The organism is Streptomyces sp. NPDC054834, assembly GCF_053611185.1.
Genome location: NZ_JBSGZV010000019.1, coordinates 1 through 56580, shown reverse-complemented (window position 1 = coordinate 56580; position 56580 = coordinate 1). Strand labels below are relative to the sequence as shown.

The 56580-nt window shown below is 72.7% G+C and carries 49 protein-coding genes (1 of these 49 only partly in view); 26 read left to right on the top strand and 23 right to left on the bottom strand.

Translation table 11 applies throughout. From position 1 onward, the window contains the following. Nucleotides 1-455, bottom strand: partial view of a TetR/AcrR family transcriptional regulator gene (locus ACWGJM_RS24945; RefSeq protein WP_453413908.1) — the 5' portion only. Its footprint begins 205 nt before the window's first position; only the first 455 of its 660 coding nucleotides appear in the window; the start codon lies at nt 453-455; its stop codon lies off the left edge, out of view. A 138-nt stretch (nt 456-593) separates the two neighbouring features. Between ACWGJM_RS24945 and ACWGJM_RS24940 the strand changes: the two genes are divergently transcribed. Continuing rightward, nucleotides 594-1862, top strand: a complete 1269-nt coding sequence (locus tag ACWGJM_RS24940) for a YncE family protein (RefSeq protein WP_453413907.1) — start codon at nt 594-596, stop codon at nt 1860-1862. Between the two features lie 54 nt (nt 1863-1916). Here the strand turns inward: ACWGJM_RS24940 and ACWGJM_RS24935 are convergent, their stop codons facing one another. After that, nucleotides 1917-3776 (bottom strand): cellulase family glycosylhydrolase, encoded by a 1860-nt coding sequence (locus ACWGJM_RS24935; protein ID WP_453413906.1) that lies wholly within the window; start codon nt 3774-3776, stop codon nt 1917-1919. Between the two features lie 89 nt (nt 3777-3865). Then, nucleotides 3866-5845, bottom strand: coding sequence for a GTP-binding protein (locus ACWGJM_RS24930; RefSeq protein WP_453414002.1), 1980 nt, complete (start codon nt 5843-5845; stop codon nt 3866-3868). 187 nt (nt 5846-6032) lie between these two features. On the opposite strand from ACWGJM_RS24930, the gene ACWGJM_RS24925 reads away from it, so the two are divergent. Continuing rightward, a complete protein-coding gene (locus ACWGJM_RS24925) occupies nt 6033-7139 on the top strand; it encodes an XdhC family protein (protein WP_453413905.1) in 1107 nt (368 codons plus the stop codon). Nucleotides 7140-7337: 198 nt separating this feature from the next. On the opposite strand, the gene ACWGJM_RS24920 is transcribed toward ACWGJM_RS24925, so the two are convergent. The 8 genes from ACWGJM_RS24920 to ACWGJM_RS24885 form a co-directional block, all read right to left on the bottom strand. Continuing rightward, the gene (locus tag ACWGJM_RS24920; protein ID WP_453413904.1) at nt 7338-7706 is read right to left on the bottom strand and encodes a hypothetical protein; all 369 of its coding nucleotides are present in this window, start codon (nt 7704-7706) and stop codon (nt 7338-7340) included. Continuing rightward, complete coding sequence (locus tag ACWGJM_RS24915; protein ID WP_453413903.1) at nt 7703-8299, bottom strand: MFS transporter; 597 nt, start codon at nt 8297-8299, stop codon at nt 7703-7705. The genes ACWGJM_RS24920 and ACWGJM_RS24915 overlap by 4 nt, the downstream gene beginning before the upstream one ends. Nucleotides 8300-8506: 207 nt before the next feature. Beyond that, nucleotides 8507-8689 (bottom strand): hypothetical protein, encoded by a 183-nt coding sequence (locus ACWGJM_RS24910; RefSeq protein ID WP_453413902.1) that lies wholly within the window; start codon nt 8687-8689, stop codon nt 8507-8509. Between the two features lie 37 nt (nt 8690-8726). Beyond that, the gene (locus ACWGJM_RS24905; protein ID WP_453413901.1) at nt 8727-9227 is read right to left on the bottom strand and encodes a metallophosphoesterase family protein; all 501 of its coding nucleotides are present in this window, start codon (nt 9225-9227) and stop codon (nt 8727-8729) included. Between the two features lie 28 nt (nt 9228-9255). Continuing rightward, entirely contained in the window at nt 9256-10263 is a 1008-nt protein-coding gene (locus ACWGJM_RS24900) for an SDR family oxidoreductase (protein ID WP_453413900.1), read from the bottom strand. Between the two features lie 2 nt (nt 10264-10265). Further along, complete coding sequence (locus ACWGJM_RS24895) at nt 10266-12023, bottom strand: glycoside hydrolase family 15 protein (protein ID WP_453413899.1); 1758 nt, start codon at nt 12021-12023, stop codon at nt 10266-10268. A gap of 14 nt (nt 12024-12037) precedes the next feature. Then, on the bottom strand, nt 12038-13147 hold the full coding sequence (locus ACWGJM_RS24890) for an enolase C-terminal domain-like protein (protein ID WP_453413898.1): 1110 nt from the start codon (nt 13145-13147) through the stop codon (nt 12038-12040). 64 nt (nt 13148-13211) lie between these two features. After that, entirely contained in the window at nt 13212-16256 is a 3045-nt protein-coding gene (locus ACWGJM_RS24885) for an FAD-binding and (Fe-S)-binding domain-containing protein (protein WP_453413897.1), read from the bottom strand. 171 nt (nt 16257-16427) lie between these two features. Here ACWGJM_RS24885 and ACWGJM_RS24880 point away from each other — a divergent pair, with 171 nt between their 5' ends. The 4 genes from ACWGJM_RS24880 to rfbC all read left to right on the top strand — a co-directional run bounded on the left by ACWGJM_RS24880 (nt 16428) and on the right by rfbC (nt 20502). Further along, entirely contained in the window at nt 16428-16874 is a 447-nt protein-coding gene (locus tag ACWGJM_RS24880; RefSeq protein WP_453413896.1) for a MarR family winged helix-turn-helix transcriptional regulator, read from the top strand. A gap of 346 nt (nt 16875-17220) precedes the next feature. Next, nucleotides 17221-17805 (top strand): hydrolase, encoded by a 585-nt coding sequence (locus ACWGJM_RS24875; protein WP_453413895.1) that lies wholly within the window; start codon nt 17221-17223, stop codon nt 17803-17805. Nucleotides 17806-17927: 122 nt separating this feature from the next. After that, entirely contained in the window at nt 17928-19892 is a 1965-nt protein-coding gene (locus ACWGJM_RS24870) for a glycosyltransferase family 2 protein (RefSeq protein ID WP_453413894.1), read from the top strand. Nucleotides 19893-19896: 4 nt separating this feature from the next. Then, complete coding sequence (gene rfbC, locus ACWGJM_RS24865) at nt 19897-20502, top strand: dTDP-4-dehydrorhamnose 3,5-epimerase (RefSeq protein WP_453413893.1); 606 nt, start codon at nt 19897-19899, stop codon at nt 20500-20502. On the opposite strand, the gene ACWGJM_RS24860 is transcribed toward rfbC, so the two are convergent. The 6 genes from ACWGJM_RS24860 to ACWGJM_RS24835 form a co-directional block, all read right to left on the bottom strand. Next, a complete protein-coding gene (locus ACWGJM_RS24860; RefSeq protein ID WP_453413892.1) occupies nt 20487-21305 on the bottom strand; it encodes a hypothetical protein in 819 nt (272 codons plus the stop codon). The two genes, rfbC and ACWGJM_RS24860, sit on opposite strands and share 16 nt — an antisense overlap. Then, complete coding sequence (gene rfbD / locus ACWGJM_RS24855) at nt 21292-22185, bottom strand: dTDP-4-dehydrorhamnose reductase (RefSeq protein ID WP_453413891.1); 894 nt, start codon at nt 22183-22185, stop codon at nt 21292-21294. The genes ACWGJM_RS24860 and rfbD overlap by 14 nt, the downstream gene beginning before the upstream one ends. Next, complete coding sequence (gene rfbB / locus ACWGJM_RS24850; protein ID WP_453413890.1) at nt 22185-23162, bottom strand: dTDP-glucose 4,6-dehydratase; 978 nt, start codon at nt 23160-23162, stop codon at nt 22185-22187. The genes rfbD and rfbB overlap by 1 nt, the downstream gene beginning before the upstream one ends. Continuing rightward, entirely contained in the window at nt 23159-24226 is a 1068-nt protein-coding gene (locus ACWGJM_RS24845) for a glucose-1-phosphate thymidylyltransferase (protein ID WP_453413889.1), read from the bottom strand. The genes rfbB and ACWGJM_RS24845 overlap by 4 nt, the downstream gene beginning before the upstream one ends. 126 nt (nt 24227-24352) lie before the next feature. Beyond that, nucleotides 24353-24529 carry a hypothetical protein gene (locus ACWGJM_RS24840; RefSeq protein WP_453413888.1) on the bottom strand — a complete coding sequence of 59 codons (177 nt, stop codon included), beginning with the start codon at nt 24527-24529 and terminating at the stop codon, nt 24353-24355. A gap of 73 nt (nt 24530-24602) precedes the next feature. Further along, the gene (locus tag ACWGJM_RS24835) at nt 24603-24971 is read right to left on the bottom strand and encodes a DUF6479 family protein (RefSeq protein ID WP_453413887.1); all 369 of its coding nucleotides are present in this window, start codon (nt 24969-24971) and stop codon (nt 24603-24605) included. 126 nt (nt 24972-25097) lie between these two features. On the opposite strand from ACWGJM_RS24835, the gene ctaD reads away from it, so the two are divergent. Then, nucleotides 25098-26762, top strand: coding sequence for an aa3-type cytochrome oxidase subunit I (gene ctaD / locus ACWGJM_RS24830; protein WP_453413886.1), 1665 nt, complete (start codon nt 25098-25100; stop codon nt 26760-26762). Beyond that, nucleotides 26759-27142: a cytochrome c oxidase subunit 4 gene (locus ACWGJM_RS24825; RefSeq protein ID WP_453413885.1), complete on the top strand. Its 384-nt coding sequence runs from the start codon at nt 26759-26761 to the stop codon at nt 27140-27142. Before ctaD ends, ACWGJM_RS24825 begins: the two co-directional genes overlap by 4 nt. A gap of 31 nt (nt 27143-27173) precedes the next feature. Here ACWGJM_RS24825 and qcrB read toward each other — a convergent pair whose 3' ends face one another. The 3 genes from qcrB to ACWGJM_RS24810 form a co-directional block, all read right to left on the bottom strand. Continuing rightward, nucleotides 27174-28676 carry a cytochrome bc1 complex cytochrome b subunit gene (gene qcrB / locus ACWGJM_RS24820; protein ID WP_453413884.1) on the bottom strand — a complete coding sequence of 501 codons (1503 nt, stop codon included), beginning with the start codon at nt 28674-28676 and terminating at the stop codon, nt 27174-27176. Then, nucleotides 28673-28948 carry a hypothetical protein gene (locus ACWGJM_RS24815; protein WP_453413883.1) on the bottom strand — a complete coding sequence of 92 codons (276 nt, stop codon included), beginning with the start codon at nt 28946-28948 and terminating at the stop codon, nt 28673-28675. The genes qcrB and ACWGJM_RS24815 overlap by 4 nt, the downstream gene beginning before the upstream one ends. Nucleotides 28949-29041: 93 nt before the next feature. Next, nucleotides 29042-31495: a SpoIIE family protein phosphatase gene (locus ACWGJM_RS24810; protein ID WP_453413882.1), complete on the bottom strand. Its 2454-nt coding sequence runs from the start codon at nt 31493-31495 to the stop codon at nt 29042-29044. Nucleotides 31496-31680: 185 nt separating this feature from the next. Between ACWGJM_RS24810 and lanKC the strand changes: the two genes are divergently transcribed. The 4 genes from lanKC (at nt 31681) to ACWGJM_RS24790 (ending at nt 38306) form a co-directional block, all read left to right on the top strand. Further along, nucleotides 31681-34305, top strand: coding sequence for a class III lanthionine synthetase LanKC (gene lanKC, locus ACWGJM_RS24805; RefSeq protein WP_453413881.1), 2625 nt, complete (start codon nt 31681-31683; stop codon nt 34303-34305). A gap of 65 nt (nt 34306-34370) precedes the next feature. After that, nucleotides 34371-34484, top strand: a complete 114-nt coding sequence (locus ACWGJM_RS24800) for a SapB/AmfS family lanthipeptide (protein WP_453413880.1) — start codon at nt 34371-34373, stop codon at nt 34482-34484. Nucleotides 34485-34647: 163 nt separating this feature from the next. Then, the gene (locus ACWGJM_RS24795; protein WP_453413879.1) at nt 34648-36372 is read left to right on the top strand and encodes an ABC transporter ATP-binding protein; all 1725 of its coding nucleotides are present in this window, start codon (nt 34648-34650) and stop codon (nt 36370-36372) included. After that, on the top strand, nt 36366-38306 hold the full coding sequence (locus ACWGJM_RS24790) for an ATP-binding cassette domain-containing protein (protein ID WP_453413878.1): 1941 nt from the start codon (nt 36366-36368) through the stop codon (nt 38304-38306). The genes ACWGJM_RS24795 and ACWGJM_RS24790 overlap by 7 nt, the downstream gene beginning before the upstream one ends. On the opposite strand, the gene ACWGJM_RS24785 is transcribed toward ACWGJM_RS24790, so the two are convergent. Then, the gene (locus tag ACWGJM_RS24785) at nt 38283-38891 is read right to left on the bottom strand and encodes a LuxR C-terminal-related transcriptional regulator (protein WP_453413877.1); all 609 of its coding nucleotides are present in this window, start codon (nt 38889-38891) and stop codon (nt 38283-38285) included. The genes ACWGJM_RS24790 and ACWGJM_RS24785 overlap by 24 nt on opposite strands. A gap of 301 nt (nt 38892-39192) precedes the next feature. Between ACWGJM_RS24785 and ACWGJM_RS24780 the strand changes: the two genes are divergently transcribed. Further along, a complete protein-coding gene (locus ACWGJM_RS24780; protein WP_453414001.1) occupies nt 39193-41346 on the top strand; it encodes a SpoIIE family protein phosphatase in 2154 nt (717 codons plus the stop codon). Between the two features lie 148 nt (nt 41347-41494). Here ACWGJM_RS24780 and ACWGJM_RS24775 read toward each other — a convergent pair whose 3' ends face one another. Beyond that, the gene (locus ACWGJM_RS24775) at nt 41495-42931 is read right to left on the bottom strand and encodes a S1 family peptidase (RefSeq protein WP_453414000.1); all 1437 of its coding nucleotides are present in this window, start codon (nt 42929-42931) and stop codon (nt 41495-41497) included. 217 nt (nt 42932-43148) lie between these two features. Here ACWGJM_RS24775 and ACWGJM_RS24770 point away from each other — a divergent pair, with 217 nt between their 5' ends. The 5 genes from ACWGJM_RS24770 to ACWGJM_RS24750 all read left to right on the top strand — a co-directional run bounded on the left by ACWGJM_RS24770 (nt 43149) and on the right by ACWGJM_RS24750 (nt 50208). Then, nucleotides 43149-43562, top strand: coding sequence for a PaaI family thioesterase (locus tag ACWGJM_RS24770; protein ID WP_453413876.1), 414 nt, complete (start codon nt 43149-43151; stop codon nt 43560-43562). A 455-nt stretch (nt 43563-44017) separates the two neighbouring features. Continuing rightward, entirely contained in the window at nt 44018-44233 is a 216-nt protein-coding gene (locus tag ACWGJM_RS24765) for a type A2 lantipeptide (protein ID WP_453413875.1), read from the top strand. Nucleotides 44234-44328: 95 nt separating this feature from the next. Next, nucleotides 44329-45135: an HlyD family efflux transporter periplasmic adaptor subunit gene (locus ACWGJM_RS24760; RefSeq protein ID WP_453413874.1), complete on the top strand. Its 807-nt coding sequence runs from the start codon at nt 44329-44331 to the stop codon at nt 45133-45135. After that, the gene (locus tag ACWGJM_RS24755) at nt 45132-47354 is read left to right on the top strand and encodes an NHLP family bacteriocin export ABC transporter peptidase/permease/ATPase subunit (protein WP_453413873.1); all 2223 of its coding nucleotides are present in this window, start codon (nt 45132-45134) and stop codon (nt 47352-47354) included. Before ACWGJM_RS24760 ends, ACWGJM_RS24755 begins: the two co-directional genes overlap by 4 nt. Nucleotide 47355: 1 nt before the next feature. Continuing rightward, nucleotides 47356-50208: an NHLP bacteriocin export ABC transporter permease/ATPase subunit gene (locus ACWGJM_RS24750; protein ID WP_453413872.1), complete on the top strand. Its 2853-nt coding sequence runs from the start codon at nt 47356-47358 to the stop codon at nt 50206-50208. Between the two features lie 4 nt (nt 50209-50212). Here ACWGJM_RS24750 and ACWGJM_RS24745 read toward each other — a convergent pair whose 3' ends face one another. Beyond that, entirely contained in the window at nt 50213-50740 is a 528-nt protein-coding gene (locus ACWGJM_RS24745; protein ID WP_453413871.1) for an SRPBCC family protein, read from the bottom strand. A 143-nt stretch (nt 50741-50883) separates the two neighbouring features. Between ACWGJM_RS24745 and ACWGJM_RS24740 the strand changes: the two genes are divergently transcribed. The 8 genes from ACWGJM_RS24740 to ACWGJM_RS24705 all read left to right on the top strand — a co-directional run bounded on the left by ACWGJM_RS24740 (nt 50884) and on the right by ACWGJM_RS24705 (nt 56549). Continuing rightward, nucleotides 50884-52386 (top strand): MFS transporter, encoded by a 1503-nt coding sequence (locus ACWGJM_RS24740; protein ID WP_453413870.1) that lies wholly within the window; start codon nt 50884-50886, stop codon nt 52384-52386. Nucleotides 52387-52522: 136 nt separating this feature from the next. Beyond that, on the top strand, nt 52523-53530 hold the full coding sequence (locus ACWGJM_RS24735; RefSeq protein ID WP_453413869.1) for a Ppx/GppA phosphatase family protein: 1008 nt from the start codon (nt 52523-52525) through the stop codon (nt 53528-53530). 53 nt (nt 53531-53583) lie between these two features. After that, complete coding sequence (locus ACWGJM_RS24730; RefSeq protein WP_453413868.1) at nt 53584-53763, top strand: hypothetical protein; 180 nt, start codon at nt 53584-53586, stop codon at nt 53761-53763. Further along, nucleotides 53760-53900 carry a hypothetical protein gene (locus tag ACWGJM_RS24725; protein WP_453413867.1) on the top strand — a complete coding sequence of 47 codons (141 nt, stop codon included), beginning with the start codon at nt 53760-53762 and terminating at the stop codon, nt 53898-53900. The genes ACWGJM_RS24730 and ACWGJM_RS24725 overlap by 4 nt, the downstream gene beginning before the upstream one ends. Before the next feature lie 151 nt (nt 53901-54051). Beyond that, nucleotides 54052-55113 (top strand): iron-containing redox enzyme family protein, encoded by a 1062-nt coding sequence (locus ACWGJM_RS24720; protein ID WP_453413866.1) that lies wholly within the window; start codon nt 54052-54054, stop codon nt 55111-55113. A 21-nt stretch (nt 55114-55134) separates the two neighbouring features. After that, complete coding sequence (locus ACWGJM_RS24715; RefSeq protein ID WP_453413865.1) at nt 55135-55788, top strand: HemK2/MTQ2 family protein methyltransferase; 654 nt, start codon at nt 55135-55137, stop codon at nt 55786-55788. 73 nt (nt 55789-55861) lie between these two features. Next, complete coding sequence (locus ACWGJM_RS24710; protein ID WP_453413864.1) at nt 55862-56020, top strand: CDGSH iron-sulfur domain-containing protein; 159 nt, start codon at nt 55862-55864, stop codon at nt 56018-56020. Nucleotides 56021-56147: 127 nt separating this feature from the next. Then, nucleotides 56148-56549, top strand: coding sequence for an STAS domain-containing protein (locus ACWGJM_RS24705; RefSeq protein ID WP_453413863.1), 402 nt, complete (start codon nt 56148-56150; stop codon nt 56547-56549). The last annotated feature ends 31 nt before the right edge of the window (nt 56550-56580 follow it).

Sequence of the window (56580 nt, the reverse complement as noted above, 5' to 3'; positions counted from 1 at the left end):
GCGCAGATCAGGTCGACCCAGGGGGCGCGGCGGGCGAGCCGCTGTTCCTCCAGGCGCGGGCTGACGCCGATGATCTCGACGAAGGTGATGCGGATGCGGCGCGGATCGGAGGTGACGTCGCGGGCGTAGGCCCGGAACAGCACGGTGACGCGCTCGGCCAGCGGCAGCGTCTCCGCCTCGGCGAGCGCCGCCAGCACCGCCTGCTCGGCCCAGTCGTTGACCTCCAGGTGCAGTGCGGCGAGCACGTCCTCCAGGGTGCGGAACTCCTCGTAGAACTGACGGGTCGACAGACCGGCGGCCTGGCTCAGCGCGGCGACGGTCGTCCCGCGGAAACCGGGGCTGTCGCCGAACAGTTGCAGCGCCGCGTCCAGGAAACGGCGGCGCCGCTCGGCCTGCCGTTCCTCGGCCGACCTGCCGCCGTAGCGGCCCTTCGGGGCGCTGAGCCTGCCCGCCACGCTTCCCCCCTCCTTCATCCCGCCGATGGCCAATCTTGTCGTGCACGCATCTTGTCGAGTAGGCCGCCCCCTCCTTACCTTCCAGTAAGTTCACTGTGAAAGCGCCTGTGTTCAGATTTCTCAGAGGAGAGAGCAGTCATGCCCGCCTTCAGATCCAGGCACCTTTGCGCGGTAGCCGCCGCCCTCGTCCTGACCGTCGCCGCCCCCGCCACGGCGGCGTCCGCGGCATCCGCGGCCTCCGTCGCCTCGGACGCCTCCGCCCTGCGCGAAGTGCTGTTCGTGGGCAACAACTGGGACGGCACCGCGGATGTCATCAAGTCCTCCGGGGACTTCGCGAAGGTCGGACGGATCAACGTCATACCGGACAAGGACGCGCGGATGGCGGAGATCAACGCCGATCCGATCAAGTGGATCTACTTCCAGGCGATCCGCAACAGCGTAGGCGAGGGCCACGACCAGTTCGCGGACGACATGTACTCCACGCCCGACGGCAAGTCGGTGGTCGTCTCCCGCCCGAGCTTCGCCGACGTGGTCTCCATCGACCTGGCCACCGGGAAGATCAACTGGCGTTTCCCGGTGTCCGGTTACCGCGCCGACCACATGGCCGTCTCCCCCGACGGCACCCGGGTCGCGGTCTCCGCGTCGACCGCGAACACCGTGCACGTGCTCGACATCGACACCGGCAAGCAGCTCGGCTCGTTCGCCACCGGCGACAAGCCGCACGAGAACATCTTCAGCAGGGACGGCAAGTACATCTGGAACATGGCCATCGGGGACGTCAACACCTCCCTCGACGACCCGGGCTGGGACTGGACCAAGGGCGATCGCCACATCACCGTGGTGGACGCGACGACGTACAAGCAGGTCAAGATCATCGACATGCGGGACCGGCTGGACGCCTTCGGTCTGAAGGACTTCTCCGACGCCGTCCGCCCGGCGGTCTTCTCCCCCGACGAGTCGAAGATGTACTTCCAGGTGTCCTTCTTCAACGGCTTCCTGGAGTACGACGTCGCCTCCGACAAGATCACCCGGATGAAGACGCTGCCGAAGAACCCGGCGACCAGCGAGGACCGCACCACCTGGGTCAACGACTCGCGCCACCATGGCATTTCGATGAACCCGTCGGGCACCAAACTGTGCGTGGCGGGCACCATGGACGACTACGCGACCGTCGTCGACCGTTCGACCCTCCAGGAGGGGCCGCTGGTCACCGCCTCCAAGCCCTACTGGGCCACGGTCAGCGGCGACGGCAAGGACTGCATCATCTCCGAGAGCGGCGCCGACCAGGTCACGGCCATCGACTTCGCCACCGGCCAGAAGGTGACGTCCGTGGCGGTGGGCGACCATCCGCAGCGCGTCCGGCTGGGGCATGTGCAGGCCGACTGGACGGGGCCGTCGGGCAGTTGACGTCCCCGCGCGGCCTCCGGGGTGCGGCGGCACGCCCCCGGAGGCCGACACGGGTCAGAAGTGCGCCGCCGCCCAGGCCGCGAGCTCGGACTTCGCCGCGCTCAGCAGGTCCGCGGAGGGTGTGCTCGTCGTGCCGTTGGTCACCAGCGCGTAGTGCGGCACCCCGGAGTCGCCGTCGGTGAGCAGCAGGCGGCGGCTGCCGGTGCCGCCCGGCTCGGGGGTCACGCCGACCGGGGTCGAGGCGGTGTACGACGGGGGCGCGTACGCGGTGCCGAGGTCGGAGACGACCGTGGTCGCCGAGGTGGGGAAGGACGCCGGAAGGTGCAGTTCGGTGGGTGCCGTACCGCTGCCCGAGCGCCACACCAGCAGCCCGTACTGGCCGGAGCCGACCAGCCGCGAGACACTGGGCAACGAGCTGGGCACCGGGTTCCAGGTCAGGGTCGTCGAGCCGTCCCGGGAGCGGTCCTCGTAGGTGAAGGCGAGCGTGGTGCCCGCCGTCGCGGCCGGGTAGAGCCGGTCGAGGAGACGGGCGTCCTGACGCGGTGTCACCGTGCCGGAGTCGTCGAGGCGTACGGCGGAGAGGTCCTCGTCGTTCCAGGCGTCGCCGGAGGTGAGCACCATGTCGGCGTTGTCGTTCATCAGCTCGTGGTGACGGCCGTTGTAGATGTCCCACTGCCACTGGGTGCCGGACAGCACCGGGCCGGAGGAGGCCGGTTTCGACCACCAACTCGCCCCGGGCAGACGGGAGTCCAGGGCCTGGTACATCGCCTTGAGCACGGTCGGCGCCTTGTCCGACACCGTGCCCGACAAGGGGTGCCCGAACTCGCTCACCACGGCCGCGGTCCCGGCTGCCGACGCTCGGTCACGGACCGTGCCGAAGTCGGTGGCGTACTGGCCGTCGCCCGCCTTGCCCCACATCAGGATGCCGGAGATGGCCTTCTGGTCGTAGAAGTGGGTGTTGAAGACGTAGCGTGAGCCGACGGTGCCCGCGTCCAGCAGCCCGCCCTCCTGCTTCTGGGAGTCGATGTTGGAGTTCCAGAAGAGGTTGGGCTCGACCAGGGCGGGCTTGGTCTGCCAGCCGGCCGCGTCCATGCGGGCCCGGAACTTCTGGTAGAAGGGCCACAGCAGGTCCCGCTCCCAGGTGCGGCTGGTCTGACCGGACTCGTACGTGCCCGCGTACGGCTCGTTGTACGGGTCGAAGCCGGCCAGGCCCGCGAACTCGGCGTCGCTCAGGTGCTGGACGAGGTACGCCATCGTCGACTGGGCCGTGGTGAGGAAGGCGTCCTGGAGGCCGTAGTTGTTGTGCCAGAAGTCGTACTGCGCCTTGGTCACCGCCGAGTTCTGGGTGATGTTCTGCCCCCAGAAGAGGCAGATGCCGCACGACTCCGCGGAGTAACTCCCGGCGTCCACCGCCCACTCGGGGGCGCCGTCGCCCGTGTACCAGCTTCCGCTGTTGAAGAGGTAGCGGGAGTAGAGGTCCTGGTGGAAGTCGGGGTAGACGCGGATGCCGGCGTCGAGGAAGGCGCGCATCTGGTCGGTGACGGCGGCCAGATAGGCGGTGTCCACCTGGCCGCGCACGGGTTCGGCGTGTGCCCAGGAGAGCAGGAAGCGGACCGCGTTGCCGCCGCCGAGGGCACGCAGGGCGGTGGCGGACTTCTGCGCGTCGGCGACCGAGGCGAAGGGCAGGCCGCCGTTCTCCTCCAGCTTGGTCTCGCCGGAGACGTTGTAGCCGCGCAGGACGACCTCACGGCCCTGGCCGTCGGTGAAGCGGCCGTTCTGCACGGTGAGGGGGGTGCCGTCGAACCAGAGGGAGTCGGAAGGGGTGGCGGCGGTGGCGGGCTGGGCACCCGCCACCGTCAGGGATCCGCAGAGGACAACCAGGACAACGATCAGACGCGCCCGGATTTTCGACATGTCCACTACAGTCCGGCGATGTCAAGACACAGTCAACACCTCTGACTCTGGAGTAAGTTCGGGCTCGGTCGCCCCTCGGTCCTCAGCTCTCAACCGCTCACCCGGTGCGTCACGTTCAACAGGTACTCCTTGCGGTTCAGCGGGTTGTGGTCGGTGCGGGGCCGCTCGGGAACCGTCCCGCGGGTGACCGGTGCGTAGTGGTCGTAGGCGCTCTCCAGCTCACCCTCGCCACGGGTCAGCCCCGGCAGCCGCTGCCCGAGTTCGTGCACCCGGGCGGCCGGGACCGCGCCCTCGAGGACACAGACGGCGCCCCGCGTCGAGGTGGTCCCCGGTACCGCGCCCAGCCGGGCGAGCACCGGGAGCAGGGCGCCGGGCGTGTCCGCCGGGGCCTCGATACGGAAGCGGTGCATGGGCTCGTACACCCGGCTGCCCGCGCGCCGCAGCGCCTCGATCAGCACGAGCGGGGTGAGACCGCGGAAGTCGGCCCCCGTGCTCGACATGCTCTTGTCGAAGCCCTGGTGGGCGTGGCTCTGCCGGGGCGAGTAACCGGAGTGGGTCATGGTGACCGTGCAGTCGGTCACCTGCCAGCCGTGCAGCCCCTGGCCGAGCGTCTCGCGGACGGTGTCCTCGACGGCCTTGAAGAAGGCGTACGGCATGGAGCCCAGCTCCACCTCCAGCCGGAAGCCGACGCCCGAGCCGGCCGGGGCCGCCTCCACACGCAGGCCGACGGTCGCCAGGAACGGGTTGCCGTCCTTCTTGTTGAACTCGACGGCCGCGCCCGTGCCCACGGGACGCTCGACGCAGATCGTCGTCGTCTCCCGGAAGGTGACGTCGAGGCCGAACTCGTCGGCGAGGGTGGCCTGGACGACCTCCTTCTGCACCTCTCCGTAGAGGGAGACGGAGGTCTCGCCCCGCACCTCGTCGTGCCGGACGTCGATCAGCGGGTCCTGCTCGGCGAGCCGGGTGAGCGCGAGGTGCAGCGACCGCCGGTCCGTGCCCGGCCCGGGGACGACGACCGTCTCCAGGGTCGGCGGCGCGAAGTGGTGTTCGTACGCCGTCCCGCGCACCGTCCCGAGCGTGTCGCCGATCCGGATCCCGCCGAGGCCCCACAGCCGGGCGATCCGGCCCGCCCCGACGCTGTCCCGGCGGACCTCGGTGCCGTGCTCGAAGACGCCGATCGCGGTGACCTTGCCGCCCTCGGGTCCGTCGCCGAACGGGATCCGGTCACGGGTGCGCAGGGTGCCGGAGAAGATCCGGGCGTACGCCACCTTCTCCCCCGCCGGCCCCCGCTCCACCTTGAACACCGTGCCCGACAGCGGCCCTTCGGGGTCGCCGCCGGCGCCGGGGAGGAACTCCCGGATGCCGGTGACCAGCTCGGGCACACCCGCGCCGGTGACGGCCGAGCCGAAGTAGACGGGATGCGCGAGCGCCTGCCGAGTGCGGTCGGCGAGGACGGTGCGCAGGCGGCCGGGCGGGACGGTGGCGCCCTCCACGTACGCGGCGAGCAGCCGGTCGTCGTGCTCGGCGAGGACGTCGAGCGCGGCGGCCGGGCCGGGGCCCGGGACGAACCGGGCGGTGCGGGTGCCGAGCCCGGTGGCCGTGCCCATCGGCACCAGGGCCGGGGTGAGCCGGCGGGCCATCGCCCGCAGCACGTCCTCGTCCTGTGCGCCACGCCGGTCGATCTTGTTGACGAAGACCAGGGTGGGGATGCGCAGCCGGTGCAGCGTGCGCATCAGGACGCGGGTCTGCGCCTGCACGCCCTCGACGGCCGAGACGACCAGCACCGCGCCGTCCAGCACGCCGAGCACCCGCTCCACCTCGGCGATGAAGTCCGGGTGACCGGGGGTGTCGATGAGGTTGACGGTCACGCCGTCGAGCGGGAAGGAGACGACGGCCGACTTGATGGTGATACCGCGCTGCCGCTCCAGCGCCAGGGTGTCGGTCCGGGTGGTGCCCGCGTCGACGCTGCCGATCTCGTCGGTCACGCCGGCCGTGTGCAGCAGCCGTTCGGTCAGGCTGGTCTTACCCGCGTCGACGTGCGCGAGGATCCCCAGATTGAGCAAGTGCACCAAGTGTCATGTCCTTGAGAGTGTGGGCCATTCCTTCCTGGGTGGACATGAACGGTGCGCGCATCACTGCTCCTGGGGTTCGGGGAACTCGACCGGTGCAGTGCAGCAGAACGGCGGCCACCCCGCCAACGGATTAACGTTCAACCAACCCTGTGCGGGGGCGGGCGGAGGAGCGGAGGAGCCGACGATGCGGGACATTCTCCCGGTGCTCAGCGGGTGGTACACCGCTCACCTGCCCTTCGGGCTCGCCACGGTCGTCGCCGTCAGCCGCAGCGCGCCGCGCGGGCCGGGATCGGCGATGGCCGTCGGCCCGGACGACGAGGTCGTGGGCAGCGTGTCCGGGGGCTGCGTGGAGGGCGCGGTCTTCGAACTCGCCCGGGAGGCCGCCACCGGCGGCGAGGCCCGGCTGGAGACCTTCGGCTACAGCGACGAGGACGCGTTCGCGGTCGGGCTCACCTGCGGTGGCGAGATCACCCTGGTGGTCCGGCCCGTCACGCCCGAGCTGGACCCGTCCTTCGGGGCGGTCGCCGCGTCGGTCGCGGACGGGGAGCCGGTGACCGTGGCGAGTGTGGTCGACGGGCCGGCGCCGCGCGGGGCGACCCTCGCGGTGTGGCCCGGGACGGCCGCCGGGTCGCTGGGCTCGCGGGGACTGGACGTGGCCGTGGCCGCCGACGCGCGGGGGGAGCTGGCGCTGGGCGCGACGGCCCTGAGGCACTACGGGCCGCGCGGGGAGCGCCGCGAGGACTCCGTCACCGTGTTCCTGCACTCCTTCGCGCCGCCGCCGCGGATGCTGGTGTTCGGCGCCATCGACTACGCCGCCGCGGTGGCCCGCATCGGCGCCTTCCTCGGCTACCGGGTCACCGTGTGCGACGCCCGGCCGGTGTTCGCCACCCCGGCCCGGTTCCCGGAGGGCGTCGAGGTCGTCGTGGACTGGCCGCACCGCTATCTGCGCGGCACGGACACCGACGAGCACACGGTGATCTGCGTGCTCACCCACGACCCCAAGTTCGACGTGCCGCTGCTGCGGGAAGCGCTGCGCCGGCCCGCCGCGTACGTCGGGGCGATGGGCAGCCGCCGCACCCATGCCGACCGGATGCGGCACCTGGCCGAGGCCGGGCTCGTTCCGGCCGCGCTGTCCCGGCTGCGCTCTCCCCTGGGCCTGGACCTCGGGGCCCGCACACCGGAGGAGGTCGCCGTGTCGGTGGCCGCCGAGATCGTCGCGCTGCGCTGGGGCGGGAGCGGAGCGCCGCTGACGGTGACAGAGGGTGCCGTTCATCCGCGGGGGCGGGCGTAGAAACGGTGCCCGGGGATTTTTTTCCGGACATTGACGTAATCGGTGTGTGAGGCGACGCGGGGACGGGTAGGCGGCGCAACAGCAACGGATGGCATGCATGTCCGTCTACGGCACTTCCCGGAAGGAGGTCCGTGACAGCGCATCATCCACAGTGCCCGGGTCGTCCCCAATCGCGGGGCGGCCCGGATCTCGTTTCCCTCACCTCTCGGCCCGCCTGACGGGTACGAGCGACCCCGGCAGCAGGCCGAGCGCGAGCAGGGCCGCCGCCGCGTAGAGGCCGGCGGAGCCGAGGGCCACAGTGTGGATGCCGTGGGCGAAGCGCGTCGTGTCGTCGGGCTGTCCGGCCACCGCGATCCCGATCGCACCGCCCGTCTGGCGTGCGGCGTTGTTGACCGCCGAGGCAAGGCCCGAGCGTTCGGTGGGGACGGCGGCGACGGCCGCCGCGACCACGGCCGGGGTGAGCAGGCCGCAGCCCGTGCCCCACAGCAGGAACGCCCGGAGCAGCACGGCGTACCCGGAGCCCGGCGCGGCCCGCACCAGCAGCGCGAGCCCGGCCGCGGCGATCACCAGGCCAGGAGCGCCGAGCGGTGCTGCACCGACTGAAGGAACAGGGTGAGCACGAACAGGGTGCCCAGAGTGCCCAGGTTCATGATCACGACGCAGACGTTCGCCGTGCCGAAGGCGGGCCGCGCGAGCAGCGTCGGCGGCAGCATGGCGGTGTCCCCGCGGCGCACCTCTACGACGCCCAGCGCCACCAGCGCGGCCCCGCCGACGACCGCGGCCGTGACCACCTCGGGCGCGCCCGCGCCGGCGCGTCCGCCCTCGATGAAGGCGTACGTCACCGCCAGCAGCGCCAGGGCGCCGAGCAGCAGGCCGGGCAGGTCCAGGGCACGGGCCCGGTCCTCGACGCTCTCCCGGACGACCGCCGTGGACCAGATCAGCGCGAGAAGCACGATCGGCACGTTGATCAGGAACACCGCGCGCCAGCCCGGCCCGTCCGTGAGCGCGCCGCCGAGCAGCGGTCCCGCGGGCAGCGCCAGGCTGCCGATGCCGGCCCAGACGACGATCGCCCGCGCCCGCCGGGCGTCGTCGGGGAAGGCCCGGCCGATGATGGCGAGCGTGCCCGGCAGCAGCAGCGCGGCGCCCGCGCCCTGGATCACGCGGGCGACGACGAGGAACTGGACGCCCGGAGCGAGGCCGCAGGCCAGGGACCCCGGCGCCGAATACGGCGAGGCCGGTCAGCACGACGCGTTGTGCCCGTAGCGGTCGCCCGCGGTGCCGCTGGTGAGCATCAGGGAGGGGAGCGTCAGGGCGTAGCTAGCGAGGCCGCAGGCCAGGGACCCCGGCGCCGAATACGGCGAGGCCGGTCAGCACGACGCGTTGTGCCCGTAGCGGTCGCCCGCGGTGCCGCTGGTGAGCATCAGGGAGGGGAGCGTCAGGGCGTAGCTGTCGACCACCCACTGGAGGCCACCGACATCCGCGCCCAGGCCGAAGCCGATGGCGGGGAGAGCCACGTTGACGATCGCGACCTCCCGGGTACCACGTGGCACCGGCGGAACCCCGGCTGTCAGATGTCGCCGACGGCCCTCACCGCTGCGGCAGCCGGTGCAGCGTGACGTCCGTGAGCGCGCCGTCGGTGACGGTCGCCGTCAGGTACGTGCAGTGCGGCTGGCGGCGGCGGTCGGTGGGCGAGCCGGGGTTGAGCAGACGCAGGCCGCCGGGGGCGGTGGTGTCCCACGGGATGTGGCTGTGGCCGAACACCAGGACGTCGAGGCCCGGGAAGCGGGCGGCGCAGCGGGCCTCGCGGCCCTGGGCGGGGCCGGTCTCGTGGACGACGCCGAAGCGCAGTCCGCCCAGGTCGGCGTACGCCACCTCGGGCAGGCGGGCGCGCAGCCGAGGCCCGTCGTTGTTGCCGTACACGCCGACCAGCCGGCGGCTGCGGCTCTCCAGCAGGTCGAGGGTGTCGGTGTCGACCCAGTCCCCGGCGTGGATCACGACGTCGGCACGCGGGAGTTCGGCCAGGAGCTGGTCCGGCAGGCGCTTGGCGCGCTTGGGGAGATGCGTGTCGGACATCAGGAGCAGGCGCACATGCTCAGGTTATCGGGGCACGTCGTCGTCAGCCGGACTTGGCGAGGCGCCGGATGCCGCGCACCGCGGTCACCGCGGCGAGGCCGGTGCCGAGGGCCGTGGCGGCGGGGTGGTGGGCGAGGGCGGCCTGCCAGGAGCGGCTGTGGGAGCTGTCGTCGAAGACGCCGTGGGCGCCGTGGTCGTCGCCGGGCAGCCGGTCGGCGGGCTCGAAGAGGTTGTCGCGGCCGGTCGGGGCCTCCTTGTCGGTCTGCTGGGCGTCGAAGCCGGTACGCGCCAGATAGCGGTCGAGCAGGGCGGGGGCGAGCCGGTTGGCCCAGATCGTGGCCACGGTGGTGGCGCCGACGTAGTACTGCTTGCGGCGCGGGTGGTCGGCGGCGTACAGCACGCCCCGGGCGGCGACCTCGGGCTGGTAGATCGGAGGGACGGGGCTGGGGTGCTTGCGCAGGCGGGAGCGCACCCAGTCGAACTGGGGGGTGTTGACGGCGGGCATCTGGGCGACGGTGATGTGCACGTTGCTGCCGCGGTGCAGCAGTTCGACGCGGAGCGAGGAGGTGAAGCCGTTGATGGCGTGCTTGGCGCCGCAGTACGCGGACTGGAGCGGGATCGCCCGCTCGCCGAGCGCGGAGCCGACCTGCACGATGGTGCCCCGGTCGCGGGGCAGCATGCGCCCGAGTGCGGCCCGGGTGCCGTTGACGAAGCCGAGGTAGGTCACCTCGGTCACCCGCCGGTACTCCTCGGGACCGATCTCGTCGAAGGGTGCGAAGACGCTGGTGAAGGCGCAGTTGATCCAGACGTCGATGGGGCCGAACTCCTTCTCGGCGGCCTCGGCGACGGCCTCGACCTGGTCGGCGTCGGCGGTGTCGGCGACCTGCACCAGGGGCCGGCCGCCGAGCGCGGCGACCTCGTCGGCGGCGGCCTCCAGTCCGCCGCGGCCGCGGGCGACGAGCACGACGTCGGCGCCGCGCCGGGCGTAGAGGCGGGCGGTGGCGCGGCCGATGCCGGCGCTGGCACCGGTGATGACGACGGTGGCGGGCATGGTCAGCTCCTTTCGGGGTGCGGGTGGTCCTGGCCCAGCCGGGCCGCGCTCTGGAGGAGCAGTGCGTGCACGAAGGCCTGCGGGAGGTTGCCGCGCAGCTGGCGCTGGGCGATGTCGTACTCCTCGGCGTACAGGCCGGAGGCGCCGCAGGCGCCGCGGTTGCGCTCGAACCAGCGGTGTGCCGAGACGGTCCGTCCCTGCTGGTGTTCGGCCAGCGCCATGACGAATCCGCAGAGCAGGAAGGCGCCCTCGGAGTCCGCGAGGGGCCGGCCGTCGTGGCGGAAGCGGTACAGGAAGTGGTCCTCGGCGAGCGCGTGGCGGCAGGCGTCGAGGGTGGCGAGGGTGCGGGGGTCGTCCGGGGGCAGGGCTCCGCGTACGGCGGGCAGCAGCAGCGCGGCGTCCACGGCGGGGTCGTCGGGGCTGCGCTGCCAGTGTCCGTCGGCGTGCAGGGAGGTGGCCGTGGTGGCGGCGAGGACGGTGTCGGCGAGCCGGACGCAGGTCTCGGCGCGGGGGTGGCGGGGGTCGGCGGCGGCGAGGGCGCGCAGTCCGGCGACGCAGATCAGGCGGCTGTGGGTCCATTCCCGGGGGGACAGCTCCCAGATCCCGGCGTCGGGTTCGCGCCACCGGTCGGCGATGGCGCGTACGGCGGCTTCGGCGGCCTCGGCCGCGGTGGCGTCGAGCCGGTCGTGCCGGGCCGCCGCGGCGAACAGCAGCAGGGCCTCGCCGAAGCAGTCGAGCTGGAACTGCTTCTCCACCCGGTTGCCGACCCGGTCGAAGCCCCCGGGGTAGCCGGGCAGGTCGAGCTCCCGCTGGTCGGGGACGGGGGTGCCGCGCACGGTGTAGGCGGGGGCGAGGCGGGGGCCGTCGGCGCACAGCCGCTCGGCGGTGAAGCGGACGGCGGCGTCGAGCAGTTCGGGGACGCCCGCGGCGGCCGCGGCCTGGCCGGCGTAGCTCTGGTCGCGGATCCACACGTACCGGTAGTCGTAGTTGCGGCCCTCCTCGGCGCGTTCCGGGAGGCTGGTGGTCGCCGCCGCGACCATGCCGCCGCCGTGCGTGGTCAGGCCGCGCAGCACGGCACAGGCGAGGCGGGCGTCGCCGGGGGCGATGGTGTGGTCCAGCGGGGGTACCGTGCGCCGCCAGGCCCGCTCGGTCGCGGACCATGCCTGCTCGGCGTGCGGCGGGGTGCGCGGGAGCGGGGAGGGGGAGCACTCCAGGACCAGGTCGTGGGTCTCCCCGGGCTTCAGCACGAGTTCGGCGGTCAGTCCCTGCTCGCGGAGGGTCGCGGCGGGCGCGCCCTGCCAGCGCAGCCGGTGGTGGCCGGTGTGCAGGTGCCACACGCCGGCGTCGTCGCGGTGGGCGGAGTCGAGCGGGGCGCGGCCGTAGTCGGCGTGCGGGTCGAGTACGACGGTGAGGTGGGCGGGCCCGTCGACGGCGTGCAGCCGGCGCAGCAGGACCACGCGGCCCGGCTCGCCGGGGAAGGCGAGCGCCTCCCGGCACTCCACGACGCCCTCGGTGGTGACCCAGCGGCTGCGCCGGATCAGGCTGCCGTTCTCGTAGTAGCCGCCGGGGACGTAGGGGGCGCGCGGGGTGACGGCGTAGCCGCCGCGGCCGCCGATGAGGGAGGCGAGGACGGCGTCGTCGTGCCAGCCGGGCGCGCAGAGCCAGACGACGGCTCCGTCCGGCCCGATCAGCGCGCCGCGTTCGCCGTCGGCCAGCAGGGCGTAGTCGTGCAGTGCGTGCGGTGCGAAGTGGCTGCTCATGGGGGTCTCCTCGGTCAGCGCACCCGGTACGGCCGGGCGCGCTCGGCGTCGAGGGTGAGCCCCAGTCCGGGCGAGCCGCCGGTGCCCGGGGCGATGCTGCCGCCGACCGGGTCGAGTACGCCGTCGAAGAGGATGCGCTCGATGCGGACGTGGTCGTGGAACCACTCCAGATGGCGCAGGTTGGGCACCGCGGCGGCGACGTGCGCGTGCGCGTGCGGCGCGCAGTGCCCGGAGACGTCGAGGCCCCGGGCGTGGGCGAGGGCGGCGGCGCGCAGCCAGACGGTGATGCCGCCACAGCGGGTGACGTCGATCTGGAGGCAGTCCACCGCCTCGGCGGCGAGCATGTGCTCGAAGTACGGGAGGGTGTAGCCGTACTCCCCCGCGGTGACGTCCATGGGGGCGTGGGCGCGGATCCCCGCGAGAGCGGTGAGGTGGTCGGAGGAGACCGGTTCCTCGAACCAGGTCACGCCGTGGCCGGCGAGGGCGTCGGCGACGCGGAGGGCCTGCTTCGCGCCGTAGCCGCCGTTGGCGTCGACGTACAGGGCGGTGGCGTCGCCGATGCTCGCGCGGGCCCGGCGGACGCGTTCCAGGTCGCGGTCCTCGCGGGTGCCCCACGACTCCCCGATCTTGATCTTGACGCGGGGGATGCCCTGGTCCTCGGCCCAGGCGCGCAGCTGCCGGTCCTGCCGCTGGTCGTCGTACGTGGTGAAGCCGCCGCTGCCGTACACCGGCACGTCGTCGCGGGCCGCGCCCAGCAGGCTGACCAGGGGCAGGCGGAGCAGGCGGGCCTTGAGGTCCCACAGGGCGATGTCGACGGCGGCGACGGCCTGTGCGCCGATACCGGGCTGGCCGGCGTTGCGCACCGCACGGCACATCTCCTCGTTGAGGCGGGGCACGTCGAACGCCGGGGAGCCGGTGACGACACCGGCCAGCAGGTCGTCCACGACCTCCGCGGTGGCCGCGGGCGCGTAGGTGTAGCCGAGCCCGCTCACCTCGCCGCTGCGGACGGTGACCAGGACGAGGCTGGTCTTGTCCCAGGCCAGGGTGCCGTCGGCCTCGGGCGCGTCGGTGGGCACGGTGTAGACGGAGCTGTCGACCTGTTCGACGACCGGCTGGTCCGTCATGTCTCCTCCCTGAAGTGGGCCCGTGCGCGGGCGGGTTCGGTGGTGCGGTGGTACTGCTCCCGGGTCATGTGCGGCGCCGCAGCCGCAGTGCGGCCCCGCCGGCCACCGCGCCGGTCAGGGCGGCGAGGGAGGCGGTGGTCGCCCAGCGGGCGGTGCGGGAGGGCTCCGGCGGCCGGTCGGCGAGGCGCTCGGGCCGGTCGCTCGGCAGGTTGCCGTCCATCGCGAGGGCCAGCACCTCGGCAAGGTGCAGGGCGCGGCGGCCGGTGTCGCCCTGCTCGATCTGGGTGCGGCAGCTGAAGCCGTCGGCGAGGAGCAGACTGCCGGGGGCCGCCTCGCGGACGGCGGGCAGGACGCCCTGTTCGGCGACGGCCATGGACACCTCGTGGTGGCCGCGTTCGAAGCCGAAGTTGCCGGCCAGGCCGCAGCAGCCCTCGTCGAGGACGTCGGCGTCGAGGTGGGCACGGCGCATCAGCTCGCGGTCGGCGTCGGACTTCATGACGGCGTGCTGGTGGCAGTGGGTCTGCACGGTCGCCTGCCGGGCGAGCCGCGGCGGCCGCCAGTCGTCGGGCGCGTGGTGGACGAGTTGCTCGGCGAAGGTGCGGACCTGCCCGGCGAGCCGGCACGCGTCCTGGTCGGCGGGCATCAGCTCGGGCGCGTCGGCCCGGAACACGGCGGTGCACGAGGGTTCCAGGCCGATGACCGGGGTGCCCGCCTCGAGGTAGGGGCGCAGCACGTCCAGGGTGCGGCGGAGCACCTTCTTGGCGACGGTGAGCTGCCCGGTGGAGATCCAGGTGAGGCCGCAGCACACCGGCTTGCCGGGGACGGCGACCCGGAAGCCCGCGTCTTCGAGGACCCGTACGGCCGACATCGCGATGGAGGGGTGGAAGTAGGTGCTGAAGGTGTCGGGCCACAGCACCACGGTCCGCGGGTCGGCCGGGTCGGGCTCCTCGGTGCCGCGCTCCTGCCACCACTCGACGAAGGACTGTTCGGCGAAGACCGGCGCCGGCCGGGCGCCGTCCACGCCCGCCAGCCGCTTGCCCAACTGGGCGAGGCCGGGCGCGTGCAGCGCGCTGTTGACGAGCGAGGGGGCGATCCGCGACAGCCGCGCCCACACTGGCAGCCAGCCCATCGAGTAGTGGGCGGCGGGGCGTTTGCGGCCCTCGTAGTGGTGGGCCAGGAACTCCGCCTTGAGCGTCGCCATGTCGACCCCGGTCGGGCAGTCCGACTTGCAGCCCTTGCAGGCCAGGCACAGGTCGAGGGCGTCGCGGACCTCGGTGGAGTGCCAGCCGTCCTTGACGGCGGAGTCCGCATGCCCGTCGAGCATTTCGAACAGCAGCCGGGCCCGGCCGCGCGTGGAGTGCTCCTCCTCCTTGGTGGCCCGGTACGAGGGGCACATCACGCCGCCGGAGTGGCTGCGGCAGTTGCCGATGCCGACGCAGCGCATGACCGCGCGCGTGAAGGAGTGCTCGTCCTCCGGATAGCCGAAGTGGGTGTCGGGCGTGGCGGGGCGCCAGCCGGAGCCGAGGCGCAGCTGCCCGTCGACGGGGTTGGGGCGGACGACCTTGCCCGGGTTCATCCGGTCGCGTGGGTCGAACAGGGTCTTCAGCTCCCCGAAGGCGGTCACGAGCCGCTCGCCGAACATGCGGGTGAGCAGTTCGCCCCGGGACTGGCCGTCGCCGTGCTCGCCGGACAGCGAGCCGCCGTAGGAGGCCACGAGGTCGGCGGCGCGCTCCAGGAACCGGCGGAAGTCCCGTACGCCCTCGGCGGTCTTCAGCCCGAAGGGGATGCGGGTGTGCACACAGCCCTGCCCGAAGTGCCCGTACAGGGAGGGGTGGTCGTAGCCGAACTCCTCGAACAGTTTCTTCAGGTCGCGCAGGTAGTCGCCGAGCCGCTCCGGCGGGACGGCCGAGTCCTCCCAGCCCTCCCAGGTCTCGCGGTCGTCCGGGGGACGCGCGGTGACACCGAGCCCGGCCTCGCGGGCCCTGAGCATCTTCTCCTCGCGGTCCGGGTCGTCGGAGAAGGCGACGTTCGCGTCCTTCTCACCGCGCCCGATGGCGCGCAGCAGGGCGTGCGCCTGTTCGTCGACGTCGTCCTGGCTGTCGCCGGCGTACTGCACCATCAGCCAGCTGTCGCCTTCGGGAAGGACGTCGAGGGAGTCCAGGTAGGCGCCCTCCTCGCGCATCAGCTGTGCCATCCGCCCGTCGAGGGCCTCCAGTTGGCTGGGCGAGCAGTGCTCTAGGAGGTGCGACACGTCGTCGGCGGCGGCGCAGATGTCGTCGTAGCCGAGCACCAGCAGCGACTTGTACGGCGGCACCGGCACCAGGTCGAGTTCGGCGCGCAGCACGGTCACCAGGGTGCCCTCGCTGCCGACCAGGGCCCTGGCGACGTCGAAGCCGTTCTCGGGCAGCAGGGAGTCGAGGTTGTAACCGGAGACCCTGCGGGGGATCTTGGGGTAGCCGCGGCGGATGTCGGCCAGGTACTCGGTGACGATGCGGTCCAGGCCGTCGTAGAGGTCGGCGAGCCGGCCGCCCTGGGCGGTGATCCGCTCGCGTTCGGCGGCGGACGTCGGTCCCACCCAGGCGCGGACGCCGTCGTAGGTGAGGATCTCCAGGCGGCGCACGTTGTCCACGGTCTTGCCGTACGCCTGCGCGGAGGCGCCGCAGGAGTTGTTGCCGATCATGCCGCCGAGCGCGCAGTGGCTGTGCGTGGACGGCTTCGGTCCGAACTGAAGCTTGTGATCGGCCAGTTGGCGGTTGAGCTCGTCCAGCACGATGCCGGGCTCGACCACGCAGGTCCGCGCCTCGGGGTCCACCGAGACCAGCGCGTCGCAGTACTTGCTCCAGTCGATCACGACGGCGGTGTTGGTGGACTGTCCCGCCAGGCTGGTGCCGCCGCCGCGGGAGAGGACGGGGGCGTCGAACCGGGCGCAGACCGCCACGGCACGCGCCCCCGCCTCGACGGTGCGGGGGACGACGACACCGATGGGGACCTGCCGGTAGTTCGAGCCGTCCGTGGCGTAGGCACCGCGGCTGCCCGCGTCGAAGCGGATCTCGCCGTCCACCTCGGCGCGCAGAGCCGTCTCCAAGCCGGTCACGTCCGGAGGGGTCATCTGCTCACGTCCTCGATATCGCCCGACGTCCTTGCACGGTCATGGACGGGCGAGTACCCCGGGATCGCCTGGTGGAACGGAGCGTCACGACCAGCCGCCCGCCCAACTAGTCAGATACAACTGAACAGTTTCAACTGGACAGCCTTGCCTGACGGCCATAGAGTGGGCGGCATGGAGCACATCTCCGACTCCGCGACCCGCACCGCACGCGACCTGCGAGTGGTCTTCAGCCGGCTGCGGCGTCGCATCCGCGAGGTCGCGCGGGACGAGGACAACAGAGTCCTGACTCCGTCCCAGGAGTCGGCGCTCACCCTGGTCGGCAAGCACGGCGCGGCCACGGCCAGCGCCCTGGCCGCCGCCGAGGGCGTGCGACCGCAGTCGATGGCCACCACGCTGGCCGCGCTGGACCAGCACGGTCTCATCCGCCGGGCCCCCGACCCGGACGACGGCCGGCGTCAGCTGGTCACCCTCACCGAGGCCGGCCGGGCCCGTGTCGAGGGCAACCGGCAGGTCCGCGAGGAGTGGCTGGCCCGGGCCTTCCAGGACCGGTACACCGAGGAGGAGCGGCAGACCGTGCTGAAGGCGCTGGCCCTCCTGGAACGGCTCTCGCAGCCCTGACGCCGGGACTCGCCCGGCGTGCCGCGCCGGATGTCCGGCCCTCGCCGGGCTCGACCGCCGGCCGGTCACCATCGGGACCGCCCTCGGTGCACCGCCGGCCGGGACGTCCGGCTGGTCCCGACGCTCCACCCGGCCACCGTCGTCGCCGGCCGCCGCGGCCGGCCGGTGGGCGCGTACGGCCCACACAGGCTCCGTCCGCCTGCGGTCTCCTTCCCGGCCCGCGCCGGCACCGCCGGCCGCACGGCCTTGCCCTGTTCACACCCGATTCACACCCGCCGGCTCGACACCGCTGCCGACGGCGACCCTCCGGGCCGTCCCGCGGCCCCTCACCTCGAAAGGCCTGACCATGGCACTGACCGCCCTGGACCCCCGTACCGCCCTCGTCGCGATCGACCTCCAGAACGGCATCGTGGGCATGCCGACCCAGCCGCACACCGGCCCGGACGTGGTGGCCCGCACGGCCGAGCTCGCCGACGCCTTCCGGGCCCACGGCCTGCCCGTGGTCCTGGTCCGGGTCTCGTTCGCCCCCGACTGGGCCGACGCCGTTCCCGGCCGCACCGAGCGCCAGGCACGCGGCCTCACCTTCCCGGAGGGCTGGGACACCGTGGTCGACGAGCTGAGCGGCCACCCCGGCGACATCCGCGTCACCAAGCACAACTGGAGCGCCTTCCACGGCACCGACCTCGACGTCCAGCTGCGCCGTCGCGGCGTCACCCAGATCGTGCTGACCGGCATCGCCACCAGCATCGGCGTCGAGTCCACCGCCCGCGACGCCTACGCCCACGGCTACCACGTCACCCTCGCCACGGACGCGATGGCCGACAGCGACCCGGAGGCGCACCGGGGCAGCGTCGAGCGGATCTTCCCGAGGCTCGGCGAGTCGGGTACGACGGCCGAGGTGCTGGAGCTTCTTACCAAGACGCACGGCTGACCGCCGGCCGGGCCCCTTGCGGAGGGCGAACAAACGTCCAGACAAGGGGCCGGGTTAGCATTCGGCCACGCGCACGTGCCACCCAGGCAACGGGTGGCGATCAAAGGGGGCTTGGAAACCGGATGCCGGTCAAGGTCAGCGTCATCGTCCCCGTGTACAACCCCGGGCCCTACATCGAGGACTGCATCGCCTCGATGCTGCGGCAGTCGCTGCCTCCCGACGAGTTCGAGGTGATCTTCGTCGACGACGGCTCCACGGACGGCACCCCGGCCCGCCTGGACGCCCTCGCCGCCGAGCACCCGCACATCCAGGTGATCCACCAGGAGAACTCGGGGTGGTCGGGCAAGCCCCGCAACGTCGGCATCGAGGCCTCACAGGGCGAGTTCGTGATGTTCGTCGACAACGACGACTACCTCGGCGACGCAGCCCTCGAACGCATGTACGAGTACGGGGTGGCGAACAAGGCCGACGTGATCGTCGGAAAGATGGCCGGGAAGGGCCGCCCGGTGCCGGTGGAGCTGTTCCGCCGCAACCATCCGCACGCCACCGTCGAGAACGCCCCCCTGATCGACAGCCTCACCCCGCACAAGATGGTCCGCCGCGCCTTCCTGGACCGTACCGGCCTGCGCTTCCCGGAGGGCCGGCGCCGCCTGGAGGACCACGTCTTCGTCACCGAGGCGTACCTGCGGGCCGACAACGTCTCGGTGCTCAGCGACTACGTCTGCTACTACCACGTCAAACGGGACGACGCCTCGAACGCGGGCTTCCAGCGCTTCGACCCGGTCGGCTACTTCAAGAACCTCCGCGAGGCCCTGGACGTCGTCGAGCGGTACACCGAGCCGGGCCCGGTGCGCAACCGGCTGATGCGCCGCTGGCTGCGCGTCGAGATGGTCGACCGGATGAGCGGGCGCCGCCTGCTGGCCCTGCCGGACGACTACCGCCGGGACCTCTTCCAGGAGATCCGCGGGGTGATCCTCGAGCGCTTCGGGCCCGGCGTGGCCGCCGGACTGCGCCCGGGACAGCGGATCGCCGCCGCGCTGATCCGCGAGGACCGCTACGACGAGCTGGTCGCCCACGCCGAGTGGGAGAGCGGCATCGCCCCCAAGGCCGTACCGACCGCGGCGGAGTGGCGGGACGGCGGGCTGCGCATCGAGTTCACCGCCGAGTACCACTCCGCCGGCCGCCCGCTGACCTTCGCCGCGGACAGCACCGGCGCGCCCGCCGACGGCGTGCCCCGGGATCTCGACGAGGCGATCGTCTGGCTCGGCGCGGCCGCCGTGAACGGCTTCGGGAAGGCCACCGCCGACCTGATCCTGCGCGACCGCGCCAGTTCCGCCTCCTTCCTCCAGCGGGCCGAGCTCACCCGCGAGCGCGTCCCGGCCGAGGACGGGCGGATCCGGCTGGTGCTGAGCGCCACGGCCACCGTCGACCCCGCCGCGGCGGCCGGCGGTGCCCCGCTGTACACCGGGCTGTGGGACGCGTACGTCCGGGTCGGCCTGGGCGGCTGGTCCAAGGACTGCCGGCTGGGCCCGGCCCCGCACCACGGCCGTCCCGTACCGCCCGCGGGCGTGGTCGACGGCCGGGTGGTGCTGCCGTACTGGACCAAGCAGTACGAGAACTTCTCCCTGGACGTGGACCGGGCGACCAAGTCCCTGGGCCTGACCGCGCTCACCCCCGAGGACGCGGCGGTCTCCGGCGACGGGCTGCTCAGCCTCGCGCTGCCGCTGTACGTCGCCGACCGGACCGACGTCCTGCTGCGCTGGACCGGCACCGCGTCGGGCGGCCCGCTCCAGGCATCCGGGACGCTCACCCCCGCCGACGGGAACGGCTCGCTCCTGCGGACCGGGCTGCCCCTGTCCGCGATGCAGGGGGCGGTGTGGCGGCCGGAACTGTGCCTGGCGCCGGAGGCGGAGACGCCTCGTTTCCTCGCGCTGCCGCTGGCCCTGCGCGTGAGCCGGACCGGAGACGTCGAGGTGTCGGGGCCGCCGGTGCCCGGCCCGGTGCGACGGCTGCTGCGCACGGTGCGGCGGATCGCGGGCGCGGCCCGGCGGAGGATGACATCCACGGACGAGACACGGAGGGCGTGACGAGGTGCGGGCACTGGAGATAGCGGACGCCTGGGTGCTGGAACCCAAGGTCTTCCCGGACTCCCGGGGCAGCTTCCACGAGTGGTACCGGGGCGAGGAGTTCCGCGAGGCCACCGGCTACGACCTCGAGCTCGCCCAGGCCAACTGCTCGGTGTCGCGGCGGGGCGTGCTGCGCGGGATCCACTTCGCCGACGTACCGCCCGGTCAGGCCAAGTACGTCACCTGCGTCCGGGGCGCCGTCCTGGACGTGGTGGTGGACATCCGTGTCGGCTCGCCCACCTTCGGCCGCTGGGAGGCCGTACGTCTGGACGACGACACCCGGCACGCCGTGTTCCTCGCGGAGGGGCTGGGGCACGCCTTCATGGCGCTCACCGACGACGCCACGGTGGTGTATCTGTGCTCGGCCGGGTACGCGCCGGGGCGCGAGCACGGGGTGCACCCGCTCGACCCCGATGTGGGCATCGCCTGGCCGGACGGCATCGAGCCGCTGCTGTCCGAGAAGGACGCGGCGGCCCCGTCACTGGCCGAGGCGGAGCGGTCCGGACTGCTTCCCACCTACGCGGACTGCTCCGCCCACTACGAGCGGCTGCGCGGTCAGGACTTGGCGTAGCGCTGCTTCAGCGCACTCCGCTTGTTGGTGCCCTCGGCGTTCCGGCCCTTCTCGATGATCACCAGATTGTGGTAGAAGTGCACCGCCACGACGTTGAGGTCCGTGTAGCTCGGCTGGTAGTTCTCGTCGACGAACTCCTCGTAGTTCAGCCCGTCCGTCAGCCGCTTCAGCATCCCCATGCTGGTGTTCGGGTCGTCGCGGTCCTCGCTGCCCATCCATTCCGGCCAGTACGACGACTGCGTGTCCTCGACGGCGTAGATGCCACCGTCCTTGAGCCGGGGGAAGAGCGTGGCGAACGTCGTGAGCACGTGCGGGCTGCGGTGACTGCCGTCGTCGATGATGACGTCGAGGTCACCGATCTTGTCGGCGACGGCGTTCAGGGACGAGGGGTCGGACTGGTCGCCGATGAACGTCGTGATGCGGTCCTCGTCGACGAATGACTTGTCCTGGATGTCCATTCCGAAGATCTGCGCCTTCGGGAAGAACGCCTTCCACATACGCAGCGACGCGCCGCCCTGCCCGGCCCGGCTGTAACCGCCGACGCCGATTTCCAGCAGATTGAAGGACTCCTTCTTCAGGTGCTGGAGATGGCGCTGGTAGTGCTGGGTGTAACGGTGCGTCCCCCACTTGTCCGTCTTGAAATGCACGGCGAGCTTGTTGAGATCGTTGGAGATCGCGTCGAGTCCGCTCGGCTTGGAGGGCTTGGCGGGCTGCGTCCACTTGCTGACACGACGCTTCAGCCGACGCAGCACCCGCATGTTCTTCTCGCCCAATGCGGACTTCACGGTCTCACGAATCGACATCGCTGGATATTCCTTTCAAGATGTGCGGCAGTGCTTCGTGCAGGGCGGACCGCCAGTCCCTGAGCGGTGCCAGACCGGCCTCCCGCCACCGGTCGTGCCCGAGGGCGCTGTAGGCGGGCCGGGGCGCGGGCCGGATGAAGGCCCGGCTGTCGGTGGGCCGCACCCGGTCCGGGTCGGCGCCGGCGAGCCGGAACACCTCCCGGGCCAGTTCGTACCAGCTGGCCTCGCCGGAACCGGTGGCGTGGAAGACACCGTGCGCGCCGGTGTCCCGGTGGAGCTCCGCGCCGAGGTCCGCGATCCGGGCGGCGACGTCCGCGCTCCAGGTCGGCTGCCCGCGCTGGTCGTCGACCACGTCGAGGGTGTCCCGGCGGCCTTCCAGCTCCAGCATCGTGCGGACGAAGCTGCGGCCGTGGACGCCGTACAGCCAGGCGGTGCGCACGACGGCGGACGCGCCCGGGAGTTCCTCGAGGACCGCCCGCTCCCCGGCCAGCTTGGTGCGGCCGTACGCGGTGCGCGGCGCGGGGGGATGGTCCTCCGGGTAGGGGGTGCCGCGGGTCTCGCCGGAGAAGACGTAGTCGGTGGAGACGTGGACCAGACGGGCGCCGTGCTCGGCGCAGGCGCGGGCGAGCAGCCGCGGCCCATCGCCGTTGATGGCGAGGGCCCGTGCCTCGTCGGTCTCGGCGTCGTCGACGGCCGTGTAGGCGGCGCAGTTGACGACGACCTCGGGCCGGTGTTCTCCGAAGGCCCGGCGGACGGCGCCGGGGTCGGTGATGTCCAGGGCGGCGCGGTCCAGTCCCGTCACGTCCGCGCCGCGCCGCAGCAGTTCCCCGACGGTGTCACGGCCGAGCATCCCGCCCGCGCCGGTGATCAGCCACCGCATCAGGCCCCCTGCTGGGCGCGCCGCTTCAGCGGTTCCCACCAGGCGCGGTTGTCCCGGTACCAGCCGACCGTGCGGGCGAGGCCGGTGGCGAAGTCGCGGCGCGGCCGGTAGCCCAGTTCGTCGCGGGCCTTGCTCCAGTCGACGGAGTAGCGCAGGTCGTGGCCCTTGCGGTCGGTGACGTACTCCACCCGGTCCCAGTCCGCCCCGCAGGCTTCGAGGAGCAGCCCGGTGAGTTCCTTGTTGCTCAGCTCCGTGCCGCCGCCGATGTTGTACACCTCGCCGGGGCGGCCCTTGGTGCGCACCAGTTCCACGCCCTGGCAGTGGTCGTCGACGTGCAGCCAGTCGCGTACGTTGCGTCCGTCGCCGTACAGCGGGACCTTGTGGCCGTCGAGGAGGTTGGTGACGAACAGCGGGATGACCTTCTCCGGGAACTGGTGCGGCCCGTAGTTGTTGGAGCAGCGGGTGACCCGCACGTCCAGGCCGTGGGTGCGGTGGTAGGCCAGGGCGAGCAGGTCGGAGGAGGCCTTGGAGGCGGAGTACGGGGAGTTGGGCGCGAGCGGGTGGGTCTCGGGCCAGGAGCCGGAGTCGATGGAGCCGTAGACCTCGTCGGTGGAGATGTGCACGAACGGGCCGACGCCGTGGCGCAGGGCCGCGTCCAGCAGGGTCTGGGTGCCGGCCACGTTGGTGAGCACGAACTCGCTCGCCCCCGTGATCGAGCGGTCCACATGGGACTCGGCGGCGAAGTGCACCACCTGGTCGGCCTCCGCCATGAGCTTGTCGACCAGATCGGCGTCGCAGATGTCGCCCTGGACGAACTGAAGGCGGGGATGGCCGGCGGGCAGGTTGGCGAGCGTGCCCGCGTAGGTCAGCTTGTCCAGCACGGTGACGCGCGGCGCGTCGGGCGTGTCGTCGGCGAGGAGCGAGCGGACGTATGTGGAGCCGATGAACCCGGCGGCGCCGGTGACGAGGAGATTCATGAACGGATCTGCACCTTGCTGTGGTCTCCGAGGACGAGTCGGTGGGCACTGGGCAGGCCGGCCGCAGGAGTCACCTCGGTGTGCCGGCCGATCAGCGAGGACTCGATCCTGCCCACCCCGTCGATGGAGGAGTCCCGCAGCACGATGGAGAACTCCAGCTCGCTGTCCGTGATCCGGCAGTTCTCCGCGATCGAGGTGAACGGGCCGACGTAGGAGTCGGCGACCACGGTGCCCGATCCGATGACGGCCGGGCCGACGATCCGCGAGTTGGCGATCCGTGCCCCCTCCTCGACGACCACATGTCCGACGGTCTCGGACAGTTCGTCCACCTCGCCGTCGATGCGCCGCTTCATGCCCTCGAGGACGATGCGGTTGACCTCGAGCATGTCACCGACGTTGCCGGTGTCCTTCCAGTAGCCCTTGATGACCGTCGAGCGGACGTCGGCGCGGGCGTCGATGAGGTGCTGGATGGCGTGGGTGATCTCCAGTTCGCCCCGCCAGGACGGCTTGATGGCCCGCACCGCCTCGTGGATCACGGGGGTGAACAGGTAGACCCCGACCAGGGCGAGGTCGCTCTTGGGGTGCTCGGGCTTCTCCTCCAGGCCGATCACCTGCCCGGTCGGGTCGAGCTCGGCGACACCGAAGGAGCGGGGGTCGGGGACCTGGGTCAGCAGGATCTGCGCGTCGGGCCGGCTCGTACGGAAACTTTCGACCAGGTCCCGGATGCCGCCCACGACGAAGTTGTCCCCGAGGTACATCACGAAGTCGTCGTCGGCGAGGAACTCCCGCGCGATCAGCACCGCGTGGGCGAGGCCCAGGGGACGCTCCTGGGGTATGTAGGTGACCTCCAGGCCGAACTTGGAGCCGTCACCGACCGCTTCCTCGATCTCGGCGGCCGTGTCGCCGACGATCATGCCGACCTCGGTGATCCCGGCCGCCGCGATGGACTCCAGCCCGTAGAAGAGCACCGGCTTGTTGGCCACGGGGACAAGTTGTTTGGCCGACGTGTGGGTGATCGGCCGTAGCCGGGTACCGGCACCGCCGGAGAGCACCAGAGCCTTCATCTGCCACACCTTATCGGTGACGGTCCGGGAACGGACCTTTGTTCCGTGCCGGATTGTTACGACAGTATGGCTCTGGCGCTACGTGCTGTCCGCCCGGTGGTGAATCGGTTCAGGTTCGGTTCAGGTTCAGTCCTCGCCGCGGACGATGGTGCCGTCCTGGCCCTGGGCCGCCTCCCGTGCGGCACCTCGGTCCAGGACGGCCGGCAGGCAGGTCCGCACTCCCTTGCCCCGCCGTCGACGGGCCTTCGACCAGCCTGTCTCGGGTATGCCGACGACGGGTTTCTCACTGCTCTGCGCGGTCACGACTTCTCAACTTCTCTCTTGCTGCCTGCTTGCCGTCTTCTTGCTGCCTTTTTGCTGGCTTCTTGCCGCTTTTTCACGCACGGCCCCCGCCGCCACCGCCGAACGATCCGCTCGAACCGGGCTCCCAGCGCGGGCGGCGCTGGTCGGCGGCCCGCTTGGTCCCGGTCGGGTTGAGCTGGTGCGGGGTGAGCCGCTCGCTCTCGTCCGCCGCCCGGGGCACCTCGTCCCATGCGCGCACCTCGCGCTCCTCCTGCACCGGCCCGGAGACCGGGCGTGTGGGCTGCTCCTCCGGCCGGGGCGGCCCCGGCTCGCGCCGGCGCACCCGGAAGCCCATCCGGAAGGCCCAGATCAGCCCGGCGACGACGGCGACGCCCACGACGAGGATGGCGATGTACCCGAAGGTGGAGACGGCTCCGGCGGCCTCATTGATCGCAGTGTCCATGGACGGCGGGTACCCGGACGGGCGCGGCGGATGCCTGGTCGGGCAGGCCCGGCGTGGCGCGGGTCGGCCGTCTCACCCGCGGAGTAGCGTCTCGGGACGATGTCGGAGCTACCGGACCTATCAGAAATGTCGGACGACGGCGATGTCCTCGAGCGGTACACGGTCACCGCGCCCCACCCCGGCCGGGCCCTGGTGCGCTGGGCCACGACCACCGACCACAAGGTGATCGGCCGGCTCTACATGGCCACGTCCTTCTGTTTCTTCCTCCTCGCCGGGCTGCTGGCGCTCGCCATGCGCGCCGAGCTGGCCCGTCCGGGCCTCCAGTTCCTGAGCCTCCAGGGCTACGACCAGTTCGTCACGGTCCACGGCACGATCATGATGCTGCTGTTCGCGACGCCCATGTTCGCCGGGTTCGCCAACGCCGTCATGCCGCTCCAGATCGGCGCCCCGGACCTGGCCTTCCCGCGGCTGAACGCGCTGTCGTACTGGATGTACCTCTTCGGCGGCCTGATCGTGGTGTCCGGCTTCCTGGTGCCCGGCGGGGCGGCGGCGTTCGGCTGGTTCGCGTACGCGCCGCTGAACAGCGCCTACTTCTCCCCCGGCGCGGGCGGTGACCTGTGGGCGATGGGGCTGGTGGTGTCGGGCGTGTCGACGACCCTGACCGCGGTGAACTTCATCGCCACGATCATCTCCCTGCGCGCCCCCGGCATGACCATGTTCCGGATGCCGATCTTCACCTGGAACGTGCTGTTCACCTCGATCCTTGTGCTGCCCGCGTTCCCGGTGCTGACCGCGACGCTGCTGGCGCTGGAGGCGGACCGGAAGTTCGGGGCGCACGTGTTCGACGCGACGAACGGGGGCGCGCTGCTGTGGCAGCACCTGTTCTGGTTCTTCGGGCATCCGGAGGTGTACATCGTCGCGCTGCCGTTCTTCGGGATCGTCACGGAGATCCTGCCGGTGTTCTCCCGCAAACCGCTCTTCGGCTACCTGCCGCTGATCGGCGCGACCATCGCGATCACCATGCTGTCCGCGGTGGTGTGGGCGCACCACATGTTCGCCACGGGCGCGGTGCTGCTGCCGTTCTTCTCGATCATGTCCTTCCTGATCGCGGTGCCCACCGGGATCAAGTTCTTCGCCTGGATCGGAACCATCCGGTACGGCTCGCTGTCGTTCGAGACACCGATGCTGTGGTCGATGGGCTTCATGGTGTCGTTCCTCCTGGGCGGGCTCAGCGGGGTGCTGATCGCCTCGCCCCCGCTGGACTTCCACCTCACCGACTCGTACTTCATCGTGGCGCACCTGCACTACGTGCTGTTCGGCACGGTGGTGTTCGCGATGTTCGCCGGCTTCTACTTCTGGTGGCCCAAGATCACCGGGAAGATGCTCGACGAGCGGCTCGGCAAGCTGCACTTCTGGCTGCTCTTCCCCGGGTTCCAGCTCACCTTCCTGGTGCAGCACTGGCTGGGCGAGGCCGGGATGCCCCGCCGGTACGCGGACTACCTGCCCGACGACGGGTTCACACTGCTCAACACCCTCTCGACGGCCGGGGCGTTCCTGCTCGGCGTCTCCACGCTGCCGTTCCTCTACAACGTCTGGCGGACCGCGACCCGGGCGCCCGTCGTCACGGAGGACGATCCCTGGGGGTACGGGCGGGGCCTGGAGTGGGCGACGTCCTGCCCGCCGCCGCGGCACAACTTCGTGGCACTGCCCCGGGTGCGGTCGGAGTCGCCCGCCTTCGACCTGCACCACCCGGCGATCGTCAAGAAGGCCCAGGAGGAGGGCTATCGATGAAGACCGAGGCGTACCTGTTCGGTGGCGTGGCGCTGTTCTTCGCCGGGACCGCCGCGCTCTACGGCGTGTGGTCGGGCGAACCGGCGGGCACGGCGGCCCTGATCATCGCCTCGGGGATGGGGGCCGTGGTCGCCTTCTTCTGCGCGGTGCAGTACCGGCGCCGGGGGACACGCCCCCAGGACCGCAAGGACGCCGAGGTCGCCGACGGCGCCGGCCCGGTGGCGTTCTTCCCGGACGAGAGCCACTGGCCGGTGCTCACGGCCCTGGGCTTCGCGCTGGCGGCCACCGGGGTCGTGTTCGGACTGTGGCTGTTCCTCATCGGTCTCGGCGTACTGGCGCTCGGTGTGTTCGGGATGGTGTTCCAGTACGCGCACCGGTGACCCGGCCGCGTCCGGGCCGGCGGCCCAGCCCTCACCGGTCCCGGCGTGTGGGCGGGCGGCGTGTCACGGCTCGCGGACCGGTGATGGGCCGTCGCAGGGCGCCGGGGCGCGAGGTCTCGACGGGGTGGTGGTCGGTCTCGTAACCGCCCGCCACGTTCTGGCGGATCTCGCCGGTCGGTACTCCTTCCGCCAGGCGGTGTCGCTCCGCCTCCACCAGGGCCAGGCACACCCACCGGGTCAGGAGGAACGCGGCCACCGGGGCCAGCACCAGCGCGACGCGCAGCACCCAGGTCAGGGTGTTCACCGAGACCCGGAAGCTCTGCGCGACGATGTCGTTGGCGCCGGCCAGCAGCAGCACGCCGTAGAAGACGGTCCCGGCGACGCCCAGGCCGGTCCGTACGGGACGCTCGCGCGGCCGGTCGCACAGGTGCCGTTCCTGGTGCCACTCCCCCGTCAGGCGCTGCTCCACGAAGGGGTACGCGTACAGCACGAGGAACAGCAGGGCGGGCAGCACCACCGCGGGGAGCAGCACGTTCCACATGAAGGTGTGCCCGGCGATGTTCGTCTCCCACGGTGGCACCAGCCGCAGCGCGCCCTCCAGGAAGCCGACGTACCAGTCGGGCTGGGAGCCGGTGGAGACCAGGTCCGGCCGGTAGGGGCCGTAGACCCAGACCGGGTTGACCTGGGCGACGCCGGCCAGCAGCACCAGCACGCCGAAGACGGTGAGGGACAGCCCGACGGAGGAGGCGGTGAACTGCGGGACGAGCGGTTTGCCGAGGACGTTGGCGTTGCCGCGGCCCGGCCCGCGCCACTGGGTGTGCTTGAGATGGAAGACCAGGATCAGGTGCACGGTGACCAGGCCGATCAGCGCGCCGGGCAGCAGCAGGATGTGCACCGGGTACAGCCGGGTGATGATGTCGTGGCCGGGGAACTCGCCGCCGAAGACGAAGAAGCCGACGTACGTCCCCACCACCGGCACGGAGGTCATGATGCCCTGCGCGATGCGCAGCCCGGTGCCGGAGAGCAGGTCGTCGGGGAGCGAGTAGCCGGCGAAGCCCTCGGCGAGGGAGAGCACGAACAGGGTGAGCCCGATGACCCAGTTCAATTCGCGGGGCCTGCGGAAGGCGCCGGTGAAGAAGATCCGCAGCATGTGCAGGCCGATCGCGCCGACGAAGACCAGCGCGGCCCAGTGGTGCGTCTGCCGCATCAGCAGGCCGCCGCGTACCTCGAAGCTGATGCGCAGGGTGGAGTCGAAGGCCGCCGACATCAGTACCCCTTGCAGGGGTGTGTACGAGCCGGTGTAGACGACCTCGCGCATCTCGGGCTCGAAGAAGAAGGTCAGCCACACGCCGGTGAGGACCAGCACGAGGAGGCTGTAGAGCGCCAGTTCGCCGAGGAGGAAGGACCAGTGCTCGGGGAACGCCTTGCGCAGCAGCGACCCGGCCTCGACGGCCGGCAGCCGGGCGTCCACGGCGTCGGCGAGCCGTTCACCGCGGGATGCGCGATTCCGTCCGGGCGGCCCGGGCGATGTCACGTCTGCTCCGGTTCCGCGGCCGCCCGCTGCACCTCCGCCTCGGTCTCGGTCCGGGACCTGCCCGTCTCCTTCGCGTACTCGCCGAGCGCCGTCTGCACCTCGCGGGCCAGGTCGCGCCAGGCTCGCAGGGCCGTCTCGTAGGTCGACGACTGGGCGCCGGTCCACTGTGCCTGGGCCGGAGGCCCGTACGCCTCGCGCAGGGCCATGGCCCTCGCGTGCGCCGCCTCGGCCGCGCGCTGCTTCTCCACGAGCTCTTCGAAGGTGTGTGCCACGGCAGGACCCTAGGCAAGGCGGCGGTACGGACCCCGGCGACCTGCCGTATGCACCCCGCACGCGCACCCGTGTGGCGGGTGGGCCCGCGCGGGTCAGCTGTCGAGTACGAGTTCGGACCAGACCTGCTTGCCGCCGCTCACCGGGAGCGTGCCCCAGGCCGCCGACATGGCCTCCACGAGGAGGATGCCGCGGCCGCCGGTGGCCTCCCAGCCGACGCTGGTGGGCTTGATCGGGGTGCGGGGCGAGGCGTCGGTGACGGCGACGCGCATCCGGTGGTTGACGAGGGTGAGGTCCAGGCGGACCTGGCCGTCGGTGTGCACCAGGGCGTTGGTGACGAGCTCGGAGACGACCAGCAGCACGGGGTCGATGTCCTCGGCGGGCACCTCCCAGGCGCGCAGGGTGCGCCGGGTGAAGCGGCGGGCGTGCCGGACGGCCTCCGGGACCCGCCACACCGTCCAGCCCTCCCTGAGCGGGCGGACGGCCATGCCGTCGTAGCGCATCAGCAGCAGGGCGACGTCGTCCTCGCGGTGGGCGCCGGCGAGCAGTGTGTCGGCGACGATGCCGAGGTGGGCGGGGTCGGAGGCGGACAGGTCGTGGGCAAGCCGGTCCATCCCGTCGTCGATGTCCTCCTCGGCGGACTCCACCAGGCCGTCCGTGGTCAGCGCGAGCACCGTGCCGGGCTGGAGCCGGAGCGGGGTCATGGGGAAGTCGGCCTGGGCGAGCACGCCCAGCGGCGGGCCGCCCTCCGCCTCCACGACGGTGGTCGTGCCGTCCGGGTGGCGCAGCACCGGCGGCACGTGCCCGGCCCGCACGCACCAGGCGGAGCCCTCCTCCATGTCGACGTCGACGTAGGCACAGGTGGCGAAGAGGTCCGTCTCCAGCTCCATCAGGAGACGGTTGGCGTGGGCGACCACCACGTCCGGCGGGTGCCCCTCGGCCGCGTACGCGCGCAGGGCGGTGCGCATCTGGCCCATGAGGGTCGCGGCGCCCGCGTTGTGGCCCTGTACATCGCCGATGACCAGGGCCACGTGGTTGTCGGGCAGCGGGATCACGTCGTACCAGTCGCCGCCGACCTCCAGCCCGGCCGTGGTGGGCAGATAGCGGGCGACCGCGACCCCGCCGGGCAGCTTGGGCAGGCGGCGCGGCAGCAGCGTGCGCTGGAGCATGCCGACCAGTTCGTGCTCGGCGTCGAAGGCGTGGGCGCGCATCAGGGCGTGGCCGGCCAGCGTGGCCGCGGCGGTGAGCAGGGCGCGCTCGTCGTGGCCGACGTCGTGCGGACGGTCCCAGCCGATCAGGCAGGCGCCCGCCATCCGGCCCCCGGCGGGCAGCGGCAGGACGGCGAGGCCGCCGGGGCCGACCTCGGCCAGGGCGGGCTCCAGAGAGGTGTCCGCCGGCCAGATGTGGATGCGGCCCTCGCGCAGGGCGGCGGCCAGCGTGGGCATCGCCCGGACCGGCGCGTCCGGCCACTCGGTTCGCCACTCCGTGCGCCACAGCTCGGGCCAGACCTCCGGTTCGGGCGGGTCGAGGACGGTGACCACCAGGCGGTCGTTCTCCAGCTCGGCCAGGGCGATCCGGTCGGCGTTCAGCGGCCTGCGCAGCGCGGCGACCACGGCCTGGCTGACGTCCTTGACGGTGCCGGCGGTGGCGAGCGCGGCGGCGAGGCGCTGCACGCGGGCCACGTCGGTGACGTCGGAGCGCAGTGTGGAGGCGTCCGCGACGGTGCCGACCAGGCGGGCCGGAACCCCGTCGCCGCCGGGCAGCAGCCGGCCGCGCAGCCGCAGCCACTTGGGCGAGCCGGACGGCTGGAGGATGCGGAACTCCAGCTCACGGTCGCCGATGGACATGTGGTCGGCCTCGACGGCCGACATCAGCGCGGGCAGGTCCTCCGGCACGGTCCGGCCGAGCAGGGTCTCCACCTTGCCGTCGAACTCCGCCCGGTCCATCCCGAACAGCTCCAGGATCCCGTCGCCGACCTCGATGCGGCCGGTGTCCATGGCCAGGCTGAAGGCGTCGGCGGGCAGCTCGCCGGTGTCGGCGGCGCGGGCCGGAGGGCGCCAGGCGACGGCCTCCGCGATCAGTTCCAGGCAGGCGCGGTCCTCGGTGCCGAAGCCCCCTGGGCTCTCGGTGACGGCTACCAGGCAGCCGCCCGCGTCCATGGGAACCGGCAGGACGGCCAGGAAGAAGTCCGGACAGGGGGTGCGCCGCGCCTCGGGGCAGTCGGCGAGTTCCTCGGGCCCGAGCCACACCGGTCGCCCCCCGCGGTGGACCCCGGCGGCCGGGGACCGGCCGGCGGCGGGATAGCTGTCGCGCAGCCCGTACAGCGTGCGCGGCAGGCCGGCCGACTCCAGGAGGCACAGGGAGGCGCCGTTCTCACCGGGCGCGTACACGCCGGCGAACGCCGCACCGGCGAAGACGAGGGCCTGTTCGAGGACGCGGCGCAGCCGGTCGGGAGAACCAAGATCGGCGGTGACCGTTTCAAGGGCAAGTTCGGCACGCTCCGTTCTCGTTCTGCGCACCGCCGCACCCTCACTGACCACGTTCGCCATTACAGCGCTTATGGAAGCCCCGCGCAGCCCCTGTGACGGTTCGGGGGAGCCTGGGGCCGGCCGACGCTCGAAACGCACCGAACATGTCTTGACCCATGCGTTCCGCACAACGATCTCGTGACAGCGGTGACTGTCCGCGACCACCGGGGTCTGGAAAGTTCGTTGCGGGCCAAGGAGGGGAAGGCATGGACAAGCGGTACGAGGTGTACGCGCTCGCCGACAGTCACTTCTACGACACGCCCGACCGGCTGTCCGCGGCCGGTCCGGACGCCGCACCGCTGTACGACACGGCGCGCCGCGAGGTCCCGGAGGGCTGGCACGCGGGGCGCACCGGCGACTGGCTGACGCTGACGCCGCTCGACGCGGACGGCGCGCCGCTGCCGTCGCCCGCGCAGGGCTGGAAGATCCACGCCTCGGCGACGCGGGCGGACGCGGAGCGGATCGCGGCGATCGTGTGGGACTACTGTGTGCCGCGGCGCATTCCGTTCAAGTTCGTGCCGGCCCCGCATCTGCTGCACCTGCGCAACGCCAAGTACGCGGGCCGTGACACCAGCGGCAAGTTCGTCACCGTCTACCCGGCCGACGAGGAGCAGCTGCACCGGGTGCTGAACGAGCTCGGCGAACTGCTCGCCGGCTTCGAGGGGCCGTACATCCTGACCGATCTGCGCTGGCACGACGGTCCGCTGTACGTGCGTTACGGCGCCTTCGCGCGCGCCTATGTCGTCGACGAGCGCGGCTCGCTGGTCCCCGCGGTGCGCGACGGCGAGGGCCGGCTGGTGCCGGACCGGCGCGCACCGTCCTTCCAGGTTCCGGAGTGGGTGACCCTGCCGTCCTTCCTCGAGCCGCATCTGGCGGCCCGTAACACCACGACGGTCGGCGAGCTGCCGTACCGCATCGAGAAGGCGCTGCACTTCTCCAACGGTGGCGGCGTGTACGCGGGCACCGACACCCGTGACGGACGCCGGGTGGTGCTCAAGGAGGGGCGGCCGCACGCGGGGCTCGCCGCCGACGGCGCGGACGCGGTGGCGCGGCTGGAGCGCGAGAAGGCCGCGCTGGAACGGGTCGCCGGGACCGGAGTGGTGCCCGAGGTGCGGGACTGGTTCACGCTGGGCGAGCACCGCTTCCTGGTCATGGACTTCATCGAGGGGCGGCCGCTCAACTCCTTCTTCGCGGAGCGGCACCCGCTGCTGACCGCGGACCCGGACCCGGAGGCCGTCGCCGGCTACACGGCGTGGGCGCTGCGCATTCACCGGGCGGTCGAGCAGGCCGTGGAGGCGGTGCACGCGCGCGGGCTGGTCTTCAACGACCTGCACGTCTTCAACATCATGGTCGCGCCCGACGAGGAGTCGGTGTTCCTCATCGACTTCGAGGCCGCGGCCCCGGCCGCGGAGATGGGCCGCCAGGTCATCGCCCACCCCGGCTTCTTCGCGCCGCCCGACCGCCGCGGCAAGGACGTCGACCGCTATGCGCTGGCCTGCTTACGGCTGGCCCTGTTCCTGCCCGTGACCACGCTGTTCGTGGTCGACCGGGGCAAGGCGGCGCATCTCGCCGAGGTGGTCGCCGAGCAGTTCCCGGACGTGCCGCGCGCCTTCCTGGACGAGGCGGTCGCGGAGATCACCCGGGACGCGGCGGGCGCGGCCCGCGCGGTGGGGCCGATCCAGCCGGTGGAGCCGGGCGACTGGCCCTACAGCCGGGACTCCATGGTCAAGGCGATCCTCGCCTCGGCCACGCCGGAGCGCGACGACCGGCTCTTCCCCGGCGACATCGCGCAGTTCGGCGACGGCGGCGGACTCGGCCTCGCACACGGCGCGGCGGGCGTGCTGTACGCGCTGGCGGAGACCGGCGCGGGCCGCCACGAGGAGGGCGAGCGCTGGCTGCTGGCCCGCACCGCACCGCCGCCGCCCGGCACCCCGCTCGGTCTGTACGACGGTCTCGCGGGCGTCGCCCTCGTCCTCGACCGGCTCGGTCACCGGCAGCGCGTCCTGGACCTGGTCGGCGGCATCCTCCGGGAGAAATGGCAGCACCTCTCCTCCGACCTGCACGGCGGACTGGCCGGCCTCGGCCTGGTCCTGGACTCGCTGGCGCGCACGACCGGCGAGCGGGAACTCGCCGAGCGGGCCGCCGAGGCCGCGGACATCCTCGTCGGCCGCCTCGCCGAACCGGTCCCGGACGGTCCCAAACGGCGGGCGGGGCTGCTGCGGGGCGCCACCGGAGCGGCGCTGTTCCTGCTGCGTCGCTACGAGTCGACCGGCGAGCCCCGGCTGCTGGCGGCCGCCGCCGAGGCGCTGCGCCGCGATCTGGCGCGCTGTGTGATGCAGGTCAGGACCGGCGGCCTGGAGGTGGACGAGGGCTGGCGGACCCTGCCCTACCTCGGTGACGGCAGCGCCGGCATCGGCCTGGTCCTCGACGACTTCCTCGCCCACGCCACCGGCGACAGCGAGGAGTTCGAACGGGCCCGGGCCGGCATCCTCGCCGCCGCGACCTCCCGCTTCTACGCACAGCCCGGCCTCTTCCAGGGGCGCGCCGGAATGATCCTGCACCTCAGCCGCACCACCGCGCCGGGCGCGACACCGTCCCGGCTCGCCGGACAGATCGCCGGGCTCGGCTGGTTCGCCATGGCCTACCAGGGCCAACTGGCCTTCCCCGGGCACCAGATGATGCGGCTGTCCATGGACCTCGCCACCGGAACGGCCGGGTGCCTGCTCGCGCTCGCGGCGGCCCTCGACGGCGAGCACCGCGCACACCTGCCGTTCCTCCCGCCGTCACCGGCGGCCCCCACCACGCGGCTCCGCGACCTGACGGAGTCGTGACACCACCCCGTCCCCACCAAGGGGTTCAGGGGAACCGACGCACCACCCACCGAAAGGAAACCGAGATGGCACTCCTCGACCTTCAGACCATGGAGTCCGACGAGCACACCGGCGGCGGCGCGAGCACGGCGAGCCTGCTCTCCTGCGTCTCGGCCGCGAGCGTCCTGATCTGTCTCTGACGCATACCGCGCCCATGGCTCCGGGCGGCCCTCTCCCACGGGAGGGGGACCGCCCGGGGCTTCACCCGCTGTCCCTCTGTCTCTGCCGCGATTGCCTCTTCCTCGTTTTCCTAGTTTGTCTCTTCCTCGTTTGTCTCTTCCTCGATGCGAGGTCCGCAGCCCGATGACGACCTGCGCCGACGACGACCCGGTGGCCGCCCCGACCCGCACCCTGCTGCGCGGGGCGACCCGGCACGACGCGGCCCGTTGCGCCGCCCTGTGCGCGGTGAGCTGCGCCACCACCGCCGTGGGTCTGCTGCTTCCGGCCGTACTGGGCCGGACCCTCGACCTGCTGCTGGCGCACGGCGCGGCGGCCCGCTGGGTGTGGTGCTGCGCGGGGCTGGTGGTGACGCTGGCCGTCCTCGACGGGTGCGAGAGCGTGCTGGCCGGCACGGTCGACGCGCGGGCCACGGCGTGGCTGCGGCGGCGGTTGGCCGGGCACGTGCTGGCGCTGGGCCCGCGCGCCACGGACCGTTTCGGCCCCGGTGACCTCGTCGCCCGCCTGGTCGGCGGCGGCGCTCAGGCCGGGACGGCGCCCGGCGCCCTCGCCGCGCTGCTCGCCGCGCTCGCCGGGCCCGTGGGGGGCGTGGTGGCGCTCGGCCTGATCGACTGGCGGCTGGCGGCCGTCCTGCTCGCCGGCGCGCCGTTCCTCGCACTGCTGCTGCGCGCCTTCGCCCGCGCCACCTCGAGCTGCGTGGCGGACTACCAGCGGGTCCAGGGCGGGATCGCGACGGCCCTGGCGGAGGCGGTCGGCGGCTCCCGCACGATCCGCGCGGCGGGCACCGAGGAGCGGGAGACGGCACGGATCCTGCGGCCACTGCCCGAACTGTCCCGCGCGGGGCACCGGATGTGGCGGGTGCAGGGCCGGGCCGCGGCGCGGGCGGTGGCCGTGGCGCCCCTGCTGCAACTGGCCGTCGTCGCCGTGGCCGGGTTCCTGCTCACCCGGCACCGGCTGACCGTGGGCGAGGTGCTCGCCGCCTCCCGGTACGCCGTCCTCGCGGGCGGTGTGGGCGTACTCGTCGGCCGGGTCGCCGCGCTGTCCCGGGCCAGGGCGGCGGCGCGCCGGCTGGGCGAGGTGCTGGCCGAGCCCGCGCCCGCGCCCGGCACGCGCCGGCTGCCGCCCGGTCCCGGGTGCCTTCGGCTGCGCGGCGTCACCGCCCGGCGCGGCGGACGCACCGTGCTCGACGGCGTCGACCTGGACGTCCCGGGCGGCACGGCCCTCGCGGTGGTCGGCCGCTCCGGCGCGGGCAAGTCCCTGCTCGCGGCCCTCGCCGGGCGGCTGGCCGATCCGGACGCCGGGGAGGTGCTGCTCGACGGCGTGCCGCTGCGCGAGATCGCGCAGGACGACCTGCGGGCGGCCGTCTCCTACGCCTTCGAACGCCCCGCCCTGCTCGGCACGACCATCGACGACACCATCGCCCTGGGCCGCCCCGCCCTCTCTCCCGACCAGATCCGCACCGCCGCCCGCCGGGCACACGCCGACGCGTTCGTACGCCGGCTGCCGCGCGGTTACGCCACCGCCTGCCGGGACGCCCCCCGCTCCGGCGGCGAGTCCCAGCGCCTCGGCCTCGCCCGCGCCTTCGCTCACGGCGGGCGGCTGCTGATCCTCGACGACGCCCTCTCCAGCCTCGACACGGTGACCGAGCACCACGTCACCGAGGCCCTGCTGACCGGCGACACCCGTCCCACCCGCCTGCTCGTCGCCCACCGCGCGGCGACGGCGGCCCGCGCCGACACGGTGGCCTGGCTGGACGGAGGGCGGTTACGGGCGGTCGGGCCGCACGCACGGCTGTGGCGGGACCCGGCGTACCGGGCGGTGTTCGGCAACGAGGAGGGGCTGTCATGGTGACGGTGCGGGCGCTGGGAGTGCTGCGATGGCGGGTGCTGGCCCGGCTGGCCGGCTGGTCGGTGCTGGAGGCGGGGCAGACCTTCCTGGTCGGGTACGCGCTCGCGCGGGCCCTGGACGAGGGGTTCCTGGCCGGCCTGGTCCGGGCCGGACTGCTGTGGCTCGGCGTGGCGGCGCTGGGCGTGGCCGTCGGGGCGTACGGGACCGGGCGGGTGTACGGGGCCGTCGCCGCGCTGGTCGAACCGGTGCGGGACCGGCTCGTGGAACGGGTGGTGGCGCGCGGGGTACGGGAGGCGGACGGGGCGGCGCTGTCCGGGCTCACCCAGCAGGTGGAGATCGCGCGGGACAACCTCGCGGGGCTGGTGATGGTCTCGCGGTCGTTCGTCTTCACCGCGGCGGGTGCCCTTGCCGGTCTCTTCTCCCTCTCTCCGCGGCTCCTGCTGGTGGTCGCGCCGCCGCTGCTCGCCGGGGTCGGCCTGTTCGCCGGCACGCTGCGTCCGCTGGCCCGGCGGCAGGAGGCCTTCCTCGTCGCCGACGAGGCCCTCGCCGAGCAGTGGGGCACGGTCTGCCCCGGGCTGCGCGACGTGACGGCGGCCGGCGCGGAGACACAGACCGGCGCCGACCTGCGGGCCCGCGTCGACGCCGAACTGCTGGCCGCCCGCTCCCTGGCCCGCTTCGGCGTCCTGCGGGTGGCGTCCCTGGCCCTGGGCGGACAGCTGCCCGTCGTCCTCCTCCTCGCCACCGCCCCCTGGCTGCTCGCCCACGACGTCACCCCCGGCGCCCTCGTCGGCGCCCTTGCCTACGTCACCCAGTCCCTCCTGCCCGCCCTGCAGAACCTCATCCACGGCCTCGGCACCAGCGGCTCCCGCCTGACGGTGGTCCTGCGCCGCCTGATCCCTCCGGGTGAGGCGCAGAACCGACCGGTACCGCGCCCGTCGACGCCCACGGATCCCTGGGCCACGGGCCCGGCCGGGGCCTTCACGGGCACGGGGCCCGAACCGGGAGGGGCTGACCCCCGTCCTTCGGACCTCCGTCTCTCGGACCCCCGTGCTCGCCCCACCGCGGCGCCCGCCCGGCCCCCCGGCGAAGGCGCGGAAACCGCGGGCGTGACCGTCCGGCCCGGCGGGGACCACGCCCAACCCGTGGGCACGTGCGGGCAGCCGGCTCCCCCGCCCGCGCCGGCCCCGTCCCCGGATGCCCTCGCCCTCGCCTCCGTCACCTTCGCCTACGGACCCGCCAGTGAACCCGTGGTCGACGGGCTGGAGCTGCGGGTGCCGGACGGTGGGCATCTCGCCGTCGTGGGGCCGAGCGGGATCGGGAAGTCGACGCTCACCGCTCTGGTCGCGGGGCTGCTGGCGCCCGCGGGCGGGGCGATCCGGGTGTACGGGCACCCCGTACCGAGCCGGGAGGCCACCGCGCGGCGGGTGCTGATCCCGCAGGAGGCGTACGTCCACACCGGCACACTCGCCGAGAACCTGGAGCACTTGCGCGCCGGCCCGGTGCCGGAGGAGGAGCTGCTGGCAGCCGCCGACGCGATCGGACTCACGCCGCTGTCGAAGACCCTGGGCGGGCTCCGCGCGCCGGTCGAGCCGGCGGCGCTGTCCGCCGGCGAGCGGCAGCTGATCGCCCTCACCCGGGCGTATCTGTCCCCCGCGCCGCTGGCGCTGCTGGACGAGGCGACCTGTCATCTCGACCCGGAGGCGGAGGCGCGCGCGGAGCGGGCCTTCGCCGAGCGCCCCGGCGGCACCCTGGTGGTCGTCGCCCACCGCATCAGCTCGGCGCGCCGCGCGGACCGGATCCTGGTGATGGACGGCCGCCGCACGGCGTACGGCACCCATGACGAGCTCCTCGCGGCCTCCCCGCTGTACCGGGACCTGGTCGGCGGCTGGACCCCCGCGTCGGCCGCCGGGCCGTCACAACCAGCCCTCCCCCTGTGAGATGCGGATCGCGTCGATCCGGTTGCGCGCCCCGGTCTTGCGGGTGATCGCCGCCATGTAGTTCCGCACGGTCCCGTGGGACAGGTGCAGGCTCCCGGCGATCTCCGCGATGGACGCTCCCCCGGCCGCCAGCGACAGCACGCTCAGCTCGCGCCGCGTCAGCGGCATCTGAGCGGCCTTGAGGAATCCAAAGCCCAGCGAATCGTCGACGAAACGTTCCCCCTCGGCGACACGCCGGATCGCGCGCACAAGTCTCTCCGGCGCCCCCTCCTTGTCCACGTAGCCGAGCGCCCCCGCCTCGACCGCCCGTCTCAGCAGCCCGGGCCGGTTCTTGCCGGCCAGCACGATCAGGCGGGGCGGCGCGGAGCCGGGGCCCCGCGGGCACAGTTCACCCAGTGGCGGCACGCCGAGGCCGTCCGCGTATTCCAGGTCCGCCGCGCACACGTCCGGCCGTAAGGACCGCACCCGTGCGGACGCGCCGCGCCACGACGTGTCGTCCACCCGCATTCCGGGTTCCCGGCGCAGCCACTCCGCCAGGACCGATCGCACCAGACACGCGTCATGCACCAGAAGCACTCCGATCACTGCCACCCCTTCGGCTCGCCGTACTTCGTCCAGGTGTGAGCCCCTGTTCGGGGCTCCTAGCGCGTGCCCCATTGTTGGCGGGCATGACCCCTCGTAGGCGCGAAGAACCGGCCATCAGGGTGCGCGGGGGCGCATACACGGCGCTCGTACGCCGCCCCGCGCATCGACTGTGGGGGCATGGTCCGGGACGGACGGGGTACAAGAAGGCACCCGGCCCGGCCGGGACGGCTCACCGTGCGCCGGGCACGGTGACGAGGGAGCCTTGACCTCTGGGGATGCGACGCGCGGGCCGTGCGAGGAGGTGGTCGGCGTGTCCGACGGGCAGACGTCCGGGCAGGCACCGGCCGCCGCCGAGGCACAGGTCGAACAGCCGGTGCTGTCGGTGGCACTGGCCGCGATGATGGACGAGGTCCACGCGCACTCGGGGGCGGTGTACCTGCTGGCACCCGACCAGCCGGTGCTGGAGATGGCCGTGATGGCGGGACTGCCCCGGGCGTTCGCGGCGCCCTGGGAACGGGTGGGACTGAGCGCGCCGATCCCGGTCGCCGAGGCGGTGCGCGAGCGGCGGCTGGTCTGGGTGGGCGGCAAGGAGGACATGGCGCGCCGCTATCCGCGTATCGCGGTGGTGCTGCCGTATCCCTTCACCCTGGCCGCCGTACCCGTGGCGACCGCGAACACCGTGTACGGCTCGGTCTTCGTGACCTGGCCCGGCTCGCACCCGCCGGCCCTGTCCGACGGGGAGCGGGAGCATCTGACGGCGGCCTGTGACCGGCTGGCGAGGCGACTGGAGCGGGCCGCTCGGGCGGACCGCCCGCCGAGACGCGAACCCGATCTGCTGGCGGCGCCCCCGCTGACCGGCGTGGCCGGCAGCCTGGGCACGGTGGAGGCGGCCCGGATGGTGGCGCGGCTGCCGTACGGGCTGCTCTCGCTCGACCTGCACGGCCGGATCGCCTTCGCCAACGAGGCGGCCGGCGAACTGCTCGGCAAATCGGTCGGCGACCTGCTCGGCATCCAGCCGTGGGCATCGGTGCCCTGGCTGAACGACCCCGTGTACGAGGACCGCTACCGGGCCGCGCTGATCAGCCAGCACATCACGTCGTTCGTGGCGCTGCGCCCACCGGGTACCTGGCTGTCGTTCCGGCTGTACCCGAGCACGACCGGGCTGAGCGTGCGCATCAGCCGGGCCCGGGCGGTGGCGGAGCCGGCCCGGGACACGGCGAGGTCCGACGACACGGGCCCGTCCCGGCTGGTGACCATCTCCACGGTGCTGAGCCTGGCCGGCGCGCTGACCGAGGCGGCGGGCGTGGAGGACGTCGTCCAGCTGGTCGCGGACGAGATCGCCCCGGCCGTGGGCAGCACGGCCCTGGTGATGCTCGGCTCGCGGGGCGGCCGGCTGCACGTGCTGGGACACCGCGGGTATGCGGACCCGCACGTCGTCGAGCGGTTCCACGGGGTGCCGCTGGGCGAGCGGACGCCCGGCACACAGGCCCTCTCCAGCGGGGTGCCCGGCTTCTACGACTCCCGGGAGCAGCTGGAGCGCGTGTACCCGCATCATCAGACGTCCCCGGACGGCTTCGCGGCCTGGGCGTACCTGCCGCTGATCGCCTCCGGGCGGCCGGTGGGCACCTGTCTGCTCGCCTACGACGAACCGCATGTCTTCCCCGCGGAGGAGCGGGCCGTCCTGACGAGCCTGGGCGGCCTGATCGCGCAGGCCGTGGAGCGGGCGCAGCTGTACGACGCCAAGCACCGGCTGGCGCACGGCCTTCAGGAGGCCCTGCTGCCGCGCTCGCTGGCCCGGCTGCCGGGCCTGGAGGCGGCCGCGTGCTATGTGCCCGCGACCCAAGGTATGGACATCGGCGGCGACTTCTACGACCTGGTGCCCGCGCGTCCCCTGCCGGCGGCGGTGATCGGGGACGTCCAGGGACACAACGTGACCGCGGCCGCGCTGATGGGGCAGATCCGCACCGGGGTGCGCGCGTACACGACGGTCGGCCAGCCGCCGCAGGAGGTCATGCGCGGCACCAACCGGCTGCTCATCGACCTCGGCGCCGACCTGTTCGCGAGCTGTCTGTACCTGCGGCTCGATCCGGCGCACGGGCGGGCCGTGATGTCCCGCGCGGGGCATCCGCCGCCGCTGCTGAGGCGCCCGGACGGGAAGGTCCGGGTGCTGGATCTGGCCGGGGGCCCGCTGCTGGGCATCGACGCGTCGGCGACGTACCCGACCACACAGGTCTCCATCGCCCGCGGCTCCGTCCTCGTCCTCTACACCGACGGTCTCGTCGAGTCACCCGGCACGGACATCGAGGACTCCCTCACGGACCTGGGTGAACTGCTCACCGAGATCGGGGACCTGCCCCTGGACCGGCTGGCCGACGAGCTGGTCCGGCACAGCCCGGCCGCCCGGGAGCGGGGCGACGACGTGGCGGTGCTGCTGCTGCGGGCGCTGGGTGAGTAGAAGGGGACGAGGGGACGAGGGGACGAGGGGAACGAGGGGAAGCACGGGAACGACGACGCGGCCCGGCCCTCCCGCCGGAGGGCCGGGCCGTCCACCGTCGGCCGGAACCGCTGGTTGAGGCCGATCAGTGGGCCTGTGTGAGGGCCGGTCAGTGGGACTCGGTGCTGGACGAGCCGGTGCCGGACTGGTCGCTGTTGCCCGACTGGTCGCTGTTGCCCGACTGGTCACCGTTACCGGACTGGTTGCCGGACTGGTCGGCGCCGCTCTGGTCGCCCGCCGTCGCGGACGGGTCGGCGGTGGCACCGGACTGGTCACCCGCACCGGACCCGTCGCCCGCACCCGACTGGTCGCCGGCACCGGCCTCGTCGCCCGCCGAAGCGGACGGGTCGGCGCTGCCGCCCACCGCGTCGCCGCCCGCCTGGTCCCCCGCACCGGCACCGGCACCGGAGTCGCCGAGGGTGGCGCCGGTGGCCTGGAGGGCGGCGGTGACCGGCTGGAAGAAGGTCTCGCCGCCGCTGGTGCAGTCGCCGCTGCCGCCGGAGGTGAGGCCGACCGCGCCGCCGTCCTGGGTGAACAGGGAGCCACCACTGTCGCCGGCCTCGGCGCAGACGTTGGTCTGGATCAGGCCGTTGACGGTGTCGACGCCGTTGGGATCGGTCTCGCTCTGGAAGTTGACGGTGGCGTCGAGGCCGGTCACCTGGCCGTTGTGCAGACCGGTGGTGGAGCCCATCCGGAACACCGTCTCGCCGACCGTGGCGTCCTGGGCCTGGGTGATCTGGACCGTCTGGCCGTTGCCCGCGTTGACCTCGCTGGGCGCCTGGGTCTGGGCGTCGTTGTACTTCACGAGCGAGAAGTCGCCGTCACCGGGGAAGGTGGCCTGGTCGACGGTGGCGATGGGCTGGCCCGTCTCGGAGTCGGACCAGTCCTTGGCCGCGACACCGCAGTGACCGGCCGTCAGGAAGGCGGGGCTGCCGTCGGAGGCGGTGACGTTGAAGCCGAGGGAGCAGCGGACCGTGCCGTTCTGCACCTGGGAGAAGATGGCGTCGCCGCCGGAGACCTTCGTCTTGAAGGTGCCGGCGGACTTCTTGAGCGTCGCCATGTCGGAGCCGAGGCTCTTGACCGTGGACTCCACCCGGTCCCACTTGGCGCCGGTGACCGAGCTGTCGGCGGTGACGACGACCTTGTTCGTCTTGGGGTCGACCGCCCAGGCGGTGCCCGGGACGGTCGCCTTGGCCTTCAGGGTCTTCGCGGCGGCCTGGAGTTCGGCCGTGCTGTTCTGGACCTGACGGACGGCCGCGCCCGCCTTCTTCGCCTGGGCGATCACGTTGTTGTCGCCGCTGACCACGTTGACGACGAGCTGCTTGCTGTTGCTGTCGTAGTAGGAGCCGGCGAGGGCGTCGCCGAGCACCTTCTGCAACTGCGAAGCGAGATCCGAGGCGTCCGACGCCTTGAGAACCTTGGGGGCGGCGGCGGAGGTGTCACCGGAGGCGCCGTCCTGGGACGCGTTGGCGTTCGGCAGCAGGAAGGCCGCCGCTCCGAGCGCCGCAACGCCGCCCACCGCTATCGCGGCCTTGCGCTTCGGCATTCGCTTGTGACTCAAACTACTCGACCTCCTGGGAACGGGGGGTCTGCCGCTGTGGGGCAGTAGGGCAGTGGATCGTGGGCGCCTGGTTGGCTGTTGGTACGCACGGGGTGCGCGGTGCGTTCAATTGCGATTGCCAAAAACCTTTGCGCGACGGTGAATCGGCCACACGCGGTCGAGTACCGCGTGTCGCCGGGCCGGCCCGGGAACAATCCCTCATATGACGATGACCACCGCCGAAGCCGACAAGATCCTCTCCGCCTCCTTCGCGCCCTGGATCCTCGAACTCGGGCTGACCGTCGAGTCGGTGGGCGAGGACCGCGCGGTCCTGCGTCTGCCCTGGTCAGACCGGTTGGCGCGGGAGGGCGGCGGCCTGTCCGGGCAGGCGCTGATGGCGGCGGCCGACACAGCCACGGTCATCGCGGTGTCGGCGGCGCGCGGCGGCTTCGTGCCCATGACGACGGTCCAGCAGTCGACGTCCTTCCAGCGGGCGGTGACCGGTTCGGATGTCCTGATCGCGGCGGTGCTGACCAGACTGGGCCGCCGGATGGCGTTCGCGGACGTCACGATGACCGACGCCGAGTCGGGCGGACTCGCCGCCCACGCGAGCACGGTGTACGCCCTTCTGGACTGAACACGCTCAGCGACGGACCGGAAACGGTCCGTTCAGATCACTGAGCGGAATCCCTGCTTCAGGGAATCTGCACATCGATTACCCAAGCGGGTCACGGCGTACGGGAGATCTGCACAAGTGCGCGCCCCCGGTCATGCCATTGGCGCGGAGTGCCCGGTTTCGCCGCGGCCGGGGCAAGGACCGTACGCGACGATGCCGTGCGGCATGTGAAGGAGTCGCCGACAAGCCGTGCGCACACCTGCACCGATGGGACCGCCGGGAGGTCAAGTACGCAGGTGAGAAGCGGTGGTTGATTGGAACCGCGCGCCACGTGCGTGCTTTGATCCATCGCACCGCGGGGGCCGCTCAGGGCTTCCGGAACGGGCGTTCGGGTCCCCGCGGTCGCGGCCGTCCATCTGTCCCCAGAGGGGGCCGCTCCCCCCTTGTGAAATATCCATATGAAGGGAAGTTCCACCATGAACTCCACCCCCCAGGTCGAGACCGTCGAGATCTCCGACGCCGAGCTCGACAACGTCTCCGGCGGCCTTTCCGTGAACGCCCTGAACACCGCCACCGGCGCCCTGAACGGCATCGCCCCGGTTTCCGGCGTGGTGGACACGGCCATCGGCACGGTCGAGGGTGTCACCGGCCTGAACACCCAGCCGATCACCGGCCTGGTCGCCGGTCTCTGATCGCATCTCGTTGCCGATGAGTCCCGGAGCCGCCCCCCGGCTCCGGGACTCATCGATGCCGTAACAGTCCCACCCCACAGGTGAGGGATAGTCCCGTGCAGTTCCGCCAACAGGCCCTCGCCAAGCTCCAGTCGCCGGAAGAGCTGGACCTTCCGGTGCGGCTGGCCCGGCCCCAGGGCTGGCTCGCGCTGTCCGTCTCGGTCCTCGCCATGGCGGCCGCCTCCGTCTGGGCGGTGACCGGCTCGGTCGCCTCCACCGTCGGCGCGCCCGCCATCCTCACGCACGCCGAGGGCAGTTACGTGCTCCAGAGCCCGGTCGCCGGCCAGGTCACCGCCGTCCTCGCCAAGCAGGGCGAACGGCTGCGGGCCGACGCGCCCGTCCTGAAGGTCCGCACGGCCCAGGGCGAATCCGTCGTGCGCACGGTCGCCGCCGGCCGCGTCACCGCGCTGGCCGCCACCATCGGGCAGATCATCCAGACCGGCGCGAACGTCGCCGCCGTCGAGAAGGTCGCCCATGCCTCCGACCCGCTGTACGCGACGGTGTACGTCCCCGCCGAGAACGCCGCCTCGGTCCCCGCGCACGCCCCGGTCGACCTGACCGTGTCGTCGGTGTCCACACAGGAGTACGGGGTGCTGCGCGGCCATGTGAAGTCGGTGGACCGCACCGCCCAGTCCGCCCAGTCGATCGCCGCGTTCCTCGGGGACGCCCAGCTGGGCGAGCAGTTCACCAAGAAGGGACGGCCGGTGGCCGTGCTCGTCGAGCTGGACAAGTCCTCGAGCACCAAGAGCGGTTACAAGTGGAGCTCTGCCGGGGGGCCGCCGTACTCGCTCGGCTCCATGACCCTGGCCACGGGTTCGATCCGGCTGGCCGACCAGCGTCCCGTCGATTGGCTGCTCCCGTGACCACCGCCCAGGAAACCCGCGGCCGACGCCGGGCCGCCCCGCCCCGGCGCACGGTCCCCAAGAGCCGGGGCCGGGCCGTCCGCACCCCGACCGTGCTCCAGATGGAGGCCGTCGAGTGCGGCGCCGCCTCCCTCGCCATGGTCCTCGGACACTACGGCCGCCACGTCCCGCTGGAGGAGCTGCGCATCGCCTGCGGCGTCTCCCGCGACGGCTCGCGCGCCAGCAACCTGCTGAAGGCGGCCCGCGGTTACGGCCTGACGGCCAAGGGCATGCAGATGGACCTGGCCGCCCTCGCCGAGGTGCAGGCGCCGGCCATCCTGTTCTGGGAATTCAACCACTACGTCGTCTACGACGGCATGGGCCGCCGCTTCGGCCGCCGCGGGGTGTACGTCAACGACCCCGCCAAGGGCCGCCGTTTCGTTCCCATGGAGGAGTTCGACGGGAGCTTCACCGGGGTCGTCCTGGTGCTGGAACCGGGCGAGGACTTCGTACGGGGCGGGCGCAGGCCCGGCGTCCTCGGTGCGATGCCGGCCCGGCTGCGCGGCACCGCGGGCACGCTGCCCGCGGCCGTCCTGGCGAGCCTGCTGCTGGTGGCGGTCGGCGCGGCGATGCCCGCGCTGAGCCGCACCTACATCGACATGTTCCTGATCGGCGGTCAGACCTCGCTGCTGGGCGTGCTGTTCGCGTCGATGGGCGCGTGCGTGCTGCTGACGGTGGTGCTGACCTGGTTGCAGCAGGCCAATCTGCTGCACGGCCGGATCGTCTCCTCCACCCTCTCCAGCGCCCGCTTCCTGCGCCATCTGCTGCGGCTGCCGGTGACCTTCTTCGCCCAGCGCAGCCCGGCCGACCTGGTGCAGCGCCTCCAGTCCAACGACCAGGTCGCCGAGACCCTGGCCCGCGACCTCGCGGCGGCGGGCGTGGACGCGATCGTGGTCGTGCTGTACGCGGTGCTGCTGTACACCTACGACCCGCAGCTGACGTTCGTCGGCATCGGCGTTGCACTGCTCAACGTGGTGGCGATGCGGTTCGTCGTACGGCTGCGCGCCACCCGCACCGCCAAGCTGCGCGCGGACACCGCGCGGCTGACCAACACCTCCTACACCGGGCTCCAGCTGATCGAGACGATGAAGGCGACCGGCGGCGAGGACGGTTACTTCCGCAGGTGGGCCGGCCAGCACGCCACCACGCTGGAGGAGCAGCAGCGGCTCGGTGTGCCCAGCGCCTGGCTGGGCGTGGTGGCCCCGACGCTCGCCACCCTCAACAGCGCGCTGATTCTCTGGATCGGCGGGATGCGGGCCGTCGAGGGCCATGTCTCGGTCGGTCTGCTGGTGGCCTTCCAGGCGCTGGTCACCCGCTTCACCGCCCCGCTGACCCGGCTCAACGGCGTCGCGGGCCGCATCCAGGACTTCGCGGCCGACGTGGCCCGCCTCAAGGACGTCGAGAACTTCCAGGCCGACCCGCTCTACGCCCGCCCGGGCGGCGGCGACTCCACACGGCGCCTGCGCGGGCACGTCGAGCTGGAGAACATCGCGTTCGGCTACAGCCCCCTCGACAAGCCGTTGCTCACCGGCTTCGACCTCACCGTCGGCCCCGGTCAGCAGGTCGCGCTGGTCGGCGGCTCGGGCAGCGGCAAGTCGACCGTCTCCCGGCTGATCTCGGGGCTGTACACACCCTGGGAGGGCGTGATCCGTATCGACGGGCAGCGGCTGGAGGACATCCCGCGCGGCGCGCTCGCGGCGTCCGTCTCCTTCGTCGACCAGGACGTGTTCCTCTTCGAGGGCTCGGTCCGCGACAACGTGGCCCTGTGGGACCCGTCGATCCCGGACGACGCCGTGGTGGAGGCCCTGCGGGACGCCGACCTGTACGACGTGGTCATGCGCCGTCCCGGTGGCATCCACAGCACGGTGGAGCAGGACGGCCGGAACTTCTCCGGCGGGCAGCGTCAACGCCTGGAGATCGCAAGGGCGTTGGTGCGGCGGCCCAGCATCCTCGTCCTCGACGAGGTGACCAGCGCGCTGGACGCGGAGACCGAGCAGATCGTGATGGACAACCTGCGCCGGCGCGGCTGCGCCTGTGTGGTGATCGCCCACCGGCTGAGCACCGTGCGCGACAGCGACGAGATCGTCGTGCTCCAGCACGGCACGGTCGTCGAACGCGGGCGGCACGCCGAGCTGGTGGGGCGCGGCGGCACGTACGCCGCGCTGGTCAGGGAGCGGTGAGATGACGTCCGTACCCGAAGGCGACCTGGTACTCGGCGCGCTCGGCGCGCTCGGCACACCCGTCGACTGCACCGGCCTGAACCGGCTGGACCTGGAGGGTCCGCAGGTGCTGTGGCTGGTCGCGGCGGGCGCCGTGGACCTGTTCGCGGTGGACGCCGGGCAGCAGGGCCACTGGCACCACCTCGGCCGGCTGGAGGCGGGCTCGCTGCTGCTCGGCCCGGTCCCCGGGCCGCAGCACACCCTGGTCGCCCGTCCGTTGCGCGACTGCGTGGTGCACCGCATCGGGCTGCGCGAGCTGTACCAGCCGGCGTCCACCCAGACCTGGTCGTACGACGAGTACGGCAATCCCCAGTACGTGCCACCGACGACCAGCCCGCTGGAGTACGCCCTCGCGCTCGGCGTCGGCCGCAGCCTGTCGGTCCTCTTCCAGGCGCCGATGGCCGGCGATCCGGCGTCCGGAGACGGGGGTCCCCCCGCGCGCGCTCATTGGAGCGTGGGGGAGGACGAGGACGTCTTCTGGATGCAGGTGCCGCCGGGCAGCGTGCAGTACGGGTCGCTGTACGGCGCCGAGGCCGCCGCCGACCTGCTGATGGACCCTGCCGTGTGGCAGAGCATGGTCGACCAGCAGTACCGGCTGCTGACCACCCTCGACCGGTGGATCGAGCAGCTGGAGCGCACCCACGAGACGCGCACCGCCGCCGGGATCAAGGCCGGTGAGGCGGTCCGCGCGCAGGCCGACCGCACCCTGCTCGCGTCCATCGGCAGGCCCTCGGCCAAGCGCACCACGGCCGCCGACGCCGACGCCGGCTACGCGGCCTGCAAGCTGGTCGCCCAGGCCGCCGGGATCACCCTCGCCGAACCCGCGCAGAGCGGTACCGGCGGGGACCGTCTCGACCCGGTGGACCAGGTGGCCCTGGCGTCCCGGGTGCGCACCAGGGCCGTACGGCTGGACGGCCGCTGGTGGCGGGAGAACGTCGGGCCGCTGGTGGGACACCGGACCCTGTCGGGGGCGCCGGTGGCACTGCTGTGGCGGCGCGGCGGATATGTCGCGGTGCATCCGGCGACGGGCCGGGAGACGCCGATCGAGAAGGCCAACGCCGAGGAGTTCGAGCCGCGCGCGGTGATGTTCTACCGCCCGCTGCCCGAGCGGCGACTCGGCCCGCTCGGGCTGCTCCGGTTCAGCATGCGCGGCACCCGCGGTGACCTCGTGAATCTGCTGCTCGCGGGGCTGGTGACCGTGGCCATCGGCGCGCTGGTGCCGATCGCCACCGGCAAGGTGCTCGGCGAGTACGTGCCCAAGGCCCAGCAGGGGCTGATCGTCCAGGTCTGCCTGGCGGTGATGATCAGCAGTGTGGTGGCGGCCGCGTTCATGCTCCTGGAGAATCTGACCATCCTCCGGCTCGAAGGCCGTATCGAGGCCACGCTCCAGCCGGCCGTCTGGGACCGGCTGCTCCGGCTGCCGACGAAGTTCTTCACCCGGCGCTCGACCGGCGAACTGGCCAGCGCGGCCATGGGCATCAGCGCGATACGCCGGCTGCTCGCGGGCGTCGGCCCGGTGGTCGCCCAGTCGGTGACCGTCGGCGTGATGAACCTCGGCCTGCTGTTCTGGTACAGCGTGCCGATGGCGATGGCGGCGATCGGCATGCTCGTGGTCATCGGCGCCGTGTTCCTGGGGCTCGGCCTGTGGCAGGTGCGCTGGCAGCGGCGTCTGGTGGTGCTCGGCAACAAGCTGAACAACCAGGCGTTCCAGACCCTGCGCGGGCTGCCGAAACTGCGGGTCGCGGCGGCGGAGAACTACGCGTACGCGGCCTGGGCGGGCGAGTTCGCGCGCAGCCGCGAGTTGCAGCAGAGGGTCGGGCGGATCAAGAACCTCACCACGGTGCTGGGCGCGGTGTACCTCCCGGTCTGCACGCTGCTGATGTTCATGCTGCTGGCGGGGCCGGCCAGGGGTGCGATGTCGGCGGCGGCGTTCCTCACCTTCAACACCTCGGTGACCATGCTGCTCACCTCGGTCACCCAGCTGACCGGCGCTTTCGTCTCGGCGGTGGCCGCGCTGCCGCTGTTCGAGGAGATCAGGCCGGTGCTGGAGGCGACCCCCGAGGTGCGCGCCGCGAGCACCCGGCCCGGGCCGCTGTCCGGGGCCGTCGAGGCACGGCGGCTGTCCTTCCGGTACGCCGACGACGGTCCGCTGGTCCTGGACGACGTGTCGTTCGAGGTCCGGCCGGGCGAGTTCGTGGCGGTCGTCGGCCCCAGCGGCTGCGGCAAGTCCACGCTGCTGAGGCTGCTCATCGGCTTCGACAGGCCGGTGTCCGGGAGCGTGCTGTACGACGGCCAGGACCTCGCCGCCCTCGACCAGTCGGCGGTACGGAGGCAGTGCGGGGTGGTGCTCCAGCACGCCCAGCCGTTCACCGGCTCGATCCTGGACGTCATCTGCGGCACCGAGCCCTACACGCCGGAGGAGGCGATGGCGGCGGCGGAGCTGGCGGGGCTCGCGGAGGACATCCAGCGCATGCCGATGGGCCTGCACACGATCGTCTCGGGCAGCGGCGCGATCTCCGGCGGGCAGCGGCAGCGTCTGATGATCGCCCAGGCGCTGATCCGCCGCCCGCGCATCCTGTTCTTCGACGAGGCGACCAGCGCCCTGGACAACGACACCCAGCGCACGGTCATCGACAGCACGCGCAAGCTCAACGCCACCCGGATCGTCATCGCCCACCGCCTGTCCACGGTGCTGGACGCGGACCGGGTGATCGTGATGGAGGACGGCAAGGTCATCCAGCAGGGGCCGCCCGCCGAACTCCTCGCGGACACCGGCGGCCGGCTGCACGAGCTGGTGCGGCGGCAGCTGGCCTGAGCGGTCAGTCGAGGCCGGGCACGGGCGCGCCGGAGGGGAACCCGGCCTCGACGTAGCCGTCGTAGAAGTCCTTCCACAGCACGCCCGGCCCGGCGTGCGGTCCCCCGGCCCCCTGTCCTCTCGCCCTGGCGTCCAGCGCGGTCAGGCAGACCTCCCAGCCGGCGGCGTTGCGGGCGGCGGTGTCCGCGGCGGCCAGGACGTCGGTGAGGGTGAGGCCGGTGCGGCCGTCGCCGGCGTCCTCGAGGTCAAAACGCAGTTCGTCACCGCCCCACTCGAAGGACAGGTGCCGGGGCGGGTCCACGGCGATCACCCGTCCCGTCGACGCGGGCATGTTCGGATCGCCGCTGAACCGGATGGTGCCGCCGGGGCGCAGCTCCATCTCGGCGCGGGAGGGGAACCACTGCGCGAGTTCGCCGGGGTCGGTCACGAAACGCCAGACCTGGTCCGCCGGGTGGTCGTAGGTGCGCTGGAAGCGGACGGCCGGGCGGCCGTCGTCCAGTGTGAGCCGGGTTCCGGTGAGTTCGGCGGACATGGCGGATCACTCCTTCGAGGCTCAGCGAAACTTTGCCGTTTCGCAGAATCTGGTCTAGCCTCTGGCAAGTAGGTGTACGAAACCGTTTCGTTTACTGCCTCTTTGCCCGAAGCTCCGAACGACTTCCCTGGAGTGGTTCCCCGATGTCGCAGAAGACACTGAAAGACGAAGCCCGGCCGGGCGCCGCCGAGGCGTCGCCCGGCGGTTCGCCGAAGCGGTGGTGGATCCTCGCGGTCGTCGCCCTCGCACAGCTGATGGTGGTCCTCGACGCCACCATCGTGAACATCGCCCTGCCCTCGGCCCAGGCCGACCTCGGCTTCTCCGACGGCAACCGGCAGTGGATCGTGACCGCGTACGCGCTGGCGTTCGCCTCGCTGCTGCTGCTCGGCGGCCGGATCGCGGACCTGTTCGGCCGCAAGACGGCCTTCCTCATAGGTGTCGTCGGTTTCGCCGCCGTCTCCGCGCTCGGCGGTGCGGCGAACGGCTTCGCCATGCTGGTCACGGCGCGCGCCCTTCAGGGCGCCTTCGGCGCGCTCCTCGCCCCGGCCGCGCTGTCGCTGCTCAACACCACGTTCACCGACGCCCGGGAGCGGGCGCGGGCGTTCAGCGTGTACGGCGCGATCGCCGGCGCCGGCGGCGCGGTGGGCCTGCTGCTCGGCGGTGTGCTGACCGACGCGCTCGACTGGCGCTGGACGCTGTACGTCAACGTGGCCATCGCGGTCCTCGCCTTCGCCGGCGGCCAGGCCCTGCTGGCCAACCACCGGGACGCGGCGAACTCCAAGCTCGACGTGCCGGGCACGATCCTGGTCGCCTCGGGCCTCTTCTCACTGGTGTACGGCTTCTCCAACGCGGAGACCCACGACTGGGGCTCTCCGCTGACCTGGGGCTTCCTGATCGCGGGCACGGCGCTCCTGACGGCCTTCGCCTGGTGGCAGACCCGGGCCGAGCACCCGCTGCTGCCGCTGCGCATCCTGACCGACCGCAACCGGGCGGCCTCCTTCCTCGCCGTACTGATCTCCGGCGCGGGCATGTTCGGGGTGTTCCTGTTCCTGACCTACTACCTCCAGCTGAACCTGGGCTTCAGCCCCACCAAGACGGGCGTGGCCTTCCTGCCGATGGTCGGCGCGCTGATGGTGACGGCCCAGCTCGGTACGACCGTCCTGGTGCCGCGGCTCGGCCCGAAGGCGGTCGTCCCGCTGGGCTTCGCGGTCGCCGCGGCCGGCATGGCCTGGCTGACCGGCATCGGGGTCGGCTCGCACTACCTGAGCGCGGTGCTGCCGCAGCTGGTCGTGACCGGCGTCGGTCTCGGCCTGGTCATGCCGCCCGCCATGCAGCTGGCCACCGGCGGGGTGGCGGCCGAGGACGCGGGCGTCGCCTCCGCCACGGTCAACGCCATGCAGCAGGTGGGCGGCTCGGTCGGCACGGCGCTGCTGAACACCCTCGCGGCGAGCGCCGCGACCGACTACCTGTCCGGCCGGGACGCCACCAGCAAGCTGGTCCAGGCCCAGGCGACCATCGAGAGCTACACCACCGCCTTCTGGTGGTCGGCCGGCCTCTTCGCCGCGGGCGCGCTGATCTGCTTCCTCGTCTTCCGGCGGGGAGTGCCGCAGCAGGACGCGGACGCCGCACCGGTCGTCCACATGTGAGTGCGACCAGTTCCGTCCGAGGGGCCGCCGTCCGCAGGGAGACGGCGGCCCCCTCGCATGCCCGGGGTGGCCGTATGCGTTCCCTCCCGCACGCGGCGAAGGGCATGGGACGGCCGCAGCGGGTACTTGCCAGACCATGCGGATCAGTGTGGTGGACGTGGGCTCGAACACGGTGCGGCTCGTGGTGGCGGACGCGGAGGGCGGGGTGCCGCTGCCGGTGCACACCGCCAAGTGGCGGCTGCGGCTGTCGGAGCAGGTCGAGCCCGGGGGACGTATCCCCGACGATGCCGTGGAGCAACTGGTGGAAGCGGTGGCCGCGGCGAGCAGGACCGCCGCCAAGTGGGGGGCGGCGGGGCCGCTGGCCTTCGCCACCGCCGTGGTGCGCTCGGCGCCGAACCGGGCGGAGGTCCTGCGGGCCGTCCGCACGGGCACGGGTGTCGACCTGTGCACCCTGCCCGGCGAGGTCGAGGCCGAGCTGACCTTCCTCGCCGCCCGGCGCTGGCTGGGCTGGCAGGCCGGCCCGCTGGCGGTGGTGGACATCGGCGGCGGCTCGCTCGAGGTCGCCTTCGGTCGCGGCCGGCTGCCGGACTTCGTGGCCTCGCTGCCGCTCGGGGCGGGGCGGCTGACCCGTGAGTTCTTCGAGGACGAGGACCCTCCCTCGGCCGAGCGGCTGCGCGCGCTGCGGCGCAAGGTCCGCCACCAGCTGCGGGACGTGGCCGCCCGGATCCGCTGGGAGGGCCCGCGCTCCGCGGTGGCCACCTCACGCACCTTCCAGCAGCTGGGACGGCTGTGCGGTGCCCCGCCGGGACGGCACGGCCCGTTCGTGCAGCGGATGCTGCACCGTTCCGACCTGCGCGACGCGGTCGGCCGGCTGGCCGCCCTGCCCACCGCCGAGCGCGCCCACCTGCCCGGCATCTCCGCGCCGCGCGCCGCGCAGAGCCTGGCCGGGGCGGTGGTCGGCCACACCGTGATGAAGCTGACCGGTCTCGGCGAGGTCGCCCTCTGCCCGTGGGCGATCCGCGAGGGCGTCCTGCTGCGGCGTATCGAGGACGGCCCGGCCTGGTGGGCGGAGACCACCCGGCGCTCCGAGGAACCCCCGCCCCCCGACCCGGTGCCCCTGCGCGTCGCGGGCAGCGCGAACTGAGCCGGCGTACGGAAGACGGAAGACGGATAACGAGGGACGGAAAGGAGACAGTCATGTCCGAGTCCGAGAACCGCGACGATCACCCCCGGACGGCCGTGGAGGAGGTCTTCCACGAGGCCGCCCGCGCCGAGAAGCGTCCCACTGACCCCGCCCGCGGCGACAAGCGCCGAGGCGAGGCGGCGGAGGCCATCACCCCCAGCACACGGGCCGAGGAGGAGTCGCAGGGGGAGTGACCGCCGGGCCCGGCGCCGGGGTCGAGAAGTCGGCAGGTCCGGGAGGGGCCGTCGAGTCGCGCAGCCTGGAGGCGCACGCGATGACCGGGCCGATGGCCCGGGCCTGCCGCTCGTCCGCGACGGAGACGCGGGAGTGATGGGGACCGGCGACGGGGACCGGTAACGGGGACCACCCGGCCCGCCGTCATCGGTTCACGCCCGGCTCGCCGTCATCGGATCGGCGCGCCTCGACCGGCCGGCCGGCTGGTCACCCGCGTGGCCGGGCCCCGCCCGGGTACCCGCCCGGGCATGGAACAGCACCGTCAGGGACCCGTCCTGCCCGCCGCTCGCGGCCCGGTCTCCGCGGCGGTCGGGGAGTACCTGCTCGGCTCCGGCCCGCCACCGGCCGAGGAGACGATCGCGGCGGCGGACGTGTACGGCGACGACCTCCAACTCGCCCTCTACTGCTGCTACGAGCTGCACTACCGCGGCTTCGCGGGCGTGGCCCCGGACCGCGAGTGGGACCCCGATCTGCTGCGCGCCCGGGCGGTGATGGAGCGGCGTTTCCTCTGCGCGCTGCGCGCCGGCACCCCGGTCCACGACAGCCTCGACGACGCCCTCGCGGACATCCTCGTGGAACCCGTCGACGGCACGGGCGTCAGCCACTACCTGCGCGACAAGGGGGAACTGTGGCAGCTGCGGGAGTACGCGGCCCAGCGCTCCCTGTACCACCTGAAGGAGGCCGACCCGCACGCCTGGGTCCTGCCGCGCCTGTGGGGCCGGGCCAAGGCGGCGATGGCCGCCGTGGAGTTCGACGAGTACGGCGGCGGCCGTGCCGACCGGGTACACGCCCGCCTGTTCGCCGATCTGATGGCGGACCTGGGGCTGGACACCACGTACGGCCGCTATCTGGACGCGGCGACGGCCGAGGTGCTGGCGACGGTGAACCTGATGTCCCTCTTCGGCCTGCACCGGGAGCTGCGCGGAGCCCTGGTGGGCCACTTCGCCGCGGTGGAGATCACCTCCTCCCCCGGCTCCCGGCGGCTGGCCGAGGCGATGCGCCGCACGGGCGCCGGGCCGGCCGCGGAGTTCTTCTACGACGAGCACGTGGAGGCGGACGCGGTGCACGAGCAGGTGGTGCGCCACGACGTCATCGGCGGACTGCTCGATCAGGAGCCGGAGCTGGCGGCGGACATCGCCTTCGGCGTCGACGCGACCGGCTACCTGGAGGAGCGTCTCGCCCGCCGGCTGCTGGACGCCTGGCGCGCGGGACGGTCCTCGCTGCGCATGCCGCTGCCGCTGCCGCAGTCGCAGTCGCAGTCGCAGTCGCAGTCGCAGTCGCAGTCGCGGGAAATGCACCATATCCCCTGAATATGGGGGTACCCGCGCCCCGTGAACTCACTGGTATTTCCGGGCGTGTACGCGCCTCAGGACGACACCGAGCTGCTGGCCGAAGCCCTGTCCGAGGAGCCGCTGGAAGCGGGTGCCCGCGTGCTGGACGTGGGCACCGGCAGCGGCGCCCTGGCCCTGGTCGCCGCCCGGCGGGGCGCCGAGGTGACCGCGGTGGACGTGTCCCGGCGGGCGGTGTGGACGGCCCGGCTCAACGCGTGGCTGGCGCGGCTTCCGGTGCGCATCCGGCGCGGGAACCTCTTCGGGCCCGTGCGCGGACGGTCGTTCGACGTGATCCTGGCCAACCCGCCGTACGTACCGTCGCCCGACGCCCGGCCCGAGCCCCGCGGCCGGTCCCGGGCCTGGGACGCGGGCCACGACGGCCGCCTGATCCTGGACCGCGTCTGCCGGGACGCCCCCGCGCTCCTGTGCCCCGGCGGGGTGCTGCTGATCGTCCATTCCGCGCTGAGCGGCCCCGAGCGCACCCTGGAGCTGCTGCGCGGAGCCGGGCTCAAGGCCGCGGTGATCCGCCGCCGCTGGATCGACTTCGGGCCGGTGCTGCGGGCCAGGCGCGGCTGGCTGCGGGAGCGGGGGCTGCTGTCGGCGGCCGACGAGAAGGAAGAGCTGGTGGTCATCCGTGCCGAACGTGTCCCCTGACGCCCCTGACGCTGACGTCCCTGACGCTGACGGCCCGGAGGCGCGGCGCCCCGTCCCGCCCCGGCGCGTCACCATGCAGCGGCGGGGTCCGATCCTCGTCGACGGTCCGGTGGAGGTCGAGCTGGAGGACGGCACCACGGTGTCCTCGGACCGGTTCCGCGTGGCCCTGTGCACCTGCCGGCGCAGCCGTTGCTATCCCTGGTGCGACACCAGTCACCGGCGCAGGACCTGAGTCAACTACACGGGCAGAGATTCACTCGATCGAGGGGATTTGATCTTTCGGGCCGTCTCGCGGGGATGCCTGCGCGCCCTTGGGGGTAACTACCCGGATCCAAGGCGCCGGGCGACCTGGAGCGAATATGACGCCGGAAGCCGACGACCTCGACCCACGAGTCCCGCCGGAGGCGCCGGCGGCCAATCCGTGCGCCCGCACCCGGCGCGGCGGGCCGTTCACCGTCGTGGTGGCCTCGGGCGAGATCGACATCGCGACGGCGCACCTGCTGGCCGAGCATCTCGACGCCGCGACCGCGGGGCCGGAGCCGGATGTTCTGGTGGACCTGCGGTCCGTGGAGTTCTTCGACTGCTCGGGGCTTCGGGTGCTGTGCCGGGCCGAGTCCCGGGCCAGGGAGCGCGGTGGGCGGCTGCGCCTGGTCTGTGAGGGGCCGCGGCTGCCCCGGCTGCTGCGCGTCGGGGGGTTACTGGGGCGTTTTCCGCCGCTTCCCGGAGTGCCCCATGACGGGCAGCCCGGGAAGCGGCCGTGAAACCGGGGGGCGGCGGGCGGCCCCACTCCGC

Excerpts from the sequence above, each read along its gene's own strand:
- ACWGJM_RS24750 (WP_453413872.1), top strand. The coding sequence starts at position 47,356 with ATGACGTCCGTACCCGAAGGCGACCTGGTACTCGGCGCGCTCGGCGCG.
- rfbD (WP_453413891.1), bottom strand. The coding sequence starts at position 22,185 with ATGCGGTGGCTGATCACCGGCGCGGGCGGGATGCTCGGCCGTGACACC.
- ACWGJM_RS24765 (WP_453413875.1), top strand. The coding sequence starts at position 44,018 with ATGAACTCCACCCCCCAGGTCGAGACCGTCGAGATCTCCGACGCCGAG.
- ACWGJM_RS24735 (WP_453413869.1), top strand. The coding sequence starts at position 52,523 with ATGCGGATCAGTGTGGTGGACGTGGGCTCGAACACGGTGCGGCTCGTG.
- ACWGJM_RS24935 (WP_453413906.1), bottom strand. The coding sequence starts at position 3,776 with ATGTCGAAAATCCGGGCGCGTCTGATCGTTGTCCTGGTTGTCCTCTGC.
- ACWGJM_RS24860 (WP_453413892.1), bottom strand. The coding sequence starts at position 21,305 with ATGTCGATTCGTGAGACCGTGAAGTCCGCATTGGGCGAGAAGAACATG.
- ACWGJM_RS24890 (WP_453413898.1), bottom strand. The coding sequence starts at position 13,147 with ATGACGGACCAGCCGGTCGTCGAACAGGTCGACAGCTCCGTCTACACC.
- ACWGJM_RS24775 (WP_453414000.1), bottom strand. The coding sequence starts at position 42,931 with ATGCCGAAGCGCAAGGCCGCGATAGCGGTGGGCGGCGTTGCGGCGCTC.
- ACWGJM_RS24790 (WP_453413878.1), top strand. The coding sequence starts at position 36,366 with ATGGTGACGGTGCGGGCGCTGGGAGTGCTGCGATGGCGGGTGCTGGCC.
- ACWGJM_RS24795 (WP_453413879.1), top strand. The coding sequence starts at position 34,648 with ATGACGACCTGCGCCGACGACGACCCGGTGGCCGCCCCGACCCGCACC.
- ACWGJM_RS24705 (WP_453413863.1), top strand. The coding sequence starts at position 56,148 with ATGACGCCGGAAGCCGACGACCTCGACCCACGAGTCCCGCCGGAGGCG.
- ACWGJM_RS24710 (WP_453413864.1), top strand. The coding sequence starts at position 55,862 with ATGCAGCGGCGGGGTCCGATCCTCGTCGACGGTCCGGTGGAGGTCGAG.
- rfbB (WP_453413890.1), bottom strand. The coding sequence starts at position 23,162 with ATGAATCTCCTCGTCACCGGCGCCGCCGGGTTCATCGGCTCCACATAC.
- lanKC (WP_453413881.1), top strand. The coding sequence starts at position 31,681 with ATGGACAAGCGGTACGAGGTGTACGCGCTCGCCGACAGTCACTTCTAC.
- ACWGJM_RS24900 (WP_453413900.1), bottom strand. The coding sequence starts at position 10,263 with ATGCCCGCCACCGTCGTCATCACCGGTGCCAGCGCCGGCATCGGCCGC.
- ACWGJM_RS24880 (WP_453413896.1), top strand. The coding sequence starts at position 16,428 with ATGGAGCACATCTCCGACTCCGCGACCCGCACCGCACGCGACCTGCGA.
- ACWGJM_RS24845 (WP_453413889.1), bottom strand. The coding sequence starts at position 24,226 with ATGAAGGCTCTGGTGCTCTCCGGCGGTGCCGGTACCCGGCTACGGCCG.
- ACWGJM_RS24810 (WP_453413882.1), bottom strand. The coding sequence starts at position 31,495 with ATGGCGAACGTGGTCAGTGAGGGTGCGGCGGTGCGCAGAACGAGAACG.
- ACWGJM_RS24740 (WP_453413870.1), top strand. The coding sequence starts at position 50,884 with ATGTCGCAGAAGACACTGAAAGACGAAGCCCGGCCGGGCGCCGCCGAG.
- ACWGJM_RS24745 (WP_453413871.1), bottom strand. The coding sequence starts at position 50,740 with ATGTCCGCCGAACTCACCGGAACCCGGCTCACACTGGACGACGGCCGC.
- ACWGJM_RS24870 (WP_453413894.1), top strand. The coding sequence starts at position 17,928 with ATGCCGGTCAAGGTCAGCGTCATCGTCCCCGTGTACAACCCCGGGCCC.
- ACWGJM_RS24885 (WP_453413897.1), bottom strand. The coding sequence starts at position 16,256 with ATGACCCCTCCGGACGTGACCGGCTTGGAGACGGCTCTGCGCGCCGAG.
- ACWGJM_RS24875 (WP_453413895.1), top strand. The coding sequence starts at position 17,221 with ATGGCACTGACCGCCCTGGACCCCCGTACCGCCCTCGTCGCGATCGAC.
- ACWGJM_RS24730 (WP_453413868.1), top strand. The coding sequence starts at position 53,584 with ATGTCCGAGTCCGAGAACCGCGACGATCACCCCCGGACGGCCGTGGAG.
- ACWGJM_RS24835 (WP_453413887.1), bottom strand. The coding sequence starts at position 24,971 with ATGGACACTGCGATCAATGAGGCCGCCGGAGCCGTCTCCACCTTCGGG.
- ACWGJM_RS24925 (WP_453413905.1), top strand. The coding sequence starts at position 6,033 with ATGCGGGACATTCTCCCGGTGCTCAGCGGGTGGTACACCGCTCACCTG.
- ACWGJM_RS24770 (WP_453413876.1), top strand. The coding sequence starts at position 43,149 with ATGACGATGACCACCGCCGAAGCCGACAAGATCCTCTCCGCCTCCTTC.
- ACWGJM_RS24825 (WP_453413885.1), top strand. The coding sequence starts at position 26,759 with ATGAAGACCGAGGCGTACCTGTTCGGTGGCGTGGCGCTGTTCTTCGCC.
- ACWGJM_RS24800 (WP_453413880.1), top strand. The coding sequence starts at position 34,371 with ATGGCACTCCTCGACCTTCAGACCATGGAGTCCGACGAGCACACCGGC.
- ctaD (WP_453413886.1), top strand. The coding sequence starts at position 25,098 with ATGTCGGACGACGGCGATGTCCTCGAGCGGTACACGGTCACCGCGCCC.
- ACWGJM_RS24895 (WP_453413899.1), bottom strand. The coding sequence starts at position 12,023 with ATGAGCAGCCACTTCGCACCGCACGCACTGCACGACTACGCCCTGCTG.
- ACWGJM_RS24720 (WP_453413866.1), top strand. The coding sequence starts at position 54,052 with ATGGAACAGCACCGTCAGGGACCCGTCCTGCCCGCCGCTCGCGGCCCG.
- ACWGJM_RS24940 (WP_453413907.1), top strand. The coding sequence starts at position 594 with ATGCCCGCCTTCAGATCCAGGCACCTTTGCGCGGTAGCCGCCGCCCTC.